Origin of the sequence: Sphingobacterium sp. lm-10 (genome assembly GCF_023554555.1) — a bacterium.
Taxonomy (GTDB): domain Bacteria; phylum Bacteroidota; class Bacteroidia; order Sphingobacteriales; family Sphingobacteriaceae; genus Sphingobacterium.
This window is the reverse complement of the sequence record NZ_JAMJWC010000001.1, coordinates 1441788-1499458: the sequence shown is the minus strand read 5'-3', so window position 1 is coordinate 1499458 and position 57671 is coordinate 1441788. Positions and strand designations below refer to the sequence as shown.

The window sequence follows — 57671 nt, the reverse complement described above, 5'->3', positions numbered from 1 at the left end:
TGAGTGGGGTTATTCTAACAAAATTATCGATTTAGCACAAGAGATCGGTAAATTGTAATATCCATCCCTATTGGGATTTAATACAAAGGCAGGGGTAGCGAAAAACTACCCCTGTTTTTTTATGTCCAAAATCGAAATACTAATAATTGTAGTATATCTCTAAATACTAAAATAATTAGCATTATATTTGTGCTGTCTAGCGTTAAGTATGCTATGGAAAACAATAAATCAACAATAGTTAGGGAATTGCAACAGGATATTTTGCGGTGGCAAGGTATGACAGAGCGTCGCGGATTGCAAGCGAAGGTCGGGTTAGGTGCGGTAGAGAGAGCCTTTCCAAACCACGTATTCCCATTGGCTAGCATACATGAATTCGTAAGTGCTACGGCTGAAGATAGAGCGGCTTCGTCGGGCTTTATCGCTGGTATCCTAGCTAAGCTAATGGAAACGGATGGCGTATGTTTCTGGATCAGTACAGCCCAGATTGTCTATCCGCCTGCCATGGAATTGTTTGGAATATCTCCCGACCGGATCATTTTTGTGCATATGGGAAATGAGAAAGAAGTGCTGTGGGCGGTAGAAGAGGCCTTGAAATGTAAAGGATTGGTTGCGGTAGTTGGAGAGGTGTATACACTAAGCTTTGTCGAATCCCGACGTTTGCAGTTAGCGGTAGAGCAAAGCCAGGTAACCGGTTTTATCCTACGTCGAGCTGCACAGACATCGGGTTCTACCGCTTGCGTGGCACGCTGGCAAATTCAATCTGTGCCCAGTAAGCAGCTGGGCGGTTTGCCTGGATTGGGTTTTCCGCGTTGGGAGGTATCCTTAATGAAAGTACGAAATGGTCATCCCGGTAATTGGTTGGTAGAATGGAGTCCATCCGGTTTTCAAATTATACCTGTTTCATATGCTCAAACTACTAAGGAAGAGCTAAGCCAACAAACGCGCCAATTAGGATCATGATATGTCTAAAAGATGTTTATCTATCTGGTTTCCTTATTTATTGACGGATTGGTTGACGATCCGTCATCAGCATCTGCGTGACCTTCCTTTAGTAGTGGTTACTACCCTACAAGGAAGGCAGGTAATTAGGTCGGCCAATCCTTTAGCGGTACAATCTGGCATACAGGTAGGAATGGTATTAGCAGATGCTAAAGCTTTTTTGCCTACGTTGAAAGTAGTGGAAGAGGAGGTGCAATGGACGAATAAGCTATTGCAATCCATTGGCTATTGGTGTATACGCTTTGCCCCGTTAGTAAGTGTAGATGAGACGAATCTCGGGTTATTACTTGATATTTCTGGTTGTGCTCATTTATGGGGAGGAGAAAGCGAATACTTGAACCATATTTCTGCCAAGTTTGAAAAACGCGGCTATCAGGTTAAGTTTGGCCTGGCAGATACATTTGGCGCAGCCTGGGCGATAGCGCGTTTCGCCCCTACGATGTCTATTGTACCTGTGGGTGAGCAGGTACACATGTTGTCTGACATGCCTCCTCAGGCTCTTCGTATTCCGATAGCGCTGGTGGATAAGTTACATAAGCTGGGATTAAAGACTATCGGACAGTTTGCTTCGATGAATCGTTCTGTTTTGCGTCGGCGATTTGGTGATCAGCTTCTGCTGCGTATGGCTCAGGCATTTGGACAGGAAGAGGAGTGGCTTATTCCACTGATTCCTCCTATACCTTATGAAGAGCGGTTGCCTTGCATGGAGCCTATTTCCACTGCCCAAGGTATAGAAATAGCACTATTAAAGCTGTTGGAAAACCTATGTTTAAGGTTGAATAATGAGGGTAAAGGGCTCCGTAAAGCAACCCTAAAAGCCTATAGGATAGATGGAAAGCTGGAAAAAGTAAGGGTACAGACCAGCAGGGCTACTGCGCGTATTGAACATGTCATGAAGCTATTTGCGCTCAGAATACCGGATATTGAACCGGCATTGGGGATTGAGTTATTTGTTTTGTCTGCCGAAAAGGTAGAAGATATGGATGCTATGCAGGAAACGATCTGGGAGCAGCATACCGGATTGGCCGATCCTACTGTAGCAGAATTGGTCGATAAGTTAAAAAACCGAAGTGTACATTGTACCGTTGCCCGATTTTTGCCCGATACGCATTATTGGCCGGAACGTGCAGTACGTCTAGCGAATAGCTTATCAGAAAAAAACACCATAGGGTGGCAGAGCAGCAGACCCCGTCCAGCCAGATTATTGCCTCAGCCTACCTTAATATCCGTTACGGCACCAATACCTGATTATCCGCCCATGTTATTTCATTACCAGGGCGCGGTGCATGCTATTCGCAAAGCGGATGGCCCGGAACGTATTGAGCGAGAGTGGTGGCTTGAGGATGGAGAGCATCGGGATTATTATCAGGTGGAAGATGAGCAAGGGAAGCGCTATTGGTTGTACCGCTTGGGGCATTATGGGGCTGAGCACGAGGTGAAATGGTATCTGCATGGTTTTTTTGCTTAGATAGAAGATTATGGGGTATATAGAGTTACAAATAACAACCAATTTTAGCTTTCTTCAAGGTGCTTCACACCCCGAAGAATACTTCAGTGAGGCTGGCAAACTGGGCTATCATACGCTTGCTGTAACCGACCGAAATAGTTTGGCTGGGATAGTTCGCGCGCATGTGGCAGCCAAAAAATATGGTGTACGCCTTATTCCTGGTTGTCGGTTAGACTTTTTGGATGGCCCCAGTATATTGGTATACCCCAAGGATATAAAAGCCTATGGAAGGTTATCAAGTTTATTAACGGTGGGTAACCTTCGTGCCGAAAAGGGCTCCTGCCATTTGTATTATAAGGATTTGTACACCTATGCTGAAGGGCTCTACTGTATTCTACTGCCTCCAGACAGTCTTACACCTTCTTTTGAAATTGAGTTTGCTTATCAGGAAGTGATTAAGACTTGTCGTGAAGTGCTGGGTCAATACCTTTACCTGGGTGCTCATAAGCTGTATCATGGAGACGATGCGAAGATGTTGTTTCGTTTGCAAGAATGTAGTGAACGATTTGATATTCCACTTGTCGCCCTAGGAGATGTGCACTATCATGTTCCCGAAAGGCGGCAATTACAAGATGTGCTGACCTGTATTCGGGAGAAGTGTACCATTGCTACAGCGGGATTTCGGCTACATGCGAATGGTGAGCGTCACCTAAAGCCTGTTGAGGAAATGGAGCGATTGTTTAGGACATATCCCGATGCGTTGCATCATACAGAAAAAATTGCAGCTGCCTGTCAGTTTTCGCTGGACGAGTTGACGTATGTATATCCGGAAGAACTTACTGAAGGAGGACGTACGCCACAGGAAGAACTGGAGTATCTTACTTGGGAGGGAGCTCGTGCGCGTTTTGAAACAGGGATACCTGCATCTATTCAAGAGGTGCTAGAAATGGAGCTAGACTTTATTGCTAGAAAAAACTACGCCGCTTATTTTTTAACGGTACATGATTATGTCCGATTTGCCAGAGCACGTGGCATCTTGTGCCAGGGCAGAGGTTCTGCCGCTAATTCTACGGTGTGCTACTGTTTGGGTATTACCTCGGTTAATCCTGCAGAAATCAGGCTGCTCTTTGCGCGGTTTATGTCGGATGCCAGAGATGAACCGCCTGATATAGATGTAGATTTTGAGCACGAGCGTCGCGAGGAAGTTATTCAATATATTTATGAAAAATATGGTCGGGATCGCGCAGCCATTGTTGCTACCGTAACCCAGGTACGCGCTAAAGGTGCCTTGCGGGATGTGGGGAAGGTAATGGGATTATCCCAAGATGTGTTAGGTAAGCTTTCGGGCTCTATTAGTGGTTACTGGCAGCAGCACGTAGAACAGGAAGAACTGGAACAGCAAGGTTTTGATTTGACAGATCCTCATCTTCAAAAAGTGTTGGCGCTGGCTACGGAATACATCGGCTTCCCCAGGCAATTAGGTCAGCATACGGGTGGGTTTGTCATCACCAATGGGCCGTTACATCAGTTGTGCCCTATTATTCATGCCCGGATGGATCAGCGTACCAATTTGGAATGGAACAAAGATGATCTGGAAGCATTGGGTTTTCTGAAGGTGGATGTGTTAGCTTTGGGTATGTTGACCTGTATGCACAAAGCTTTCGACCTGGTGAATAAGCATTACGATCAATCGCTTACGCTAGCAAATATACCTCAAGATGATCCGAAAGTATATGAAATGATTTGCAAGGCGGATACATTGGGAGTTTTTCAGATTGAAAGCCGGGCACAGATGTCTATGTTGCCAAGGCTTAGGCCAGAGAAGTTTTACGACTTGGTAATTGAGGTGGCTATAGTTCGTCCTGGGCCGATTCAGGGTGACATGGTGCATCCCTATTTACGTAGACGGAATAAAGAGGAAAAGGTAGACTATCCTTCCAAAGAAGTAGAAGGTATTTTGGATAAAACCCTGGGGGTTCCACTTTTTCAGGAGCAAGCCATGGAAATTGCTATTGTAGCGGCAGGCTTTACGCCGGCAGAAGCCGATGCCCTGCGGCGTAGTATGGCTACCTTTAAAGCAAAAGGCGAGGTAAGTCAGTTTCATGAGAAGATGGTAAGTGGTATGCTGGAGCGCGGCTATTCCGAAGAATTTGCTAACCGCGTATTCCGTCAGTTAGAAGGTTTCGGAAGCTATGGCTTCCCAGAGAGCCATGCAGCCTCGTTTGCGTTGTTAGTTTATGTGTCGTCTTATATTAAATGTTATTACCCAGATGTCTTTGCAGCAGCGTTACTCAATAGTCAGCCCATGGGCTTTTATCAACCATCACAGATCATTATCGACGCGCGCAAACATGAAGTCGTGGTTTTGCCGGTAGACGTCAACCATTCGGTCTGGGATAACACCCTGGAGGAAAAGCAGGGTGCTTATTGTGCATTGCGTTTGGGGTTTCGACAAGTCAAAGGAGTGCAAGAGTCGGATATCGTAGCGCTCATGAAAGAAAGAACAAATCAGCCTATTGCTTCTGTAGTTATGCTGGCTCAATCGGGGCTTTCTTCCACTGCTATGGAACAATTAGCTGATGCGGATGCCTTTCGGTCATTGGGGTTAGATCGTCGTCAGGCATTATGGGAGGTTTCCGCCTTGGGGGATCGTCCCGTAGCCTTGTTCGAAGGACAGCCTTCTACCTCCGACTTTGAAGGGCAAACGGTGCTCCCGTTGCTTTCCGAAGGGGAGCATGTAGTACAAGATTATGCTTCTACCGGATTATCTATTCGTAAACATCCACTTGCTTTTTTACGCGAACAGCTGCAACTATTACGAACTACTCCTGCAGAAGGGCTTCGGACGCAAAAAAATGGTATGGCAGTCCGTGTATGTGGTTTAGTGACCGTGCGACAACGGCCAGGTACGGCCAAAGGAGTTTTGTTTGTTACAATAGAGGACGAAACGGCCTTCGCGAATGTGGTTATTTGGAGTAAGGTGTTCGAAAGAGATAAGCGAGCGATACTTCGTGGAAAATTATTGATGGTGGATGGGCACGTACAAATTGAAGGAGAGGTGGTGCATGTAATTGCCAAGCGATGTATGGACGTCAGTAAAATGCTGACGCAGCTTGCTGTCGGAAAAGCCAAAGACCCCCAGTCTGTATTTCATAAGGGACGCAATTTTCATTAAATTCCAGTAGATCTTTATTTTGGCGTAGTGTATTGTGGTTTGCTTCGTCCCCATGCAATGAAAGCAGCCAATACTAAATAAGGTAATTGACTTCCAGCCGTAGGCCAATCTCCTTGTGAGGCTATAAAAATGCTGTAGCCGATCGTCCATCCAATGCAGGCAAATGCTGCCCAGGCGGTGATCCGCATCGCGATACGCAATAACTCTGGTATTAAAATCCCAATGCCAAGCATTATTTCTACTGAACCCACCATCCAAACGCCGTTGGGATAATCTTCGGCCCATCTCCAGAGGCTGGCTATATTCACAGAGGGTTGTGTTAATTTGATCAGTCCTGAAAATAGAAGTGTGCTGGCTAAACTGGCTTGTGCCAGCCATAAGGCGATATTAATGCTGCGCTCTTTTCTGGTCATATTGATCCCTTCACCTTATGAACAGGGAGCTACCGCGATGGTTTTAGAAAACTTCTCCTAGGGAAAGGTGGAAGCCGCGATGATGTCGACTTATGCCATAATCTAAGGCGATATTGGTGCCCGAGTTCTTGTTGAATTTGATGCGTGCTCCAGCTCCGCTTCCTATATTCCAGGTGCGAAAGAAATGACTCTCTGGCCCGCTTACGGTAGTTGCATTGGCAAACAGTACAAAGCCAAACAAACCGTTGCTCGTGATGTTGCGTCTGTATTCCGCTTCGGCATAGTACAGGTTTTTACCTCGAAATCTATTCAATGGAAATCCGCGTCCGGAGGTATTATAGGTATCCCCACCTAAAGATGGAAGATCCAGATAGGGTGCGCGTGAGTTGAAAACTGTCCAAAAGAAATTCCGGATGGCTAACATATTTTGCTTGTTCTCGTCTCGCGTAAAGCGGTGATATCGTCGTGTCTCGACAAACAACGAATGCCAATTATGGTCACTGCCCATGAATTTCGGGTTGGTACGCACCCTTATATTAGCATAGTTTCCAGCCCAAGGATTGATGGAGTTGGCTCGGGTGTCATAAATCATGTTAACACTCACGCCCGATGATATCGTGTAATCACGCTGATCGGTACCGTAAGGGTAGCCCGTATATTCACTTAGTGGCATATGCTCCCTGCTTCGGATGTTCATCCAATAGTCCAGGTTATAGCCTCCTCCTAAAAAAAGGCCATCCTTGATTCGCTTCAGTGCATGCTGATACACCCGCAAATAGGTGTAGTCCATCATTAAATGATCGTCATGATGATGTTCACGTCCTAGGCCCCAGGTTTCTATAGGGTATTTCAGGAGTCGTATGTCTCCATCAATTACCCACTTATTCTCTTTTAACCAAATGTAGGAGCGGATAGGTAAACCAAATCGTTGGGCGAAGTTTGTATAAGGTGTAAACGTCATTCGCGACATAAATGTATTGTTGCGGTCGCCCAGGTAAAAACCTGCCGTTGTAGTAGTGATAAGAGCTTGTCCTCCGCCGGGCACATTAGTAGAAAAGGGAAGGAAAGAGAAATACACTTTCTTTCCGGTGCTGTCTACACCTCCTGGTGTATTAATTTTCAGGATCTTTTTGCCAATATCAATCAAATCTCGTTGAGTCGCAGTGTCTGCCACGTGCTGTGATACCTCGATCTCATGGACGGGGCGTTGCGCCGAAGCAGTTTTGCAACAGCAAAACCAAATGGAAATCCATAAACATAAATTAAAGCGTACGTGGGGCAACATAAGGTATCTTCACCAAGTAGTATCAAACAATCGGCCAAAAATGGTTTGTGTGAAGATAGTGTAATCGTAATCAAGAATGAAAGGGAAGTATGGTAAAAAAAGAAAGGTTTTCAAACGGGGAGAATGAAAACCTTTGCTAACCAATTATAAACCTAAATTTTTGTTATGATGATGATCAAAAGTAATCGTTTTTTATATAAAAACAAAATTAAATCAAGTTATTTTATGTAATTATTTGATTTTATTCAAAAATATTTTACAAATCAACGTGTTGTGTATTTATTATTTGATTTTTTTATTTTTATTAGTGTGTTTTTTATTAAAATCATGTTAATAATATATTAATTATGTGATTTATTTGTGTTTATTCTCGTTTTTATATTTTTTTTAAGTGTAAAATGTGATTTATGGCATTTATTTAACTGTATCTATCAAAATAGGTGTTGATAAAACACTCGTGTTCCAGGTGTGGGGAGATGCTGAATAACCCTTGGCTTAACCAAGATCCATTTCGATAAGCATTAATTAAAGTAAATAAGGCAGGTGTAATGCGCTATCTGGAGAGTTATCTTAGCTACACTAAAGGGCATAAAAAAAGGTTTTCAAACGGGGAGAATGAAAACCTTTACTAACCAATTATAAACCTAAATTATGATACTACAAATGTAGTGTGTTTTATACACTATCTAAAATAATCACGTAAAAAAAATTAAAATTGTCTTACGGTGATAAACAAATGTCTTATAATAACAATACAGGAGGCTAAACCAAGTGTCGCCTCCTGTATTATTCTGTTAGAAAACCTAAATAAGTTAGGCTGTTAGTAACGGTTTATCGTAAAAATGCCATCCGTTGTTGGCATCTCTTCTTGATCCAACACAACCACATCGCCACCGAAATTAAAGACAGTGCGTACTAGTTCATTGATCACGTCGGTATTTAAATTGTCATCCTCTCCAATGGCGCGGTTATCTACGTCCAGAGCTCCTTTGATGCTTTTGCCATTCTCAATACAAAGCACATCTACTTTTCCGTCGATTGCATCTCGAACTATGTCAGTAATCTCTGTGCTGCTCAAGTTTTCCTGTGTAGCTAATTGTTGCCTCTCTAATAACTCTTTTTTGCGTTTGTCTAGCGCTTCACCCATCACTTCTTGTACCTTTTTAAGTAGTTCGCTATGACTCAGTGAATGTGGATTAATAGGAATCTGTACCGGGCCTAAGTTTGGGTTTTTACTAATACGTACAAAATCTGTGTGATGCTCTGGCAACGCAGCTAACAGAAGTGGTGTTTTCGAAGGGATGTCAAAATGTTCCAATATGCCCTTATCGATTTTACGGAAAAATCGATCCATATCAATATCTTCTTCCTGGCTCTTCTCCATATAACCATGTAATCCGGCTCCTTCTACCACAGAAGCATGAAAATGATTGTCTGTAAGCTGGTCGCCAAGAGCTTCCTTCATGCTTAAGGGAAGTTTTCCTTCAATCTCTAATTCTTCGATCTGATGCTTGTCTCCAGTATAAAGTTTAACACTATCAAGTCCTAGAGCGAGTAAATAGTAGTTTTGATTCTCATTATACATCTTGAAAAGTGGCTTAATACAAAATGCATTAGCGACGCACGATATTTCTTGTACCTCTTCTGGAAGGCGAATAATCTTGGTGTCATCAGTGGAGATGAAAATCGCTAACCCATGTGAGCCATTGTCCCAAAAACTTTTATCCTCGATGAGCTTCTCCAAGGGTTTTAATAAAGTTTCATGTTTGGAAAGCTTGTGCTCCTGAATGTAATGAAGCGTTTTCTTGTATAGATTTTTGAATGATATCGAATCGGATGCACTAGCAGGGTGTACTTTATGCGTAGTCATATAGAGCGATATACAAGGTTCATTCTGAATACCTGTTAATTCTTTCAATAATTCTAAATCGATTGTCTGCATAGTCTTCTTATTAATATGTATTAGTTACTTTTTTCGTTTTCTAAAAGATTAGCAATTGTTATATAAGATTCTTGTTGTACATCTGATTGGCTTTTGATCATGTCTTTGATATGCTCATCAATAATCTCATTGTAACCATTTACCTCTTTATAAATATGCTGCAATTCTTTTTCTGCTTGCTCACAGGCTTGCAGTACCGATTCGCGATGAGAAGTGGCCTGTTCTGCATCTGCCGCTTGCGTGAAAATAATTCTAGGAGCATCATATTCGCTCTCTGAGTCACCCTCTCGGTATACCAGAGGTGTCAGTTGCGCCTTGAATTGCTGTGATTCTTGCACATAGTGTTCAAACTCCAAAATTAGATCGGCGTCTGAATCTGTGTTCAATTGTTGGATAGCCTCCGAATAGCCGGCTATACGATCTTTATTGGCGGAAATCAGTCGTTTCAAGAGGTCGACGCATTCTTTATTATTGTATTGCATAGCGATGTCTTTACAATAGAACGCTCGGAATTACAGGTTGTTTCCAAAAATTCATATTAACAGTATTTCTGTGGAATGTGAATTGATGTTTGTCTGGTATAGCTCGTGCAAGAGGGTTTAGATTTGTTACGGGATAAGTACCTGCTTAGTGGTGTACAATACCCGGTTTATCGTGTTGTTGCGCTGTGCGGTATGACAATTGTGAGAGTTAAAATAGCTTATGAACAATTTTACACATTTCATTATCATCACGCTTTTGCTGGCTACGTCCTGTCAATCGGCCTCGGTTCAAGAAACCGAGAATGAAATGTTTGTGGTTAATGAACTTATTCTGCTACGCACCGAAGGTATGGCACTTTGTGAATTGGCTGCTGCTGCAAATCCTAGTCCCGAAGTGCAGGCAACCTGCGAAAAACTCAAAACCTACTACACGTCCACACAGGAAGAATTTACATATCTATGTACTGGTAGGTCTGTGGCCATGGAAGAAGAGGATTTTGATACAATCTGGAAGCAGGCGGAAAATTATCTGCTAAAGGATACCGCAAATTTTGAGTTAGCATTCATTGAATTAAGTTCTGATAATATCTTGCGTTCTATAACGCTGCATGAACTTATTGTGCAGCGGCAAGATTGGGAAGATATTATGTATTATGCCTTTAAATCACTTCCCGAACTATACTACCAGCAAGGCAACCTATCACGTTTGAAAGAATCCTTCTACATACAAAAATCGGCTACAAGTTTAAATGTAAAAACAGCAGCGATGGATCTCTAAAATAATTGACTGGATTTTGCGGTAAATACCTATTTACTATTGGCATCGAAACTAATCAGCTAAAACGAGGGTTTTAATCATATACCTTGGGAGTAACAAATATTTTAATGTCATGAGATATCGCTATTAGAGTGACCTCATGATATAAACCTAATGAAACAGGAGAGCAAATTATGGAAACAATGGACAACAAAGATACAAGCGACGAAAGACCGTACAAAAATGAAAAAAAGGTTCCAGATGTGGTCAAAGAGGAAGCGGACGATAAGCCTGCTGGAAAGATGATTAAATGGGTTATCGCAATTGCGGTAGTGTTATTATTAATTATATATGCAGTATTTTTTCATCCTGCAGATTCTAATTGGTAAATGTACGATACTTAATTTATATACAAAAAACCACCTTTCAGTTAATTGATAGGTGGTTTCTTTTTAAAAGTCAGGATCACTTTAGTGCCCGTTTGTTCAGAGCTTTGCAGATTTATTCCTGCCTGCAGACGATCCATTATTCTCCGTACCAAGGCCAATCCAACACCTGTTCCCGCAATTTTGCCCACATTCGAAGAGCGTCTAAAAACGTGAAAAATATGTTCCAACTCGTTAGCTGGTATGCCGATGCCATTGTCTTGTATTTCATAGACCGTTTCCGATTCTGTCAGGTAGCTATGGATATGTAATTTTGGAGCGGCATGGTTTTTACTATACTTTATGGCATTGCCAATAACATTTTGAAACACTTGATGCAGAAGATTTCGCTCGCCCCATATTGGATGTAAGTTACCATAGTCAACGGTAGCACAAAAACTGTTTTGGATCAGTTGGCTGTGAGATACAATTTTCTCAATCATTTGGCCCATTGGGACATCTGTATGGTCAAAATGATAAATTCTACTTTTACCGACAGATAATACACTATTTACCATGCTTTCGATGTCGTCTACACCATCTAATAGGATTTTTATCCATCTTTGATGTTCGCCTTCTAATTTTCGTGAAAGCATTTGTGAGCTTAATTTTACGACAGACAAAGGGTTCTTAAGGTCGTGCGAAAGAGTGAAGGTGAGCATTTCCAATTCGTTATTTAGAGAGATCAATTTTTGATTGATACGCTCTTTCTCTTCCGATTTGGCCAGCATAGTGTCTTGTAAAAGGCTCCTCAAGTGTTCGACAAAATAGAGGTCGTTGGTGTTCCATGATTTTGCCGTGTCGATTACTTCACGCTGCCAGGTTTCGTGCGCATACAGGGTGTCTTCGATCCCGTGCTCCTCCTGCGATAGCTGCTGACAAAGAGGGGTTGTTTGGTACATCATGTCAATTTCTTCTTGCCGAAACCACATAATTTTCATTTCCGAATCTTTTCCCAAACGCAATGCCATTATCCCTGCAAAATTCAGCTCGCCATCAATAAGATGCGCATAACGAAGTCTGAAATTACTGTCTAGAAACAATGATTTTTCTTTTAGATTACGAATTAGTTTAGCAATTTGAAGGATTTGTTTGCTTTCAGGGACGATACCAAGAACATGCATTTCCTCTGCTACGCAAATGGCGATGCCGTCTGCGTCTGGGATCTGCTGCATTTTACTCATGTGCCGGGATAGTATCGTAAATATATCCGTATTGGACATTAAGTCATTACGTATGCCTAGAAGTGTATCATGGATGTTTTCCTGGAATTCTAATAAGGTGTTTTTAATGTTAGATTCCTGTTTTTTTGCGGCGTACATACATAACAGCTGGCATAGTTGTCTTTTCTGTAAATCGATTTCAACACCGGAAAAGCTGTGAGCCATTAGAATACCCCATAGTCGGCCATTGGCAATTAGTGGAAAGGCAATTAAACTTTTTGCGCCAAGGCTACGGGCCAAGTCGGCATGTAGTAGTGGTATTGGGTATAGGTGCGAATGAGCTACGTCAACCTGCTCTTCCGCTAACTGATGAAAAGTGCTCAATGGGGCAAATAAGTCTGGTACATACCTGTAATTAACTGCCTGATAGTTTCGTATATCCTCTTGTCGAAGGAAATCTTCAGAAAATCTGCCGTGTAATAGTGATTTAGTCACATCTTCTACATGTTCTGCAATCACCTCACTCGTTCCATTTTCATAGACTTGACATACATACACACGGTCGAATCGTAAGATGTGCAAGATATTTTCTGATAATTTATGCCACAGCGATTTTGGACTGGACTCCAGCACATGAGCAATATCGTCCATTTGAAAAGCGATAGGTTTATCCGAAGTTTTCAGCTCCCACTCCCAGTGGATGTTGTTTTTAATCTGCGAAAGGCGTAAACTGTATTTTTGATTATTACTCGTGAATTCCAATACTTTATTCGCGATTTCCTGATGCTTGATCTCTCGCACAATTGACAGGATATACGCCGACTGGTCGGCGAAATAATTGGTCAAAAGATCCCGAATGTCGCGCCCTAAGTATTGCTCTGCCGACCGACTAAACATTTCTTGTATAGCAGAGCTAATACCCACAATGTGGTCAAATGCATCGGTACAGATTAATGTGCCATAAGATTGAATAGGCGTTTTGCGGTCTTGTGTTAGTTCTGACATACATCCTACTTATATAGTATCCTAAGGTAAAGAAAATATTACACATCTACAATGTCTTGATTTATATATAGGTTATTGATGTCCTCTTCTTGAAACTGTCTTTTCTGTCAAATAATATTCTCTTCGTAACACAGTGATGATAAAAATATAATGTAGCTATTGCGCTACAAACAAATCATTGTATTCACTGTTTAACGTAGAGCAGTGTTTTGGCATACCTATTTGTATATGGCTATACTGTGATCTTAAAATTCAGATTTTTAGAAAACTATCTATGATAAAAATAATTCTTGCCGAAGATCATCTCGTTGTTAGAAATGGCATCAAATTGCTGTTGGATTCTCAAGAAGGTCTACAAGTGGTTGGCGAGGCCAACAATGGTGAAGAAGTGATACGTTTGGTAGATGATGGGGGAGAAGCGAATCTAGTAATCACCGATCTAACGATGGAAGGAATTGGCGGGATGGAGTTGATTAAACGTCTGAAAGAAGAGCACCCTGCCGTAAAGATTATTATATTATCCATGTTGGCAGATATACCTTATCTCATTGAAGCCTTCGATCTGGGCGTGGATGGCTATCTGGTTAAAAATTCTGCCTACGATGAATTGTCTTTTGCCATCCAACAGGTTTCTAAAGGCGGAACATATATTTGCGCTGAACTTACCATGACTTTACTAGATAAAATGCGATCTGCTACGCAAATCGAAGAAAGTAATGCCGAAGCCAGAATTCAGGTCGACATTAGTGAACGTGAAAGTGAGATCTTACAGCTCATTGGTGAAGGATATACAAATATGGAAATCGCAGACAAACTGTTTATCAGCAAACGCACGGTAGAAGGACATCGACAAAATCTGATCGATAAAATGGGGGTAAAAAACTCCGCAGCGCTGATAAAAATCGCGGTAAAAAATAGCTTAATCAGTTAGAAAAACTTAAAGGACCACAAAATATCGAAAATAAAACGGCAATTATTTTTTAGAATGATCCCCGTCATTCTCTTTCTCGTACGCAAACGATTATATTTGTGCATTCTTAATAAAAGGAGTTCGATCCGTAACATAACAAAAGAAGACTAACGCTCATACTTAAAGTACGTAAAGAAAAAGGATGAAAGAACAATACGCGGTTTTTATAGATAGATTCCAGAAACGTCTCCATGAGATATTCCACAGCGAGTCCAATATTAATGAACTTAGTCTTGAAAGAGGACTACCAGATGAGGTGTGGCGCGGCATTATGGAGCAAAACCCACTCTCGGTAGCTATTCCCGAACAATTCGGTGGTCGTGGCGCTAATGTGCGTGAGTGTTTAGGAATTCTTTCCGCAGCCTCGTATGAATCACTGCCTTTATCATTGACATTTGGTATCAACATCGCTTTGTTTTTAGAACCCTTGGCAAAATATGGTCATGGAGATATTCAGCAAGGTATATTCGATCGTTTTCTGAAAGAGCGTGCTATGGGTGGCCTTATGATTACCGAGCCGGATTTTGGTAGCGATGCCTTAAACATGCGTACCAGCTACTCGGAGTTGGAAAATGAATTTAAACTACAAGGTCAGAAGCATTGGCAAGGCTTGACGGGTATGGCAGATTTTTGGATCGTAGCTGCTCGCAAGAAAAACCAAGATGGAGACCTTGCCAGAGATGTAGAGTTTTTTGTAACGGATAATAGTAAATCAGAACAACATATTCCGGTAGAAGAGTATTTTAATAATCTGGGATTATATATGATCCCTTACGGTTTGAATAAGATCGATCTGACCGTTCCACATACGCACAAACTACAGCAATATAGCACAGGTATCAAGATGATGCTGGATATCTTGCACCGTAGCCGCATGCAGTTTCCAGGAATGGGTATGGGTTTTATTCAGCGTATGCTGGATGATTCTCTAGCACATTGCTTACAGCGTAAGGTGGGCGCACAATCTTTATTCCACGTAGATTCTGTACAATACCAGTTGTCTAGAATACAATCTGCATATACTTTGTGCTCTGGCATGTGTGCCTGGAGCTCCAATGTAAGTGGTATCGAGTTTGATTTAGCGACCGAAGGTTTGCAAGCCAACTCCATGAAAGCATTAGTGTCTGATTTGATGCAAGAATCTGCTCAGATAGCGGTTCAATTATCTGGTTCAAGCGGATATAAACTAAATCACATTGCCGGACGCGGTATTGTAGATAGCCGACCTTTCCAAATCTTTGAAGGATCGAATGAAATGCTTTACACGCAGATTGCGGAGATTGTCGTGAAGCAGATGAAGAAAGCGAAAGAAACACATGTAGGCACTTTCTTGTCTGGCTTTGAGCACACGACCCGTGTGTTGGACAGATTCAAAAAGCATTTTGATATTTCATTATCGGCAACCAACCTAGTACAGCGTCAATTGGTGGTTCTAGGAAAAGCGATAGCACGGTTAGTATGTTTGCAATATGTAGATCATATGGTATCGAAAGGATTCCGTACCGATTTGTTTGAGCAAGCAGCTAAACATGTAGAAATGGATGTGAAAGCATTCTTATCCGACTTCATCGACTATAACGATGCATCGCCAATAGTAGAATATCAAGAAAAATCTGACTGGGCATCGTTTATTTAATCGATTACAGCAATAGTAATAAACCCTGTAAAACATTGTTTTACAGGGTTTATGCGTTTATAACGCCAGTGCATTAAAAATTTATTTTTGTAAAATTCCATTGCATGGTATCCACAATGGTTAACTGATTGGTATCTACAGGCAATCCAATAATAACCTTGAGCGCCAGCATTGCCATCATACTCCCTATTATTCCGGGTAATGCGCCCAATACACCATTGCTATCGCAATCCGGAATATCTTCCGCTGTAGGCGGTTCTGGAAATAGATCGCGCAGCTGCTTGCCTCCATTGTAATTGAAGACCGCTACTTGACCTTCAAAACCGAAGATGCTACCGTAGATGATGGGCTTATTCAAAGCCACGCAAACATCATTCACCAGATAGCGTGTGGTGAAATTGTCCGATCCATCCACTACCACATCATAATCCAATATTAGGTTCTTTGCATTGCTGTCATCTAGCTTAACCGAATGTGTTTCAATGTTGATTAATGGATTGAGCTCTCGCACAAAGCGCGCAGCACTATCCACTTTTGCAGAGCCAATATCAGCAGTGCGATGGATGATCTGCCGGTTTAGATTATGCTCTTCCAAGACATCAAAATCTACCATGCCTAATGTCCCAACTCCGGCTGCTGCTAGGTACTGGATTACGGGGCTACCTAAGCCGCCGGCACCCACCACCAAAATCTTGCTTTGCATTATTCTACGTTGGCCTGCTACGCCGATTTCTTCTATAAATATCTGCCGGCTATACCGGGAGAAAGGAGTTGATTTTTCGGTCATACTTTTGCTTTATCCAGTCCGCTGTACGCAACATCCCAGTCTTTCATGATCGGATCGTATCCTACCTTTTTGATCAAATCAATTACCGTTTCCATGCTGCGCTCATCGCTGATTTCAAATTGTTCCAGTGATTGGGGATCTACCGCGTACCCACCAGGGTTTGTTTTGGAGGCGGCACTCATCGTGGTGACGCCAATAGGAATGATATGATTCCTGAAATGCTCACTCTCCCGGGTAGAAATAGATATTTCCAAGTCAGGGTTCCAAATGCGATAGGCACAAATTAGTTGCAGCAGATGTCGGTCTTCCATCACAAAGTTGGGTTCTATAATTCCTTCAGCTGGCCGAAGTCGCGGGAATGAAACGCTGTATTTGGTGCGCCAGTATTGTTTTTGCAGGTAATTGATATGCATTGCATTGAAGAAACTGTCGGTTCTCCAATCTTCCAGTCCCAGTAATACGCCCAAGCCAATTTTATGTATTCCAGCTTTGCCAATGCGATCGGGTGTATCCAGTCGATAGTCGAAATTCGATTTTTTACCTTTAGGGTGGTAGGCTCTGTACACATCTTGATGGTATGTTTCCTGATACACCAGTACCGTGTGTACACCCGCTTGTTGAATTAATTCATATTCATGCTGTTCTAGTGGTTGTACTTCGATGGATATTTGGGAGAAATGAGGTTTCAATAGGCGAATAGCATTTAGAAAGTAATCTACACCGACTGTTTTATTGGCCTCGCCACTAACCAGCAACACATGTTGTAAGCCCATCGCTTTGAGTGCCATGGCTTCCATCATAATTTCGGTATCTGATAGCGTCTTTCGCTTGATTTTATTATCCATGCTGAAGCCACAATACGTACAGATATTTTGGCACTCATTACTCAGGTAAAGCGGTGCATACATCTGTATCGTCTTACCAAAGCGGCGCTGTGTGATGGATTGTGCCAACTGAGCCATATGTTCTAGGGCTGACTCCGCTGCGGGCGACAGCAGTACCAAAAAATCTTCCAATTGGTGCCGATCTTTTTGCAAAACACGTTTCACATCGTCCAGTGTGCTGGCATAGATTTTCTGTTGAATGCTGTCCCAGGTGTAGGAAGCGAATGTTTCTTTAAATGTTCGCATAGTCACAGTTTAATCGGTGAGAAAAGAAGTAAGCGGACTGGATGCAGATGCCACACCGTGCATACTTTGCGCGCCCAAACCTGCCTCGTAAGCTTTGCGACCGGCGATAACCGCTTCTTTGAATGCTTCTGCCATGCGTACCGGATCTTGCGCTGCCGCAATGGCGGTATTCACCAAAACAGCATCGGCACCGATTTCCATCGCCTTGGCGGCGTCGGAAGGACGGCCGATTCCGGCATCAACAACGACAGGAACCTGACTTTGTTCGATGATTATTTCTAGAAAATCAATCGTCCGAAGTCCTTTATTCGTGCCGATAGGCGCGCCCAAAGGCATCACCACCGCTGTACCGACTTCTTCCAATCGCTTACATAATACCGGGTCGGCATGAATGTAAGGCATTACGACAAATCCTACTTTTGCCAATTCTTCGGTGGCGGCTAGCGTTTCTATAGGATCGGGAAGGAGATAACGCGGGTCGGGGTGGATCTCCAGTTTTATCCAATTTGTTTCTAAGGCTTCTCGCGCCAGCATAGCGGCCAGCACGGCTTCTTTGGCATTTCTAGCACCAGATGTATTCGGCAATAAATGAAGTTGAGGGAGATCCAGCGCCGTCAGCAGTTGATCGGACTCCGCCAAGTGATCTACCCGTTTTAGCGCCATGGTCACCAATTCGGTAGAGGAGGCTATCATGGCTTCCCGCATGCGGTGTAAATCACCAAACTTGCCCGTTCCTAAAAACAGGCGGGAATTAAAATGTCTATCTGCAATCTTTAAATCTTTCATTGTAGTATTGATTTAATGGATGTGATTTGTCGAGGCTGTTCTGTGAGCAAGGTAGATACGGCGATACCATGTATACCTATCTGTTGCAATGTCGGAATATCTTCTAGCCGAATCCCTCCGATGGCATAAATGGGAGGAGCGGGTCGATCTAACTGTTGCAGGTAAGTCATGATCTCTGTAAATCCTTCCAGTCCCAAAATCGGGCTAAGCTGTTTTTTTGTGGTGGTGTATCGCCAGGGGCCCAAACCAATGTAGTCGCAACGCTCCTCCATTCGTTGAAGGATATCTGCTGCGGTATTGGCTGTTCCGCCAATAATTTTATTTGTGCCAAGCAGCGCTCTGGCATCCGATACTGGCATGTCCGTGAGTCCGAGGTGCACGCCGTCTGCATCGATGGCGCGTGCGGTGTCCACATGATCGTTGAGCAGGCATAGCGCTTGGTAAGAAGCGCAGTGTTTTTTGATCGAGGTGCAAAAATCCCGAAATGCCGTATCTTTTGGTTGCTTCCACCGGATCTGAATCCAGTCTGCACCAGCATCAAGCGCCAGCCTAATATTACGTGATTGGATGGCTAAGGTATCTCCTTGTGAGATGTATTGTATTTTTGGATATTCTGATGGTGTCATTATTATCTTACTATGTTTGTATTTGCCACGGCATCGCGACAATCCCGAAATGCCTTCATCGGATCGTTACTTTCCCAAATAGCGCCGAGTAAGGCTACGCCATCTACTTTGGTGGATAGCGTATACTCAATGTTTGTCACATCAATACCTCCTAAAGCGATGAGTTTAACGGCATTATTATTCCTTTCTGCGAGTTGGCTCGATATCGTCGATGCTAAACCATAATCTGGTTTGGATATGCTCGGGAAGAACGGGCTTAAGAAGGCATAGCGCCAGGTTTCTTCTAGCTCGTTGAACGTGTGTATATCATGCACTGAACTGGAAAATTGTACGCCTTCTTGCTGTGGTATTTTCTGTAATTGTAATCGATCCCTTTCAGAATAGTGAATCTGTCTAATATCAAACTCTTGTATAAGTTCATGCTGCGCATGCAATACCAATTTCGGATGATACACCTCGGGTATGCTTCGTACATATGTTGCGGTTTCTTTTGCTGTCCATTGATACTTACGGATATGCAGCCCATCAAGTCCTTCGTCCAATAAACGGACGACAGTGTCTAACTCCTGGTCTGCGGCATATTCCGGTGTAATCACTAGGATCATAAGTACAGCTGTTTTCCCTGATCAATAAATTCCTGCGATTTGTCGAACATGCCTTGTTCTGCGGTATCTCTAATCTCCTGTGTGATCTTCATCGAACAGAATTTTGGTCCGCACATCGAACAGAAGTGGGCTACTTTAGCACCATCTGCCGGTAATGTTTCATCATGAAACTCGCGGGCGGTATCCGGATCGAGCGATAAGTTGAATTGATCTTCCCAACGGAATTCAAAACGTGCCTTACTCAACGCATTGTCTCGGTATTGCGCACCGGGATGCCCTTTGGCCAAATCCGCAGCATGGGCTGCCAGTTTATATGTGATTACGCCGTCTTTGACGTCTTTTTTATTTGGCAAGCCTAAGTGTTCTTTTGGCGTTACATAACACAGCATCGCACAACCATACCAACCGATCATCGCCGCACCGATGGCGGAAGTAATATGATCGTAACCCGGTGCTATATCGGTGGTCAATGGGCCAAGCGTGTAAAATGGTGCCTCGTCGCACTCCGCCAGCTGCTTCTCCATGTTTTCTTTGATCAGGTGCATGGGCACGTGCCCTGGCCCTTCAACCATAACCTGTACATCATGCTTCCAGGCCACTTTCGTGAGCTCGCCTAAGGTTTCCAATTCAGCGAATTGGGCAGCATCATTAGCATCTGCAATAGCGCCAGGGCGCAAGCCATCACCGAGTGAAAAAGCGACGTCGTAGCGTTTCATAATTTCACAGATATCTTCAAAGTGGGTATATAGGAAGTTTTCCTGATGGTGAAATAAGCACCATTTGGCCATGATAGAACCGCCTCTGGATACGATTCCGGTCACGCGTTGTGCCGTGAGGTGTATATAACGCAGTAGTACACCTGCATGGATGGTAAAATACGAAACGCCCTGCTCGGCCTGCTCGATCAAGGTATCTCGGAAGATTTCCCAAGTGAGGTCTTCTGCCACGCCATTTACTTTTTCCAAAGCCTGATAGATAGGCACCGTACCAATAGGTACCGGTGAATTACGGATAATCCATTCGCGAGTTTCGTGTATGTTCTTGCCCGTGGAAAGATCCATGATCGTATCGGCACCCCAACGGCAGGCCCAAACTGCTTTTTCGACCTCTTCTTCGATACTAGATGTCACAGCGCTATTGCCAATATTGGCATTTATCTTGACCAAAAAATTTCTTCCAATGATCATCGGTTCACTTTCCGGATGGTTGATATTGTTAGGAATGATAGCCCGCCCGCAAGCAATTTCATGGCGTACAAATTCTGGTGTAATGTGTTTTTGTGGTGTATTGGCTCCGAAGCTATTTCCAACATGTTGATGATCCATGCGATTGGTTACCTCCTGCAGCTGCTCTATGCGTTGATTCTCACGAATCGCAACATACTCCATTTCTGGAGTGATGATCCCTTGCTTCGCATAATAGAGTTGCGACACATTGTGTCCGGGCTTTGCAGCGAGTGGTCGGTGACTATATTCAAACCGGAGCTCATCCAATTTTCTGTCGGCCAATCGGGTTTTGCCATAATCTGAACTGATCTCGTCTAGCATGTCGACATCTTGGCGATCCATAATCCAAGGAGCACGTAGTCGCGGTAAACCTTTTCTAATATCGATGGTCGCATTTTCGTCTGTGTAGGGTCCAGAGGTGTCATAGATAGTAACTGGTGGATTATACTCGATGCGGCCATTGCTCATCTTGGTCGGGCTAAGTGTGATTTCTCTCATAGCCACCTCGATGGGGAATAAATTGCCCTTGATGTATACTTTGTTGGACTTTGGAAAAGGAGAATTGGAAATCGTGTTCGTTGTCATTTTGTTGGCTTTTTTGGATATCATAAATGGGTTTAACCTCCCTGAGTAGCGGAGATAATTAGGATTTGATCTTGCTCTTGCAATGGTGTGTGAGCCCAGCGATCTTTGGGAATTACCTGCTGATTGATAGCCACCGCAATTCCTCTAGTCTTTCCTTGCATTTCAAGCGCAACCAGTGCGGCCAAATGCTGCGGAGATTCTTCAAAAAAACGAGCTTGTTGATTGATGTGTAGTGTCATTCCTTTGTGGATTTATGTAAATACATACACTTTAGGAATGACAGCTGTAGTGCGGAGGCACCGAAGATGACGATTCACTTTTCCCTACGCTGGTATGATCCAGATCAGGTTCAAAGGGTAAAATCTCAGCCTACAAACTACGTAGACACCCCTAAAGTACTTGGCTAATCTACGACAATAAAATGAAAGACCACGATTCTTTTCCTACTTTTGTAAGAAGGCCCTGCGGAAAAATCACTGATACCGTAGGCAACTATGCACTAGAACGAATCATCACGTGGCAAAATTAAAAATCAACTATAACAAAGAGAAGCTTCAGTATAATTCGCCGATATTGAAATACATCATGGTGGTAGTTACCATTCTATTGGTGTGCTTATTTATGCCTAAGCAGCCGAGGTTTCGTTACGATTACCAAAAAGGTAAGCCTTGGAATCACGAAAACCTCGTTTCTCCTTATGATTTTGCGATTCTGAAAACCCAGGAAGAGATGGATCGTGACAGGCAGCAGATTCTTAAGACGGTTCATCCTATTTATAACGTGAGCGAGGTTGTTAGCAAAGAGCAACTCGATCAATTCAATATCGACTTAGGCGAGAAATGGCAAACGGCACAATTAGATACATTGCCTTCACAAGATATAGAACGCTATCGCGGTGTAGGAACGGCTATTTTAGACTATGTATACAAGCGGGGTGTGATTTCGTTGAATAGTCGTTATCAATTGAAAGGCAATACTTCGGCGTCGGGGTCGGAGGCAGAATATAACTTTATACTCGTGGAGGAGAATGTGGCGCAACAGCGTAATACAGCGAACAGCTTCACGATAGAAGGGGCGTATACCTACATAGAACGGACTGTTGATCGAAATCGTTTCGTGCAGCAAAAGAAATGGTTAGCTGACTTGCTGAAAAATTACGTTGCTGTAAATCTTGTATTTAATGAAGGGCAGACCGAGAAAGCGGAGCAGGCAGCCTTATCAAATATTTCTACTACCCGCGGTATTGTACAGCGGGATGAGCTCATTGTCGAGCAAGGTAAGGTGATTAATAATGAAATCATTCAGAAGCTGGAATCCCTACGTCGTGTCTATGAGAATGAATCGCAGATGGGGGGTAAGCAAGGGTTGGTGCTCTTTGGCAATTTCCTGATGGTTTCGTTGATCATGATCTTGGTGATGATGTTTTTGTTCTTTTTTAGAAGGGATATTTACAATAATAATCGCTTGCTGATGATTATCTTTTTAGTGATCATCAGTATGTTGGGTGTCTTGAGTTGGGCGATAAAAATTAAGATCCCCAGCTTATATTATATCCCATATTGTATCGTGCCGATTATCTTCAGGATCTTATTTGATACGCGCGTAGCACTCAATATTCATCTATTGATGGTGCTTATGGCGGCACTCTTTGTGCCAAACAGTTTTGACTTCGTGTTTCTGCAGTTGGTAACGGGTATCGTGGCGATCTATAGTATTCGTACCATGGTGAAGCGAGAGCAATTTTTGTTGTCCAGTTTACTGATCCTGGCGTCTTATATCATATCATATACCGGTCTGGTGCTGACTAGAAATGGCACATTCGATAGTATTTATTGGAATGATATTTTACCGTTTGTGATTAGTGTCGGACTCACCCTGTTAGCTTATCCATTGATCTACGCATTTGAAAAGCTGTTTGGAATTGTATCGGATCTAACCTTGATGGAACTTACCAACAGTAATTCGAAGCTTTTGCGGGAGTTGTCTATCAGAGCGCCGGGTACTTTTCAGCACTCCTTGCAAGTGGCCAATCTGGCAGAAGCGGCTGTGTATCGGATAGGGGGAAACCCTTTACTGATCCGTGCCGGAGCATTGTATCATGATATCGGAAAAATGTCGAATCCGCTTTATTTTATCGAAAATCAGAAAACAGGTAACAATCCGCATGAGGAATTGACGCCAGAGCAAAGCGCGCAAATCATCATTTCTCACGTGCTTAAAGGGGTGGAGATTGCTCGGAAAAATCAACTGCCCGAAGTAGTCGTGGATTTTATACGTACGCATCATGGTACGACAAAAGTGGATTACTTCTACAACCTTTCCGTCAAGAATAACCCGGATAAGTTGGTCGATGAAGAACTTTTTCGATATCCTGGGCCTATTCCTTTCTCCAAGGAATCTGCCGTGTTGATGATTGCCGATTCTGTAGAGGCAGCATCTCGGGCAATGAAGGAATATACGGAACAGTCCATTAACAAATTGGTGGACAAGATTGTGGATCATAAATTGCTACAAAAGCAATTTATGAATGCAGACATCACGATGAAAGAGATTTCACAGGTAGCTGCGATTTTTAAATCCATGCTGAAAAGTATCTATCATATCCGGATAGATTACGATGTACTTAAAAAGAAATCTGCCGAAGATTAAAAGAACTTTTTGACTGTCAAACCATTGCATTTGCAAGTAAAAAATTGCTTTGCAGAATGAAAATTTTGCGTTATGTTTGCACTGTCAATAACGGAGAGGTGCCTGAGTGGCCGAAAGGAACAGTTTGCTAAACTGTCGTACTGGAAACGGTACCGCGGGTTCGAATCCCGCCCTCTCCGCAAAAATCCTTCATCGAAAGATGAGGGATTTTTTGCGTTTGGCGGGATTCGAACCCGCAGGGTTCGATCCGTAGAAGGTTCAAGGTTGTGTTGGGGGGTGCGGGGCTGAACCAATCCGTAGAAGGTTCAAGGTTGTGTTGGGGGGTGCGGGGCTGAACCAATTCGTAGAAGGTTCAAGGTTGTGTTGGGGGTTTGTGGGGCTGAACCAATTCGTAGAAGGTTCAAGGTTGTATTGGGGGTTTGTGGGGCTGAACCAATTCGTAGAAGGTTCAAGGTTGTATTGGGGGTTTGTGGGGCTGAACCAATTCGTAGAAGGTTCAAGGTTGTATTGGGGGTTTGTGGGGCTGAACCAATCTCGTTCTCTTCAGAAGCAAAAACATATTTAATTAATATCAAACATATAGAGCTTAATGTTTTATGAAAATCTGCTTTAGTCAATAAATCATCCCCAGAGTATACCACTAGGAATACTTGAAATTTAAAAGTCAATCAGCGGGAAAACCATTCGCTTAATATTGTCTTTAGAATTATACACAATCAAGAATATCGATATATTAGCACCCTCTACAATTAAGCGAATAAGTAACTAAAAAACCCTCTTAGAAATGGGTTTTATCTAAGAGGGCCGTCATTTAAACCCTATGGGTTACCTTTAAAAATGCTAAATAAATTTTAGCTGTAATTGTAGGTTGCTAATATATTAAATTTCCCTTATTTATCTTGATTGCAATAAAAAAATCCTCAATGCGCGTTTGAACATTGAGGATCAATAACTATTATAAAGAACTACTAAAACCTTATAATTATGATAAATATAGCATTTTTTTGCTATTATTTTATTGATTTTTTTAATTATTGCATATCTATAATTGAGGTATAAATCGTATTTATACCTGATTGTAGAAATTTTTGTATTCTCCATTTTAGCATCTCATTTTTCTAATGGTTAACCCATTTAGCGGATTAGAATTAGCGGATGATGTCAATTTATTAAAGTTATATTTACACTACTTTGTGAATTGTTTAAAAGCGAGGTTATTCGAAGAGCCAGCTTTATATTTTTATAAAATAACTAAAAAGATGAATAAAAATTGTAGAGACATAGTTTGGATGGGTATAGGCTTGTTTTTAGCCACAAACTTATTTGCACAAGCGCAAATGCCAACAGAAAATTCGTACTATGCGAAAGCAAGTGAGACTTTGACCAAGATAGAAGAGTTGTACGCCGTGCCTGATGGCAAGCAATTGTTAAGAGAGACTTATCCTTTTGATGACACTTATAGTGCTAGTTATCTGGGTGGAGGCGATAATGAAAACAAGACAAATCCGTATTCTTATTTATGGCCTTTTTCGGGAAGCTTATCGGCTTATGTAGCCTTACTAGAGCATTCTAATGATGAGGCAGTGAAAAAGCGTATAGATGACGTAGTGCTGCCAGGTTTGGAAAATTATTACGATACACGCAACCCATCGGGATATGCTTCTTATATCAATAGCGCTGCACCGTCGGATCGTTTCTATGATGATAATGTTTGGCTGGGCATCGATTTTACAGATTTATACCTACATACCAAGCAGCAAGTGTATCTAGACAAGGCACAAGAAATCTGGCGTTTCGTAGAAAGCGGGATGGACGATCAATTGGGTGGAGGCATTTATTGGTGTGAGCAAAAAAAAGAATCCAAAAATACCTGTTCTAATGCTCCAGCCGTTGTATACCTGCTAAAGTTATATGAAGCAACTCAATCTAAATCCTACCTAGAACAAGCGATCCGTCTTTATGGTTGGACGAAAGATAACTTACAGGATCCTCAGGATCAGCTTTACTGGGATAATATCAATCTTGCGGGAAAGGTGCAAAAAGCAAAATACCCTTATAACACCGGGCAAATGATTCAAGCGGGTGCATTATTGTATAAAATCACCAAAAAGAAAGAATACTTACAGGATGCACAAGCTTCTGCTAAGTCTGGTATGGAATTTTTCTTTTCAGAAGAAACTCCTGCAGGCTATCCGCCGCTCAAGAGAAGTGATAACTGGTTTATCGCGGTCATGTTGCGTGGTTATGTGGAGCTATTCCACCAAGATCAAAATAGGCAATATATAAATGCGTTCAGTGCTAACATGGATCACGCTTGGACTGCTATGCGAGATAGTGACGGCCTATTTAGCAAAGAATGGACGGGAAAAACTAGCAATAATGATAAGAAATGGCTGTTAGACCAGCTGGCAATAGCCGAAATGTATGCCCGTTTAGCAGCCGTGGGAAGCTTGCAGAATCTCTTTTTGATAAAGTAATAGCCTTTGTCTCTAACAATATAACTTATTTATTATAATCGGTTGAAGGATTGCAAAAACCATCTTCCTTTAGTGGAAATTCTTTAATGCAAAATTCACTATATTGGTTATAAAATCTTTACTTATGAAATATAGCTACCTGCTAATCACCTTTTTTATTGCCTTTAGTGTTAAAGCTCAAAGCTCTCTTGATCTTACTTACAACAAACCTGCATTCAACTGGATGACCGAGGCATTACCAATTGGTAATGGCGAATTGGGCGCAATGTTTTTCGGAGGTATTCACCAGGAAGAAATACAGTTTAATGAAAAGTCGTTTTGGAGTGGTGATCAGGAAGTCAGAGGAGCCTATCAACATTTTGGTCGGTTATTGTTCAATTTCGATTCTACCTCAAACAATATTGAAAATTATGTTCGATCGCTTTCGCTGGATAGTGCGGTAGGAACAGTGAGTTACATTAACGATGGTATTCGCTACAAAAGAGAATATTTTGCTAGTAATCCAGACCAAGCTATCATCATCCGCATATCTGCCGAAAATAGGCAAAATGCTGTTTCCTTCGCTTTAGCACTGGAAGATTCGGATGGGCATTTGGCTTCTATAACAGCAAATGAGCTCTGCTTTTCAGGGAATAAGGATTTAATAAGCTATGCTGCTCGTGTGAATGTCATCTCCGATGGAGGGCGTGTAGTGCCAGCTAATGATAGGATCGAAGTTCGGGAAGCGAATGCTGTAACCATCATTTTAACCGCCGGTACCAACTATGATAGTGCTTCGCTATCTTACACTTCTTCCTCGCTGTCTGAGCTCGAACAAAAAATGGAACAACGGATCTCGAATGCTCAGAACATCGCTTACAAGACATTAAAACAAAGGCATGTGAACGATTACAAATCACTTTTTGATCGTGTTAATTTCTCTTTAGAGGGAGCTTCCGATGCAAAATCCACTTACGAGCTTTTGAAGACGCCCGATGATCCCTACCTACATATGTTGTACTATCAATATGGGCGATATTTAATGATTAGTTCGTCTCGTGGCATGTCTTTACCCAATAATTTGCAAGGATTGTGGAACAATAGCAACAATCCGCCATGGGAATCTGATATTCATACGAACATCAATATTCAAATGAATTATTGGCCTGCCGAACAGACTAATCTATCGATCTGTCATAAGCCATTTCTGGATTATATTTATAATGAAGCATTGAAGGTTGGCGGCAATTGGCAAAAGCAGGCTAAAGACATCGACGCACGGGGTTGGACATTAAATACACAAAGTAATATTTTCGGACATACGGACTGGAATGCAAATCGTCCTGCAAATGCGTGGTATTGCATGCATCTCTGGGATCACTACCTGTATACAAACGATCTTGATTATTTAGAAAAACAGGCTTTGCCAGTCATGATAGCATCGTGTGAGTTTTGGTTTGATAGACTGATAGAAGGTCCGGACGGGAAGTTAATTGCTCCGGATGAATGGTCTCCAGAACATGGTGAATGGGAGGATGGTGTCGCTTATGCACAGCAGTTAATTTGGAGTTTATTTACCAATACGAAGGATGCCTGCGATGTATTAAACATCAAAAATAGATTTACAGATAGTTTATCTGAAAAATTATCTCGGTTAGACGATGGGGTTGCAATCGGAGAGTGGGGACAGATTCGTGAATGGCGCGTGCAGGCCGAACGCCTAGAGAATGATCATCGGCATCTATCGCATTTAATAGGATTGTATCCTGGTAAACAGATATCACGTTTGAAGAACATGGAGTATGCAGCTGCAGCTAAAAAGTCGTTAATAGGTCGGGGAGATAAAGGAACCGGTTGGAGCAGGGCGTGGAAGATTGCCTGTTGGGCGAGATTATTCGATGGAGAAAAGTCCTATCAATTGTTATTAGCAGCGCTAAATCATACGACGCATACCGAATTGAGTATGGATGGTGAACATGGCGGGGTTTATGCGAATCTTTTTTGTGCGCATCCACCATTTCAAATAGATGGAAATTTTGGGGCTACGGCGGCGATTACCGAAATGCTTTTGCAAAGTCAGCATGATGAGATTCATCTTCTGCCCGCATTACCTGGTGCTTGGACTCATGGAAGTATTAGTGGGTTAAAGGCTGTGGGGAATTATACGGTAAGCTTGGAGTGGAAAGAAGGGGGTATAAAAAGTGGATCTATACATGCAGAGTCATCCAGACCTTGTCGTATTCGCAGCGCTACTCCAATTTTATTTCAATCGGACGATGTCGTTTACTCATTTTCGGAAGGATACCATGTCTATGAGTTTGGAGCTGTAGAGGGCACAACGTATCATTTTAACAGATCGTAAGGTTAGAATTGTCTAAAAAAAAGAAGTTCCCGCCAATTGGCGAGAACTTCTTTAACTATGATCACTCAGCTTATGGTTGATCCCACCACACTCTGGAATCTTGATTGTTTCCTCCTGGAAGTAAGGCAATAGCTGCAGCGGCACTTTCTGGATTGGATAGCAACTCTGCATCCGTGTAAACATATCGGCGAGGGATAAGTCCCGACGGCGTTAATGGAGCCGGAGAAGGTGTCAAAGTTGGGTGCCCAGACTTCCGCCAGATGTTCCATGCTTGTGCGCCATCAGGATAGCTCGCGATGAAGCGCTGTATCGATATTTGTCGTTGGTTTGTTCCGACCGCTGTCAAAGCAACATTTGCATTACTCAAATAGCTAGCAGCGTTATATGTTGCGCCCCATTGTTCAAATGATAAACTAATGCCTTGAGGATAAAGCGTGGCAACACTTTCTGTAGTCCAACCTAAGTCTGCCGCTTCTGCTCTTGCTAACGTAGTCTGCGCTGCGGTTATTAGGAAAACAGGTGAAGTATCCATACGCTTATCGCCTCGCAGAATTCTCGCCCACGTTGGATTTGCTTCTGTAAAAGCTAAAGTAGCAGGTCGTTCCAAACCATAAGGCACTCCCGTACTTGAGGACGTGGTTGCTCCAGCTCCAGAAGCATTACTCGCTCCTCCGTATATACTTTGTCTGTTATCATCCAGCGACTTCAGTAAATCTGTCATGGTAGCACTAACAGAATAATCTGATCGTGTCAAGTACGTAGCAAAGTACGCGCTTTGATAGTTGCCACCTGGATACACTAGTCTAAAGTTTTGTGCATTGGTGGTAATAATGCCTCCGGTTGCTGCTAACGCCTCTTGAAAAGCTTGAGCAGCAAAACCGTTTGCCGCAGGCACCTTTTTAGATAATTGAATGGCGGCCAACAGTTTTATTGAATTTGCGGTGCGTCTCCAACTATCGATGTTGCCAGAGTAGATAATATCACCTGCTATCGGACTGTTGTCGAAAGATACAATCGCCTCTCCTAATTTTTGAAATATTCCTCGATAAATGTCTTCTTGTCTATCGTACTTAGGTAATAGTGTACCAGTTCCTCTCAATGCTTCCGAATAAGGGACATCGCCCCACATATTCGTAACAAATAGAAAGATGTATTGCTGTAAAATGGTCGCTATGGCCGATAGATTAGCATTTCCGCTATTATCGATGATGTTCTGTAGATCGTTTAGATGACCGGAATAATAGCCTGTAAAAGCCAGTTGTGGGGCAGAGTACCGGGAAGTCTCGGTGTACTGTGTTTCGGAAAAATATTGAGCGTATAGCCCACTCCGCAAATCATAGGCATAACTACCTCCCAAGCCTGCTTGCACATTGGTAAGCAGTGCACTGTATACTGGAGTTGTTACTGCTCCAGGATTTACATTCGTATCTCCAAAATCACTTAGTGAGTCACAAGAAGATAGACTACTAAGTAAAAATGCTGACAATATAACTTTATGTATGTTTTTCATGTGTTTCATTTCTATATTTTCAACTTATTAAAACCCTACACGCAAATTGAATCCCCAACCTCTTGTTCCTGGAAGCTGGGAAGTCTCGCCTGCGATACCACTGATTTCTGAGGGATCAAACTCACCATTTGTTTTAGAGTGAATTAACCAAAGATTTCTGCCGACCACAGCGATGTTTGCATTCTGTATGCCATATCTTTCTAAATTCATCTTCTTTGCAGGAAGCTCATATCCGAACGATATTTCACGAAGTTTGATGAAATCTAGGTCAAAAATAAATTCATCTGTGGTACGACGGCCATATGCATTTTCGTAATAAGTGCGCACCGGCACGTAGAATTCAACGGCTTCGCCGTTTGCATTAACACCCGTAGTTTTCTTACCACCGCCATCGGCCACGGCATCTCTCACATTGAATCCGCGATCGTTGATCTCCGCTGTGCGTTCTGTAACTCCACTGAAAGCGCCAAACATGCTGGAAAGAGAAGAGAATTTACCGCCAAATTGGTAATCAATATTGAAGGCAAGATTAAACCCTTTATAGGTAAAGGTGTTTTGGATACCACCCGTAAAGTCTGGAAGGACGCTACCATAGGAAATATTATCCTGTCTTTGGTAGTAGCCAGCAGCATCCAGAATTGGAACACCTTGCTCATTACGCATAATACCGCTACCGATTAATTGTCCCCATCGTTTACCTTCTTCGTGATATATTTGTGGTAGCGCAGCAAAAGCGACATTCGCTACCGCTCCTGTACGTGTGACATTGTTTTCTGGACTTAGTGAAACCACGTCATTATTGATCAGTTTCGAGTAAGTCAGGTTCACATTCCAGTTGAATTCTGCTGTGCGAATTGGACTTCCTCTCAGTTGTAGTTCAAATCCTTTTTTGGTGATCTCCCCAATGTTAGTTAAAAGAGAGGTGTATCCACTTGCACCATTGATGCTCAGCGCAAAAGGAAAGTTGATCTCGGTACCATCCCAATAGGTTGCAGATATACCTACACGATTACGTAAGAACTCCAAATCTATACCAAGCTCTTGTTGTGTGGCGACTGCCCCACGAATATTTGGATTCACTAACTGATCTGGTGTAGGCATCAAGATGTTGCCATTCCACTGATTGTTGTTGATGGTGTAGTTCATGCCCGGAAACCGATAAGCGCCAAATGGACTTGCATTTGTGCCTAAAGCTTGTGGAATTTCTCCCCACGAATAGCGTACCTTACCAAAGCTTAACCAGTCTTTAGTTTCTTCTGGAAGTAAGTCAGAGAATACAAAGGATGCACCAAAGGATTTAGAGAGTACATCGTTATTGCCCGCTGGTAATGTAGAGAACCAGTCGTTACGCAATGTACCGTTTACAAAAACCATATTTTTGTATCCGACAGTAGCGGTACCAAATATAGCATTGTATTTCTCCAATGACCTCGGGTTCGTAATTGCAGGAGTCTGCCGACTATTGCTTAAGAAAAAGCCGTTGGGAACCACCAGACCTTGTACAGTATTACCACCATTACCTTTAGTAGTAAGGGAGAAGAAATCTGTACCTACGTTTGCATTGACAGACCAGTCTTCAAATTTCCTGTTGAAAGAAGCCAAAAATTCTAAATTCTGACGATTTGCGTAGGAATTATTGGTGCTGTAGCCCGCGAAAATACCTGCCTGGGTATGACTGGCCTGTAACTCACTATAGTCACGACCTTCAGAGAAAACCGTATTTTGTTGCTTGCGGTAAGTAGCCTTTACAGACAAACCATCTATAATTTTGTAACTAGCGTATACGTCTCCAAATAACCGATCGTTATTCGTGATACGTTCGGTAAAATCTAAGAATGTATAAGGGTTTAAGTAATAATTACCTTTGTAAAAATTGTCAGGACTATTCGGATTGTACTGCGTAGGATTTGGTCTGTTCCAACTGGCATAGATACCATTTAGATTTAAACCACGAAGTTCTTCCATGATTCCGAAGTCAAGATCCCGGTGCATCCATTGGCTAAAGGCACCTGTCGCGGCATTACCATAACCATCACTGATGAATCCATTTAGCTGTCCGTTAATATAATTAACGTTGGTTCCAACTTCAAATTTGTCGGTCACTCTATAAGCCGTAGAAACATTGATGTTGTTTCGTTTCAAAGAACTCTCCGGGATCAATCCGTTTACATATTGGTTGTTATAAGTAACCTTGAAATCTAGTTTTTCTGAACTTTGGCGAAAAGTAATACCGTTATTCAAAGTAACGCCGGTCTCGTAGAAATCCCTTACATTGTTGGGTTGTGCATTTAGATTTGTTGTCTGAAAAGACCGATCGTGTCCAGGATACCAGGCATACCAAGGAATGTATTCTGTTCCATCCATACGCGGACCCCAACTTACGTCGTCATAAGAATCTTTATATATTTTGCCGTCTAACGCTCTCCATTCCTCCGGATGACCTTGTTGCCAAGTGTACGTGCGCCATTGATCATTGGTGCCACCGGCATATAAGTTCTGGTAGGCTGGTAATATATACGGTTTCTCAAATTGTGCTCCTATATTAACACTTATACCTACGCCAGGTGTAGATCTTCCTTTTATTAACGTCATTACGATAGCACCACCAGCTCCCTGAGATCCAAATAATGCCGAAGCAGCAGGCCCTTGTAGTACGGTTACACTTTCTATGTCGTCCAAGTTGATGTCGTTGGAATTAGGTAGTATCGTGCCATCAACGACATAAATAACTCCTGTTCCAGATCCCAAACCACTTTCGCCTCTTAGGCGAATAGATGTTTCACGACCCAAGGCTGCAGCAGACTGGCTTCTCACTTGCAATCCGGCTACCTTACCCGCTAAGGCATTATTGATATTGGTTTGTCGGATTGGATTAAGTTGTTCTTGATTTAATACCTGAGCGTTGTAAGATGTAGATCTGGCTGAAGATTGGATACCGTAAGCGCCGGTCACAATAATCTCTTCGAGAGATTCTGTTCCAAGATTTAAGGTGACGTTTACAACATTTTGAGTGCCTATTTCTACACGTCTTCCTGTGTATCCTATATAGGAAAAGATCAAGGTTTGGCCGTTATCTGCCTTAATGTTAAAGTTTCCATTAGCATCAGTCTGAGTAGCAACATTGCTCCCCAATACACTAACACTAACTCCTGCAAGAGAAGCTCCATTGCTACCAGCAACAGTACCTCGGATTTGTCTCTCTTGTGCGTACAAACTTGCCGATAGACAAGTCAGCAGAAGAATAAAACTGAGTAGTTTTTGTTTCATGCGTGTTGTTCAGTTAAGTAAATGATTAATTGATTTGGTGTGTTTAGTTGTTATTATTAAATGTTTTCATTCGATGCTTTGGTTTGGGTAATTTCTCATTATTCGCATGAATATATGTGAAATTATAGATGATTTATGTTGTAAAATCATTTATATAATATATTTCGTTTAAAAATTTTAATATTTTGTAATTTTTATATTAAATTTTTAAATTAATATCTTTCATTTATGGTATTTGTTTTTTATTTACCTATTTAAATAGGTTTTTTTTGCTAATGTAATAACATTTTTATTTTTTCAATCGTTATTTTTAGTGAAAAAATGAATTATTCAGATTTATTATTTAAAATAATCTAAAATTCTATTTAAATATCCATTTTTTAGATGTAAATATTCTTAAATCTGTGTTTTGGTATCGTGTTGTTCGTATAAAGTCTAATTTCTATTGTGAGTCACGAGGATGTGTTTGGTTTGTTGTTCAAAAAAATACGCCAACAATGAAACTTTGTATTGCACATGTCAAACTAAAATGTTCTCAAGTAGGTGTAATAAGTAATTGTTCAAATATATATTAAATCCATGTATTAAGTAGTTTTTATTTTAATTTTTTCTTGACATGAAAAGTCCTAGGAATAATAAAGGGTAAACTCATACAGAGATAACCATCAATACATTGAATCCATGATTCGGCTACAATCTTGGTGGATTGAGATACTTCATAGAAAGCGAGTTTTCTAAACTTTGTATTATCAGAAAATCTAAAAATAAATTCAATATGAAAACGAAAAAGGTATGGTTTGTAACAGGAGCTTCCAAAGGCTTAGGGAAAACGCTTGTAAAAGAACTTTTAGTACAGGGATACTGCGTAGTAGCTACTTCAAGAAGTGAGGATTCATTGACGGATGCCATTGGTCAGCATGATAACTTCCTTCCGCTTGAGATGGATATTACCTCTGACGAAGCGGTAGGAAAGGCAGTGCAGACCGCTATTGATCGATTTGGTCGTATCGATATCGTGGTAAATAATGCAGGCTACAGTCAGATAGGGACGTTGGAAGAGCTTTCCGATGAAGAAGCACGAAGGAATTATGAAGTCAATGTATTTGGTTCATTGAATGTGATTCGCCGTACAACGCCTTACCTACGTCAGCAAAATTCCGGACACATTTTCAACATTGCTTCAGTAGGTGGTTTGGTGGGTAGCTTTCCTGCTTTTGGAATTTATTGTTCTACCAAATTTGCTGTCGCTGGTTTTACGGAAGCCCTTGCGGTAGAAATGAAGCCTTTTGGAGTGCATACTACACTGGTTTATCCAGGTTACTTCCGCACAGAATTTTTGTCATCCGGTTCCGTTAAAACTGCAAAAAACCCATTGGACGCCTATGTTTTAGCTAGAGAAAGTGAAGCACAGCACCTACAGCAAATTAATGGAAATCAGCCTAACGATCCGCAAAAAGGAGCGGAATTACTGATTCAGCTAAGTGAATTGGAAAACCCTCCAGTACATTTTTTGATGGGGGAGGATGCCTATGGGATGGCTCAGCAAAAAATCAGGCTTTTGGAGGAAGAGGCGGAAAAATGGAAAGATTTGACTTTGTCGACCGCATTCTAACAAACAAAACAAGATAAGAAATATTTATGTGTTACTTTTAAACTGATGAACGATACTTTTCACTTTCATTCCCTTAGTGAGTTTCATACTTTCTGTGGTTTACCAAAGCCGGAGCATCCGCTCATTAGTTTGATCGATTACAGTAAGGTAAATTATCCTGTGAACGATTCGGCGCTAAAGTGGATTCAGAAGTTTTATTCTATCGGCTTGAAAAGGAATGTAAACGCGCGGTTCAACTATGGTCAGCAACACTATGATTTTGACTCGGGCTTGCTCTGTTTTTGCTCGCCCGATCAATTTCTAAAAATTGAGATCAACCCCGAGGTCAACGTGGAGCCGACAGGCTGGTTGTTACTTATACACCCCGATTTTTTGTGGAATACAGAGTTGGCTGCCAAAATTAATTCGTACGACTTTTTTCAATATGCTGTTAATGAAGCTTTATTTCTATCGGATAGAGAGGAGGTTGTTATCGTAAATATTCTGGAAAGTATAGCTCAGGAATACCAATCTCCAATCGATCGGTTTAGTCAGGACCTTATCATTAAACAAATAGAAAGATTGCTGATTTATGCAGAACGTTTTTACCAGCGTCAATTTACAACTCGAAAGAAATCGAACCAAGAATTAGTTACGCGTTTCGAACAAATCCTTTTCCAACATTTTACCCAGGAAAACTTAAATAAAAACGGTATGCCCACGGTGAGCGGGATTGCCAGTAAAATGAATATATCGGCGAATTACCTAGGAAGCTTACTCCGAATTTATACCCAGCAAAACACGCAACAACACATTCAGAAGAGGGTAATTGATTACGCAAAAATGCGACTGAGTACCACTACTTTATCTGTGTCCGAAATTGCCTATGAACTAGGTTTTGAGCATCCGCAATCATTCAACAAGGTATTCAAAAGCAAAACCAACCAAAGCCCACTGGAGTTTCGGGCTGGTTTTAATTGATGTATTAACGAATAGGAAACTTACTGGATTTCCTTACGTTTTTCACGCGCTAAGTAACGGGATATGAAATAAATGGTTGCTCCAAGATATGGGAAGAAAAGTACGACAATTATCCACAAAACCTTAGTTAACCCCGTCTCTTTTTTTAAGATGAGATAGATAGCAACCAAAAGAAATATAATGGGGATCGAAATGAGTATCGCAATCTCTACTGGTCCGATATTTATAAAAAGGATATTTGACATACACAAAAATAATAAAGTAACTGAAATCTTCTACTTACAGTCGACAGCAGCATATTTCAGAGAATACGCAGCCGATTCGTCGGTCTGCTCGCGTTGGCTACTGGTATTTACCTTTAATGGTTTTTGATATAGCTCCATCCCGCCGGTCAACCTGAATTGTAGGTGCAGTGTGTCTTGCATGCCCTCTTGCATATACGTCCATTGTACCCTTACATCTTCTCCATTGATCGTTCCCAGTAAAGTGCCTTTACGTTGGTCTTTCTCGTGAGGTAGCCAGTCCATTTCACCTGTGATATCATTTTCATCGATCACAAAGTGAACTTTTGTCGTATCCTGATTTTCTGCACCTTCGGTACGGATGTAGCAATAATGACCGTTATCCAAACTATGGCTTGCAACCATTGTAGTATCGGACTCTTGAGTATGCCCATCATTTTGTGTTTTATCAGCATTTCCCTGGCAGGAAGTGATTGCCAATGCCAGACTAAATATTCCCAAATAAAATTTCATAAATAAAATCTAAAGTAAATCAATCTTAGAACAAGATGAGCATAAATCCGGCCAAACCCGTTCGCTAAGATAGAGACGGAAAACGTGGCGAGAGATAAGCTGCATGCAGGAGAGGAGGATATCGAGAAAGAAAAATTTGCATGGGTGTTTATTAAGTTATTATTTGTTTGTATTTTGAAGTTGAATACCTTGTGAAAGATATATAGAACGCCCTACTAATAAAGTGGTGTTCTCGCCACGTATAGACCAATGGAAGGTGCGGAGAGGTCAATTTCGTTGATTATGTAATAACGAGTACATTTGTATTGATCTGCCAAAAATGATAGAAGAAAGTAGCATGAACCTATGGGAAGTGCTCTTCTACTAATGACTAACAAATAAAAATTATGATGAAAAACGTTAAACTGCTTTTCGTGCTATGCTTGCTTGGCTTAACAACTCAGGCACAATTGCGGCTCCCACATGTATTGTCAGATCACATGGTCTTACAACGGGAATCGGAGGTGCAAGTGTGGGGTTGGGGACAAGCTGGTGCCAAAGTCGCTGTATATGCTTCTTGGTTATCCGATACTGTACATGCGGTGATTGATGGAGGAGGCAACTGGCACATTCCGATACCCACCAAGGCTGCGGGTGGGCCTTACACGCTGCAAGTGTCATCCGGGTCGGAGGTACTAAAATTAAATGATCTACTGCTGGGCGATGTATGGTTATGTTCCGGCCAGTCCAATATGGAATGGGGAGGTGCGCAAAGTTTACCCGAAATACTGGAAGAGCTACCGCAGGCAAACGATCCCCAAATACGTTTATTGCAAGTGAGTCGTTACGCTGCTTCCTATCCACAGGAAGACATACCGAATACGTGGAAGCTTTTGGATGCTAATTCGCTAAAACCTTTTTCTGCCATTGGGTACTTCATCGCCAAGACTTTTCGTAAGGAGATAGGCGTACCCATCGGTATTATTAATGCCAGCTGGGGTGGTACGGGAGCGGAGGTATGGACACCGGCTAGTGTAGTTGATAATGATGGAATTTTGCAAAAGGCAGCAGAAAATCAGACTGCAGCAGCTTATCGTCCGCATCGGACAGCTTCCCTCTGGAATAGTATGATCTTTCCTTTACGGAGATTTCCGGTTTCCGGGATATTCTGGTATCAAGGGGAAAGTAATGTGGGCGCCTGGTCTTCTTACGATCGGCTGATGCAACAAATGGTAGGTGCCTGGCGTGCCGCGTGGGGTCAGCAGCTGCCATTCTATTTTGTGCAGATCGCGCCATTTACCTACAATAACTCGGCGCCTTTGGCCGCGTTACTCCGTGAGCAACAGGAGAAAACAGCAAGAACGCTCGCTAACGCCGGTATGGTTGTGATTTCCGACTTAGTGGATAATGTGAAAGACATACATCCGATACAAAAGCGTGCTGTAGCAGATCGACTGGCTACGCTAGCCCTACAGGAACATTATAAGCTACCTGCACAAAAAGACTACAAATCACCCACCTATAAAAGTTATACGGTAAAGGGAAATCAGGTAGAAATTAGCTTCGAGAATCTTAATGGCAAACTTCAGGTAAAAGGCGATCAGATTACGGAGTTGTACATAGCCGGTGCGGATCAGGTTTTTCATCCGGCAAAAGGGGTAGTTCGTGGCAATAAGCTGATGGTATCCGCTGCAGTAGTGCGGCATCCGCAAGCCGTTCGATTCAGCTTTTCGGAGGCCGGGATAGCTAATCTTTTTAATAGTCAAGGATTGCCTGTGGCACCTTTTCGAACGGATAATTGGTCTTTCTAACATTATTTACCTCTTATCGCGACCTATGAATTATTTGAAGCAAATAAAAATTATAGTGGCCTTATTCATTCTGTCGGTGCTATTCCTTTTGTCCTGTGCCAACTCTTCGGAAAATGTAGCGAAAGCGGAGTCGCCACGTATTATCAACATTGTTAATTTCATTCGACAAACAGATTACCGCGTAGAAGGAGCAGACAGTTTACTGCTGGATGCAACGACCAGACAAGTGGCTTTATTAAAAAAGCATAAACTGCCCGGTACATTCTTGCTCCAGTACGATGCGTTAATCAACCCAAAATACCAAGATCTATTGCTAAACGGGCTGGATGACCAATCTGAGATTGGAGCTTGGTGGGAAATTACACAACCACATTGTGAAGCGGCGGATATTCCATGGCGCGGCGAACATCGCTGGGTCTCGACCGCCAATATTGCATTTACTACGGGGTATACCCCAGAGGAGCGTGAAAAACTGACTGATGTTTATATGGAAAAGTTCAAAGGCATCTTTGGCTATTATCCAAAATCGGTAGGCTCTTGGTTTATTGATTCGCATTCTCTGAATTATATGTACGAGAAATATCAAATTGTAGTCTCCACTAATTGCAAGGATCAAGTGGGTACCGATGGGTATACGCTATGGGGTGGCTATTGGAATCAAGCATACTATCCAAGCAAAGGGAATGCGTATATGCCGGCACAAACGAAAGAAAATCAAATTCCGGTTCCGATTTTTAGAATGTTGGGTAGCGATCCCATTTATCAGTATGATATGGGTGTCGGTACCGGTTATCAGGGAGTGATTACTTTAGAACCCGTATACGAAGATGGCGGGATGGATAAGCGATGGACCGACTATTTCTTGAATGCTATTGTGGAGCAACCCAGTTTGGCTTTCAACTACGGACAAGCCGGTCAGGAAAACTCTTTTACATGGGATGGCATGAAAAAAGGACTAGAGATGCAAATCCCCATCTTCGATTCCTTGCGCCGGGAAGGAAAGATTCGTGTGGAGACACTGGCTGAATCAGGAAAATGGTTTAAGGACAACTTTGAACTGACCCCCGCAACAGCGGTGACAGCATTGGAAGATTATCGCGATGAAGGAAACAAATCTATTTGGTACAATAGCCGTTTCTACCGGACCAATTTGTCTTGGCACGGAAAAAACTTTCGCTTCAGAGATATTCACCTATTCGACGAGCGTGTGGAGTCTGCTTACTTACGTGCCCCTGGTAAAGGAGGGCAATTTCTTTACTTCACACTTCCCGTGGTGGATGGCTATTTTTGGAGTACTGAAGACGAATTGGCAGGTCTTCGATTGATGACAGAAAATGCTAATGGGGAAGAAACAGCGCTTTTAATGGACACACCAGAAGTGACCGAAACAGCCAAAGATGTGCTTCAAATAAAAAGTCGCGATCAGTTTCAGAATGCTTTTACGATCACCCTTTATCCGGATCACATCGATGTGGCTTGCCAACCCGCAAAGAATAATTTTTCTTGGTACCTTGCACTACAGATACCTGTAAAAAGACAACCAGAATTGCCATTCAACACCATCGAAAAGACATCCATAGCGGCTAGTTTTAAAGGTTATAGCTATACGATAGAGCTAGAGAATGGCCATTTTCAGCGCAATAGAATAGATGGTCAGGTGTTTCAGTTGCTTCCCGAAAATCACGTTATCCGTTTAATAACAAAATACTAATTCATTATAATACCAAAGCATAACTATCTATTTATGATTAAAGCTGTCCCATTCTTTCTCGCGCTAATTCCAATTTGTTTCTTTACTCATGCCAAGTCTAAAAATGGAGAACCGATCGAACTACGTTGCGAGCATTTGGTGAGTCCGCTGGGGATAGATAATCCGAATCCACGGCTGAGTTGGAAGCTCGAAGATAATCGGCCGGGAGCAGTACAAACAGCCTATCGGATCTTAGTGGATACAGATTCCTTGGCTGTAGTGAATGATCGGGGCCAGATCTGGGATACTGGAAAACAACCTGATGACCATATTCTATTGACATTTGCGGGTGAGCAGCTTCAGCCCCAAACTCGATATTTTTGGAAAGTGATCACTTGGGATAAAGAAGCAAAAGCAAGCACATCGGCGGTCGTCGCTTTCGAGACCGGTAAGATGGGGAATGCCCAATGGCAGGGATCTTGGATTAGTGATCATCATACTATCGACCATAAGCCAGCGCCATATTTTCGTAAAGAATTTAACCTCAAGAAGGAGATCGCTCGTGCACGTGCTTACATTGCTGTAGCTGGATTATACGAGCTCTCGCTCAATGGTCGTAAGGTTGGAGATCATCGCTTGGATCCGATGTACACCCGGTTTGATCGGCGCACGCTTTATGTAACACACGATGTGACTACGCAGCTGCGCTCAGGGCAGAATGCATTGGGTGTGGTATTGGGCAATGGCTGGTACAACCATCAGTCGCTAGGCGTGTGGGACTTTCATAATGCGCCCTGGAGAGCAAGACCTACGTTTTGTCTGGATCTGCATATTGTTTATACAGATGGTTCCGAAGAAACGATCCGGTCAGAACGAGATTGGAAGACTTCTTCCGGACCGATTACCTTTAACAGTATTTATACGGCAGAACACTATGACGCCCGTTTAGAGCAGCCCGGTTGGGACAGTCCGGGCTTTGATGACCAGAAATGGCAGGGGGTACGGTACCGCAGTTTTCCTTCGGAAAATATTGTCTCGCAGCAAATGGTACCTATCCGTTTCGGAAGAAAATACGAGCCTCAATCCGTCGAAAAGATCAATGATAGCACCTATGTTTTTGATATGGGGCAAAATATGGCAGGTGTAACCCATGTGCAGGTGAAAGGAGCAGAGGGAACCGTACTAAAAATAAAACATGGCGAACGCTTGCACGATGATGGTCGGATTGATTTGTCTAATATCGATGTGTATTATCGGGGAGATAAAGAGGCAGATCCTTTCCAGACGGATATCCTGACGCTGAGTGGTCGCAAAGAAGATGAATTTACCGCCAAATTCAATTATAAAGGTTTTCGCTATGTAGAGATTAGCAGCAACGCACCCATCCTTCTGAACGCCAAAAATGTGACGGCCTATTTTATGCACAGCGATGTCGCTCCGCTGGGCGAAGTGAAAACTTCTTCTAAGTTGGTGAATGACCTGTGGCGCGTCACCAATAATGCGTATTTATCTAACTTGATGGGCTACCCAACGGATTGTCCGCAGCGTGAAAAGAACGGCTGGACTGGTGATGGACATTTGGCCATAGAAACAGCTTTATACAATTTTGAAGGGATTACGGTATACGAAAAATGGATTGCCGATCATCGCGATGAGCAACAGCCCAACGGTGTATTGCCGGATATTATCCCTACCGGAGGCTGGGGTTATGGTACAGCAAATGGGCTAGACTGGACCAGCACAATTGCGATAATTCCTTGGCAGATCTATCTATTCTACGGAGATTCCAAGCTGCTGGCTGATTCGTACGAAAACATAAAGCGCTACGTGGATTATGTGGAACGAATTAGCCCAACCGGTTTGACGACTTTTGGTCGCGGAGATTGGGTTCCGGTGAAGTCTACGTCCAATCTGGAATTGACTTCTTCCGTATATTTCTACACCGATGCGCGCATCCTGGCTACAGCGGCCAAACTCTTTGGGAAAGAGCAGGATCAGCAAAAATATGAGGCATTGAGCGAAAAAATTAAAAATGCAATTAATAGTAAATTCCTGAACCGGGAGAAAGGCATCTACGCAGATGGTACCCAAACGGAGTTAAGCGTTCCTTTGTTTTGGAAAATTGTGCCGGAAGATATGATAGCCAAAGTGGCGGCTAATCTGAATAAAAAGGTCGAAGAGACGAATTTTCATCTGGATGTCGGTGTATTAGGTGCCAAGGCATTGCTCGATGCCTTGAAAGATAATGGTTATGGTGCTACGGCTTATAAAGTGGCAGTGCAGGATACCTATCCTTCCTGGGGATGGTGGGTAGTCAATGGAGCGACGACTTTATTAGAAAATTGGGATTTGGAAGCCGAGCGAGATATTTCCGACAATCATATGATGTTTGGTGAGATCGGTGGTTGGTTTTTCAAGTCGGTAGGAGGCATTCATCCCGATCCAGAGCAGCCTGGTTTTAAGCATACGCTGCTACGACCTCTATTTCCCGAAGGATTGGAGCACTCGGAAGTCAGCCACCGTTCGCCCTACGGTAACATTATCTCAAAATGGAAACGAAATAAGAATAATACAGTAACCTACACGGTCACCGTGCCAGCCAATGCCAGTGCCACGCTCCACTTGCCAGAAAATGCAGAAGAAAGGGCACCGCAAAAGTTGCTTGCAGGGACGCACACGATACAAGTAAAGCTAAATTACTCTGAATAGCTTCTTGTGCAGCTATTGTAAACTTCTTTTACATCGTTTACTTCTTCGGCAAAGTTTGTAAAATTGACTTCTTTCATCTCACAGGTATATCCGCGTTGAGGTGGCATAGTTAAGCAGGCTGGGCAAACGATATCAACAAAATATACGGTTTGTCCTTTATAAACACCCCGGTATAAGTTGGTATACATATGAGGTGAATTACACTTGAGCTGGTCCCTGAAATGATTACGCATGTAGGTCAAACAGGTTTCGGATTCGCTTTTTGAACAGGCCGAAAGCAATAATGAGGTGATAAAGAGCAGATAAATCTTGTTCATAATAAAATGGTTTCAATACTATAACGCAGCGAGGAACAAGATGCTACAGCTAAGGATAATAAAATAAATGTTCTATATAAAATTTTTACATTTAATGTAAACTTTAGAAGTAATTAAACCAATGGATATTATAATAAAACAATCGGATGCTAAAGGCTATGCAGCTGCTAGCGATGGCGAAAAACGAGCGGGTATGATGACGTATTCGATTGCAGGAAAAGATTTAATTATCATCGATCATACAGAAGTCGATTCCGCCTATACCGGTAAAGGCGTCGGTAAAAAAATGCTTTACAAAATTGTAGAGTTGGCCAGAGAAAAAAACATCAAAATTATGCCCTTGTGCCCATTTGCGGCCAGTATGTTTAGAAAGATGGATGATATTAAGGATGTGTTGAAATCATAAACTATGCAGTAGAATAAAAAGAAGGTATGATCGTATATCTGTCGAGGAAATTTTAATACAGATCTTTAACCAACTTTAGTATTAACGTAAAGCTCTTTCCAGATGCGTTAAAAACAGCATCTGGTATTATTTCGTCTAACACAAAATGCTCAATCTTAACGAGCTGGTATGAAGCGGCCATCGCTATCCATGTTACCGACGCAAATACACGCCATAGTAGGTTTATTCTCTTCGATCGAATTTGGGGCGCCAAGTAACGATCGGTCTGCTTTTAATTCTCATCATTCATGAGAATATAAGAGACGTTGTTACACGTGCTGAAGCTGATCAGATAAATACAGAAGTTAACCTGTGGCACAATATCCCGAAACATCCAACCCAACCCAATACGTACTCTTTTTTATAGCTAATTGATTTTAGCTGAATAAAAATCAAAAAAAATTTGTTAGTCTCAAAACGATGCATACATTTGTAGTGTACTATATAACTAATACACTAGAATAGCCAATATGATTAATTTAAAGAATGTATCGTACCAGTATCGAAGAGGAGTTCCTATATTGGAAAATATTACCGCTAATCTGAAGCCCGGACATATCTACGGATTGTTAGGCTTGAATGGAGTAGGCAAAACGACGTTACTCAAAAATATCGGAGGTCTGCTTTTCCCAAGCTCTGGAGCTATTGAGATGACTGGTTTTGAACCTCATAAAAGAGAGGTGGATTTCCTATCCAACATTTACTTTGTTACCGATCATGCGGAACTACCAGAGTGGAAGATCCGTCAGTTTCAGGAAGTGTATGGATCCTTGTATCCAAAATTTGATGTCGGTTACTTTGAAAACCTGTTAGGTATTTTTCAGATCGACTGTACCAAGAATATAAAAGACCTTTCCTTCGGTCAGGTTAAAAAAGTAAACATTGCTTTTGCATTGGCTACAAATGCCAACGTCATCTTGATGGATGAACCCACTAATGGGTTGGATATCCCTTCGAAGACTCAATTTCGTAAAATTATCGCAAGATATGTTACCGACGAACGTCTGTTGATTATATCCACGCACCAAATCCGTGATATCCATAACTTAATCGATCATTTGCTGGTTTTGAATCACAGTAGACTGATTCTGGATGAAAGTCTCCACTCGTTGCAACAGAGCTTCTACATGTCTACTCAGCCTAGTGATGTGGCAGATGCTATCTATTCAGAGCAGAGCATACATGGAACATTAAGTCTGATACCTAATGTTAAAAATGAAGAAAGTCAATTTGATATTGAATTTTTCTTTAATGCCTTATCTGCTGATCCAAATCTCGTAAACCACTTTAAGCCAACTCAAACCAACCTGTGAAATGAAAAATATTAATTTAAAAAGATTGAAAACGACACTTGTTGAATACTGGTTGCTCAATAAAGGTAAGATCGTAAGCATCCCGGTGGTTGTATTCGTTTTATATATTTTGGCCATGTTTTGGTACGGGACGCCTCTTTTCAATAGGTTGTTTCTGAATGGCTATTCCGAAGGCTCTTTTGCGGAAGCGTTGGCAAACTACACCGGAAAACAAACCACAAACCTGGTGTTATTTATATTGCCACTTTACCTGATTTTATGCACAGTTCCTTATTTTAAGATGTTGACGAAGACGGTGCGCGGCAGCTTAAGTCCAGTGAGTAGGGGAGAGCGTATGCTTACGTTATGGCTTGGAAATTTAACCATCATTTTCTTAATTCTTTTCTCCTTCTTCCTCACGGATTTGGCATTCGTATCTGTGATGAAGTCACTTTATTTGGCAGATGCTATTTCCTATAAAGAAAGCGTTGGAGAACTGTATTTTAAATTTAAAGAGAAAACTTATTTTTCGAATTCAGAACCTCAAATTTATACTGCTGCAATTATTGCTTCATGCATATTCGCCTGTTTGTACCAGTTAGCAGCTATCTTTTTTCGGAAATACAGCATTCCACTTTTTGCATTGCTATTAATTGCACTTGGTGTGTTCTATTTTAAAGTCATCGTGACACTTCACCAACATGCTGACTATCATTTTGAAGGATCGGATTTAAGGTCGAAGATAATGACTTTGTATATACTATTGGTTTTGCTTGGCATCATCGTGACCACCTATTTCAAACTAAGAGAAAAGGAGATTTATTAATATGCAATTTTCGAATGAAAAACCCATTTATTTACAAATCAGTGAGTACGTGATGGATAGGATTCTCTTGGGAGAATGGCAAGAAAAAGAAAAGATCCCTTCGGTCAGGGATTTAGCGGCTCATCTGGAAGTAAATGCGAATACGGTTATGCGTGCGTACGATCATCTACAACAACAGGAAATAATCTTCAATAAACGAGGGATAGGTTTTTTTGCACACCATGATGCTAAAGCACTTATCCTTAAAGCTAGGAAGAAGCACTTTCTGAATGATGAGTTGGCAGTTGTATTTCGAGCAATGGATATGCTGGGAATCAGTATAGAAGAGATTAATACCTACTATAGAAACCGATAAAGAAACTTAAACAATGAAAACATCAAATAGCATATTTGCCAGCATACTGGTACTCATTCTGTTAGTAGTGTGTGTACCCCAACTATTAGGTTTGATAAAAGTCGGGCCGGATGATAAACCGGCAGACTTTTTGTCCCGGTTTTGGTTCAATCAATCTGACCAAAAAAAGCAGGAAACGATTAGTGAAGAATTTAGCCATATTCAATTAAATGGCGATGGACGTCCATTCTCTCTGATCTTGAATAAGGGCACATCTGGTTCTACAAATGCCTTTGCGGTAGCATTTAAGGATCTGAAAATGAATGTGGAAAATGATACATTATTCATTACATCACTTAATGAAAGAGGTAGCTATGTCTCACTGGATATTGCACATAAACTCAGTGATGTTACGATTAAGCATGCAAATGTAAGTGCCGTTATAGCTCCGGAGTTGTTAGATAGTATGCGTCGGTTGAACCTACTTGGACAAAGTGAATTATTCTTAACTCACGCTGCATCTAGGGAAACAGATACTATACAAAAGTCAATTCCAAAGTTAGCGATATTCGTGTCTGAACAATCAAAAGCATTCCTCATGGACTACAACTTTAAACAGGTTGATGTCGATCTTCATGATGGTTTACTTCGCTATTCGCCAAGCCTGAAAGTCGACACGATGAATGTGAAGCTTGCTGGCAAGAGTGCAGTGTCGTCCACGCAATATGATGACAATAATCAAATTCAAGTGTTAAAGGTGTCGGGAAATAAGGAATACTTTCATAAAGAACTAATTGGTGGACAAGTCCGACTTAACCTGATTAGCGAATAACACGATGATACTCTTGATTATGAAATATATGTATCAGATCATAGCATTGATCTGGACAATAATAGAAAAACTGTAAAAGCCATTGCTAAATTAAAAGTGCTTCGAGATACTTCTTGAAGCACTTTTGTTTTAAGGGTACGTAGGGGAATGTTGGAACAGCTATTTCCTCTGCTATTTTTATTACGATTATTGCATATATCGCACTAACCACTAAACAATATCTGATGTTGGTTGGCGCAATTTGTCTCCCACTAAGTATACTCCCAAGTTTAACTGCATTACGCAAGACAAATAAAAAGATTAAAGAGAGAGGTCTAGAGTAGGACTAAAAAAGCAGCTGACTTTTACGAAAATGTGTGTCTTCACTATAAATCGAGAATCTTTACCATTTTTTAACCATATGTCGCGTATATTTACCTTCATGAGATAATTACTGTTCTTATAAAAAGCATTAATCTAAGCTGAAAAATGGAAATTTATATCTCAATATTGAGAGGGATAAATGTAGGAGGTCATAATAAGGTCAAGATGGCTGATCTAAAGAAGATGTATGAAGATCTACAATTTAAAAATGTACAAACATATGTGCAGAGTGGAAATGTAATTTTTTCAACCGATATTACCGATATTAAGAATTTAGAAAAAGCAATCAGCGAAAAAATTGAAACACAATTTCTATTTAAAGCCGCTGTAATTGTGCTAACGGTGGATGTTCTTAGAAAAGTGATTGGCGGTAATCCATACGCTAAGAACAAGGAGACAAATAACGCATTCTTATATGTTACATTTTTAGCACATAATATTCAAATTACTGACGATGCCTTGATCATCGGAAAAAAACATCCGGAAGAAGAAATTGCCATTTCTTCCCGTGCGGTTTATCTATATTGTCCAAATGGGTATGGAAGAACAAAGTTGAATAACAATTTTCTTGAAGCTAAGCTGGGAGTCGCCGCGACAACGCGTAATTGGAATACCACTTTAAAACTATTAGATCTGGCTACTAAATTATGTGAGTAATCAATAGCGTTAAAATATAGCCATACCTACCAGTTATTTACCACCTTAGATTTGTCAATAATCTCTTTTATCAAGCCGTTGAAATGCTGTTGTAGCCCGTCAAAAGCTTCTTGAGAAATAATTTGTCCATTTTTGTCAAAGACAGCGTACTTTGCATTTTTGTCTTTAACAAGCGCGAGGTAGGTCCAGCCGGTCGCCCATCCAGATTTATAACCACTTTCATACCATCTCCTACACTCAAAAGAGGGGCGGTTGATACGAACTTTATCATCTTTAAATTGAATGGATAGGGTATAGGATATGTCGTATTTATACGTTGTTTTGCCTATTTGCAGCGGGGATATTTTAACCTTATCAGCGATAACCTCCTTCTCATATCCTTTGATGGTAATACCTTCTCCATCGATCAGACTCAATACCTCTTTAGGATCTCTGTACATGGAAGAAAGTGCATTAAGTACATTTTTATACAGAACCTCCTGTTTTACATTCGGAAAATCGATCACAGTATATTCCGCGCGGTCATTTGAAACAAATCCACTCGGTGTTAGGGTAAAATATTGGGCATACCCTAGTTCAGCAAACAGTAACAGTACGACGAGGTATATTATTTTCTTCATATATATGTTTCCTTTAAATTTTGACTTATCGAGCAACCTTAAAACCCAGCCACTTTATTGCACCGCTAGCAGTGCTCAATGTCAAATTTACCTGAAAAGAGATCTCAAAAAAATCCACGAAAACCAGTATTTATATAGGATGATTACGCCTATAACTATGAATAGTGTGGCAATGCATAATCAGTTAATAGGGTTTTATAGAAGATGTGAGTTAGCTATTTTTTGAAAATAAAAACATACACGCCGTTGTCACAATATGGGTGGACATACTTACTGTGGATTGCGATTGGAAAAGATGGTTTTTCAAGAGTAATAATTAGCAGAATTGCTCATGCCAAAAGTAAATACAGCAATGATTGATTTAATCCAAAGCGAGTTTTATTCTTTCTAATAAATGATTTATTTCAAAAGGCTTAGTAATAAAATCTTGAGGATCACAAACGTCTTTAATATCCTTCAGGTATGCATGCGCACTCATGATTACAACAGGAATATCATCATTTGTTGGATTCTTCTTAATCTCTTTGCAGAGATCAATTCCAGATCCATCAGGTAGCATCACGTCAAAAATATATAAGTTGGGCGAGACAGAAATATCTCTGTTATTGAATTCTTCTATACTTGCAAAAGATTGGACGAGGTAACCCTCTGAGCTTAATAAAATCTCCAAAACATCTCTTATACCTTCGTCATCCTCTAATAAAAATATTGTTCTCATACCATCATATTATTGATATATCAACAGAGGTGTAGTAGATTTGTTTCCCAAACGTTCAATAGTTATGTCTTTAAATTTACACCGACTTAATGCTTTGAACTTTCTAAAGGTAAAGTAAACCAGAATTCGCTTCCTTCTCCCAGTACACTATCCACGCCGATTGTACCTCCATGATTTTTAATGATCTCTGCACAGATATATAAACCTAACCCGAGTCCTGTGAACTTTTGACCTTTGTAATCTGCTCTATAATAACGGTTGAAAAGATGTTTTGATTTTTCCTCTTCAATTCCCGGTCCAAAATCTTGTACACTTATCTTTATTTCGGCATCGGAATTCAACCTAGCATTTACGATAATTTCGACAGAGTCTGGTGCATATTTAATAGCATTGGTAATGAAGTTGATGAGCACTTGACCGATCTGTTGATTATCAGCAAGAATCAACTGCGCTTTTTCACCTTTAAAAATGATTTTCTTTTTGGAAGTTTTAGCGATATGGGAACAGCAATCGTCAAAGAGTTCATCTAGGGAGAATAGTTTTTTTTCAATTTTCATCTGCCCTTGTTCCATTCGGCTAGTATCCAGTAAATCGCTTATTAAGCGGGAGAGGTTCTCAAGACTTCTGATGGATTGTGAGATTAGTTTTTCTCTGGTTTCCTCCGGCAATCTCTTGTGTGCCCTTTCTAATAATTGTAAGGAGGCTTTTAAAGATGTTACAGGGGTTTTAAGTTCATGGCTGGCAATGCTGATAAAATCATCCTTACTTTGTGAAATAAGCCTTCTTGATGTGACATCCATAAAAGTTCCGATTCCTCCGCTCAGATTTCCCTGATCATCAAAAATAGGCGCTGCGTTGATTGATATGTAAGACCTATCCCTATTAGGCGGTTGCAATCCTATTTCCACATCGAACACAGGCCGGCCTGTGGACATCATGATCGACATGGGGTGCTCTTCTTCTGGAAGAGGGCTGCCGTCTAAACGAAGATTTTGCCAACGCGGATCATCATAGGTGCGGTCTTCTATTTCACTTAACGTAAGTCCCAGAATTTGTTGTGCCATTGGGTTCGCGTAAACTAGCTGACCATTGACATCGATAATTCCCACACCTTCGGCCATCGTTTCAAGAATTCCCTGAAGCCTTTGTTCGCTATTTCTTAAAGTATCCTCCAGTAAAGTTTTCTCCCGAATCGTTTCATCACGCTCTCGAATTGCCGCTATTTCTGTCGTGACATCTACAACCATGTCAATAACGCCAGTCACGTGCCCATCTTCCATGTACGGGGCGTAGCTGAAGTTATAAAATCCCTCGACTAAATCTCCATTTCGCATCAGGCTGACCGGACTGGAGAATTCAACGCGTGCTGAACCATCTCTAAATGTCTGAATAAGCTTAATAGCAGCTGGCTGGCCAACTAGCTCTGGAATTTCTTCAAGCAATGATTTTCCAATGATACTGTCATCCCTGTCGATAAGTTCCAACATAGGCGAATTAATAATCGTGACAATCAAATCTTCACCCTTTAGCAGCATAATAGCAATCGGCGACTGTGCAATAAGGTTTTTAAAAACGGCTTCACTATCAATTAGCTTATTGTTGAGCTTTGTAACTGCATTGTTTAGCGTACGGAGATTCTTATTGTCTTTTGATAAACTCTTATTATCTGAACTAAGACTTTTATTTTCATTTTGATAGCCGACATTAACCGTGTTTAAATTCTCGTTCTTTTCTGTGAGCTTATTGTTAATTGATTGTATCGCCTGATTATAGTCCTCCAGCTGTTCATTTGTGGAGTTGTATTCTTCGTTTATTGTGGCAAGCTCCTCATTTGTTGTCTGTAGCTCTTCATTAAGTACAGCCAGCTCTTCATTGTATTCGCTTAATTGTGTTTCACTTTCTTCTAAAGCGATTTTCGCGACAACCTGCTCCGTTGTATCCCTCACGGTTGCCATAATGGCATCGACATTTCCGTTCGTATCGAGAAGCGGAGAAAAGTCTATACTCAAATATTTTCTGCCTTCAGATCCATTTTCGCGGGAAGAGTCAACAACTTCTATCAAAGATACTTTCTCAGCAGATGAAAATACCTTATCAAGTTCAACAGAAAATACTTGCCCTTTTAATAATGGAAATACTTCCAGCATGGGTTTACCGATTACTTCTTCTTGTTTGTGTCCCCAAATTTCTAATACTCCCTGATTCGCAGACTCGATGATCATATTTGGTCCTCGAAGCAATGTTAAGCCAACAGGAGTTGAACTTACGAGTTGCTGCATCCTGTGTTCGGTGTATACTAATCTATCATGGGTTTTGTTAAGCCGCTCATTGGCTTCTTCAAGATCTTCATTAGTAGAACGATATTCTTCATTTGCCGCTTCAAGTTCTTCATTTATAAGTTGTTCATTTTCTTCCTTTTCCTTAACCAATTTCCATGCAGCAACACGCTCGCTGACATCCCAAGCGGTATGTAGTATGCACAAGATGTTACCCGATTTGTCGAATATTGGTTGGTAAACAAAATCGAAATAAGATCTTACTAGGCTGCCATTAATTTCCAGAGCCGCCTCCATTTGCTTTCCTGCGTATAGCGTTCCGGAGTTCCAAACTTCTTTTAAAATACTCGGAAATGGCTGTCCATGTAATTCGGGTAATGCGTCTTCGAATTTATTGCCTACTACCGACTTATCTTTGCCCCAAAATTTGAGCATACTATTGTTTGCTAATTGGATAGTTAGTTCGGGGCCCGTGTAAATTGCAGTAGCCTGATTCGATTGATTAAGTATTTCCAGCAATACTTGATTGCTACCGGAAAAAAAAGGAGTGATCATGAACATTCACATTATTTAAAACAGCTCTCAAAAATAGTAAAAAGAATGTTTCCTGCTATTGGTAAAAGCCTCAATCTTTATAGTGCTCTTTTTGTGACTCTGTTTTGATCATATCTCAAGTCAAAATCAACACTCATAGTTGCTTGAAGCAACCTGTCAAAGAGGAACTAGCCATTTTATTTTTCATGCTAAAATCTTAATTATTTCAATGCCTCTGCTAGATGTTACGGTTTCCCATAACTATGGACCTGTTGATCAGGATACATTTGTACATCGAAAGGATTCGAAACTAAACTAACACGATAGGAAAGCAAATCCAAACTGGGTTTAGAGGGAAGGATTAGCGAGCTGTCTAGAGGTTTGGAAAAAGAAGATAAATTTTACGAGTAAAATATTAAGGTATGGCTATTAATCTACAAAAGGGACAACGGATAGAGGTAGGACTCACTAAGATAACTATTGGTCTTGGTTGGGATCCAAACGAGGGCACAGGCGAAGATTTTGACCTAGACGCTTCCGCATTTATGGTTGACCAATCTCAGCATATCCCCGCTGAACATTTTTTTATTTTCTACGGCAACACGGATTCTCCCGATGGTGCACTACATCATACAGGCGACGATCCAACAGGTGGCAATAGTGCGGATGGAGATGATGAGAGTATACAAATTGATTTATCCAAAGTTGACGAAAGAGTACAGGAAATATCCTTCGTGGTCACTATTCACGATGCGATAGTGAGGAGACAAAACTATGGACAGGTGAGAAATTCTTATATACGGATCGTGGACGATAGCACTGGCCAAGAAGTGGCAAAGTATGAATTAGGAGAAGATTTTTCCCTTGAAACAGCGGTAGAGTTTGGAAGGCTATATCGCCGAAATCAGCATTGGAAGTTTGAGGCTTCTGGTATAGGTTATAAAGAGGATCTAGCATTTTTCCTGTCGAAATACTATAAAGGACAAATTATAAAATAATAACAATTATGGCTATTAACCTTCAAAAGATCACGCTTGAAAAAAAGGGCGATACACATTTTATTGACCTTTCTAAGCAGGTAGGTCCAATTACGGATGAAATAAATATCCACCTTAACTGGTCTAATGGTAAAAAAATAGGCTTATTTGGAAGTCTGTTTAGTAAAGATATTGATTTAGATCTGGGTTGTTTCTACGAGTTAAACAACGGCGAACGAAATGTAATAGATGGACTTCAATTCTCTGGCGGAAGAGGAGGGGCAAAAGATAGAAAAACTAGACAAGGCCGATACGTATCGGAGCCATGGGTATGGCACGCTGGAGATGATAGAGGTACGAGTTCTGGATCCGGCGAGGACATTATAATCAATCCGGCAGGTATTAGTGATTTGAAAAGGGTCGTGATATACTGCTTCATATATGAGGGAGCCGCACGATGGAAAGAAACCAATGGTATAGTCACGGTTAAGGTTCCCGGAACCGCGGAAATAGAGGTACAGATGGGTGCGCAATCAAGCGTACAAAAGTTTTGTGCAATTGCTGAAGTGCTGTTTTCCTCACAGTCCATTGAAGTGAAAAAATTAGTGACGTTTCATAATTCTCATGCCGAATGCGACAAAAAGTATGGATGGGGATTAAAGTGGTCTGCAGGTTCAAAATAAACAATAACGATCGGATATCATCATCATAGAATTGATAACATATATCATCACCTAAAATTAAAATATATTATATCATGGCAATCAACTTACAAAAAGGGCAAAGAGAAAATATCAATGCACCCAAATTTACGATCGGCTTAGGATGGGATACGAACAGTTCATCCACGGGAAGCGCATTTGACTTAGACGCTTCCGTATTCGTTCTGGGAGAAAACAAGAAAATACTTTCAGATCGACACTTCGTATTCTATAACAATTTGAAATCACCTAACGAGGCATTAATTCATACCGGAGACAACCAAACTGGAGATGGGGAAGGAGATGACGAGCAAATTTTGGTAGACCTTTCTAAGATAGAAGAGGCAGCCAGTGAGATTTGTATTGTCATCACCATCCATGATGCCTTGTCTCGTGGACAGAATTTTGGACAGGTGCGCAATTCCTTCATTCGTATCGTGAATACCCTTTCCAATGAAGAATTATTGAAGTATGAGTTAGAAGAAGATTTTTCGATAGAAACAGCGGTGGAATTCGGCCGTATTTACAAGAAAAATGGGGATTGGAAATTTGAAGCCGTAGGCGTAGGCATGAAAGGCGGACTAGAAGATTATTTAACTAAATATAATTAAAAAAATGAGCATTAATCTGCAAAAGGGACAGCGCATTAACCTGAAAAAGGGTAATGGTACGTTACTGCAAAACGTTTGTGTAGGTGTGAATTGGGGGGCTATCGAAAAGAAAAATTGGTTAGGTGGGGTCGATAAGGAACCCGTCGATCTGGACGCCAGTTGTATTCTTTACGATGATGAAAAGGAATGTATTGACGTGGTATACTTTGGTAGTTTGAGATCCAAAGATGGAGCCATCCATCATAGTGGAGATGATCTAACGGGTGATATGGATGGCGATGACGGCCTAGACAATGAGATTATTACCGTTGATTTTTCTAGACTTAGTAATCAGGTGACACAGGTGGCGTTTGTGCTTAATAGCTATAGGGGACATGACTTTGGAACGATTCCGTTTGCAGCCATACGCATATATGAAGGAACTCCTTCTCGTGTGAACGAAGTTTTCGCGACGTATAATATTTCCAAAGGAGAAGGGTTTGCCGGTCATGTATCCATGGTACTGGGAGTGTTTTACAAGCGCCAAGGTGAATGGAAATTTAATGCTATTGGAGAGCCTACTAAAGACCGTAAGCTGCAAGAAACCATCACAACTGTTCAGCAGAAATTTTTATAAGATGAGACGACTACCCGTATATCTATTATTAGACACATCTGGTTCGATGACCGGAGAACCTATCGAAGCAGTAAAAAATGGTGTGCAAATGATGATGCATTCATTACGTCAAAACCCTCAAGCGATAGAGACCGCTTTCGTGAGCATCATAACATTCGATTCTGAAGCGAAGCAAATCGTTCCGCTCACCGATTTAGCCTCTTTTCAAATGGTCGACATCAAGGCCTCTGGGCTGACTTCGCTGGGAGCCGCCCTTTCTTTATTGGCAGATAAATTGGAATCTGAACTTTATAAGACCACAATCGAACAAAAAGGCGATTGGAAGCCATTGATCTTTATCATGACCGATGGTGTGCCTACCGACAACTGGCAGCATGGAAGTGACAAACTTAAACATGTCAATAAGGGATTGATTATAGGCTGTGCGGCAGGTCAGGGGGCTGATGATGTATTGCTTAGGCAAATAGCGAATTCTGTAGTTCGACTAGATAGTGCAGACTCGGAAAGTATTTCCAAGTTCTTTCAGTGGGTTACCGCCTCCATTTCCACAACATCGACCAAAGTAGAGGAATCAGGTAAAGAAGTAATCGGATTGGATCAATTGCCACCGCCACCTTCGGAGCTTATTATAATCGCTTAGTGATGAATAGAAGATTACTGGCTTATTTCCTTCTGGACACATCAGGGTCTATGCGAGGAGAACCTATTCAAGCGTTGAATAACGGCTTTAATGGATTGGTGAGTATGCTTCGCATGGATCCGCAGGCCATGGACTCTTTGCATATCAGTGTCATCACGTTCGATCGTGAGGTACATTGTTTAGTTCCGCTGACAGATTTGGCCAGTTTTCGACCCGTCGAAATATTATGCCCCGAAAGTGGTCCTACGCATACTGGTGAAGCGCTCGAGATGTTGCATGAAATGGTAGATAAAGAACTGATAAAGGGATCTTTCGAAAGAAAGGGTGACTGGAAGCCACTGCTGTTTGTTTTCACGGATGGAAAACCGTCCGACATCCAGAAATATAGGATGAGCATCGCGAAGATTAAGGCGTTGGATTTTGGGATTATTGTGGGCTGTGCCGCCGGACCTAAATCAGAGGTTTCCTTTCTTAAAGAGCTGACCAATGATGTGGTTAAGCTGGATACTACAGATAGCCATACATTGACCACATTTTTTCGTTGGGTAAGTTCCTCCATCGAAATGGGCAGTAAGTCCCAAGGCACTGGAGAAGGCATATACCTCCCTCCTCCGCCAAGCGAGTTAAATATAATTGTTTGAACCCAATAGATGTATGAGAAGGCTACCAGTATATTTTTTAATAGATGTATCGGAATCTATGGTGGGAGAACCTATAGATCAAGTACAAGAAGGAATGGGGACAGTGATACGTGAATTAAAAACAGATCCCGTAGCATTGGAGACCGTATGGATATCCATTATTGGTTTTGCCGGTAAGAGCAAAGTGATTACTCCTTTGCAGGACGTGATCACATTTTATCCGCCAAAATTTCCAATAGGCAGCGGAACATCACTTTCAAGCGGTTTAACAGAATTAATGTGCGCTATGGATAGAGAGTTAGTAACAACTACCTATCAACAAAAAGGCGACTGGAAGCCCATCATTTTTTTGTTTACCGACGGCGTACCCACAGACGATTCGGTAGACGCCATATCAAAATGGCAGACAAAATATAGTAACAAAGTGAATCTGATTGCAATTTCTTTAAGTAGTAACACGAACTATGAGCTGCTGGGCAAGTTGACACCCAATGTATTGCATTTTCAAGATACGGATGCCCAAGCTTATAAAGAGTTTTTTAGATGGGTGACGGCATCTATAAAAACAACGAGTGAAGGGGTTGCTCATCGTACTTCAGATACACTGTGCTTAGAAAAGGTTAATCCCGATGTCATGGAGAAAATTGATTTAGGTAAGAGTCATCAGATCGTAGACGAAAACTTTGTCGTGCTGCACGCAAAGTGTTCGACCACGGAGAAATCATATTTGATCAAATTTAAGAAGGAAATAGAAGCTTCCGGAATAATGAATTTATCCACCCGAATTTATCAAGCGCAGGGCGCTTACAAAATTGATGATAAAGCTTATAGCGAATATTCTAACACACTTACTCAGCATCTAAAGATTTCTACACAAGAATTGTTTGGAAATCCAAATTGTCCTTGTTGTGTTCACCAGTTCAGTCTAGCAAGCTGTGCCTGCGGAAAGATCCACTGCGTGAAAGGAGTCGGCGAAAATGCATGTCCTTGGTGTGGTAGGGTTGATTTTTATGGTGTGTCGGATGGTGGATTTGATATTACTAGAACATTAGGATAAACATGAAAAC

The 57671-nt window shown here is 41.5% G+C and carries 50 protein-coding genes, 1 tRNA gene and 1 riboswitch (2 of these 52 cut by a window edge); of the genes, 31 read left to right on the top strand and 20 right to left on the bottom strand.

The genetic code is table 11. The annotated features are described in order from the left end of the window. The 4 genes from gap to M8998_RS05920 all read left to right on the top strand — a co-directional run. Window positions 1-58 carry the end of a type I glyceraldehyde-3-phosphate dehydrogenase gene (gap, locus tag M8998_RS05935; protein WP_249991316.1) on the top strand. 938 nt of this gene lie to the left of the window's left edge, so only the last 58 of its 996 coding nucleotides appear in the window; its start codon lies off the left edge, out of view; its stop codon occupies window positions 56-58. A gap of 155 nt (window positions 59-213) precedes the next feature. Further along, a complete protein-coding gene (locus tag M8998_RS05930) occupies window positions 214-960 on the top strand; it encodes an ImuA family protein (RefSeq protein ID WP_249991314.1) in 747 nt (248 codons plus the stop codon). Window position 961: 1 nt separating this feature from the next. Continuing rightward, window positions 962-2467 carry a Y-family DNA polymerase gene (locus M8998_RS05925; RefSeq protein WP_249991312.1) on the top strand — a complete coding sequence of 502 codons (1506 nt, stop codon included), beginning with the start codon at window positions 962-964 and terminating at the stop codon, window positions 2465-2467. Between the two features lie 10 nt (window positions 2468-2477). Beyond that, on the top strand, window positions 2478-5621 hold the full coding sequence (locus M8998_RS05920) for an error-prone DNA polymerase (protein WP_249991311.1): 3144 nt from the start codon (window positions 2478-2480) through the stop codon (window positions 5619-5621). A 14-nt stretch (window positions 5622-5635) separates the two neighbouring features. On the opposite strand, the gene M8998_RS05915 is transcribed toward M8998_RS05920, so the two are convergent. From M8998_RS05915 to M8998_RS05900, 4 genes are all read right to left on the bottom strand, one after another. Next, window positions 5636-6034: a DoxX family protein gene (locus M8998_RS05915; RefSeq protein ID WP_249991309.1), complete on the bottom strand. Its 399-nt coding sequence runs from the start codon at window positions 6032-6034 to the stop codon at window positions 5636-5638. A gap of 43 nt (window positions 6035-6077) precedes the next feature. After that, the gene (locus M8998_RS16275) at window positions 6078-7208 is read right to left on the bottom strand and encodes a BamA/TamA family outer membrane protein (RefSeq protein WP_249991308.1); all 1131 of its coding nucleotides are present in this window, start codon (window positions 7206-7208) and stop codon (window positions 6078-6080) included. A gap of 931 nt (window positions 7209-8139) precedes the next feature. Then, entirely contained in the window at window positions 8140-9261 is a 1122-nt protein-coding gene (locus M8998_RS05905) for a baeRF3 domain-containing protein (RefSeq protein WP_249991307.1), read from the bottom strand. Between the two features lie 20 nt (window positions 9262-9281). Continuing rightward, entirely contained in the window at window positions 9282-9743 is a 462-nt protein-coding gene (locus tag M8998_RS05900; RefSeq protein WP_249991306.1) for a ferritin family protein, read from the bottom strand. Between the two features lie 220 nt (window positions 9744-9963). Here M8998_RS05900 and M8998_RS05895 point away from each other — a divergent pair, with 220 nt between their 5' ends. Next, entirely contained in the window at window positions 9964-10521 is a 558-nt protein-coding gene (locus tag M8998_RS05895; RefSeq protein WP_249991305.1) for a hypothetical protein, read from the top strand. A 173-nt stretch (window positions 10522-10694) separates the two neighbouring features. Next, on the top strand, window positions 10695-10889 hold the full coding sequence (locus M8998_RS05890; protein ID WP_249991303.1) for a hypothetical protein: 195 nt from the start codon (window positions 10695-10697) through the stop codon (window positions 10887-10889). 41 nt (window positions 10890-10930) lie between these two features. Here the strand turns inward: M8998_RS05890 and M8998_RS05885 are convergent, their stop codons facing one another. Next, window positions 10931-13093 carry an ATP-binding protein gene (locus M8998_RS05885; protein ID WP_249991301.1) on the bottom strand — a complete coding sequence of 721 codons (2163 nt, stop codon included), beginning with the start codon at window positions 13091-13093 and terminating at the stop codon, window positions 10931-10933. Window positions 13094-13367: 274 nt separating this feature from the next. Here M8998_RS05885 and M8998_RS05880 point away from each other — a divergent pair, with 274 nt between their 5' ends. Both M8998_RS05880 and M8998_RS05875 read left to right on the top strand, forming a co-directional pair. Beyond that, complete coding sequence (locus tag M8998_RS05880; protein WP_249991299.1) at window positions 13368-14024, top strand: response regulator; 657 nt, start codon at window positions 13368-13370, stop codon at window positions 14022-14024. A gap of 181 nt (window positions 14025-14205) precedes the next feature. Next, window positions 14206-15699, top strand: coding sequence for an acyl-CoA dehydrogenase family protein (locus tag M8998_RS05875; protein WP_249991297.1), 1494 nt, complete (start codon window positions 14206-14208; stop codon window positions 15697-15699). 73 nt (window positions 15700-15772) lie between these two features. Here M8998_RS05875 and M8998_RS05870 read toward each other — a convergent pair whose 3' ends face one another. The 7 genes from M8998_RS05870 to thiS are packed head-to-tail and all read right to left on the bottom strand — an operon-like array spanning window position 15773 to window position 21683. Continuing rightward, window positions 15773-16486 carry a HesA/MoeB/ThiF family protein gene (locus M8998_RS05870; protein WP_249991295.1) on the bottom strand — a complete coding sequence of 238 codons (714 nt, stop codon included), beginning with the start codon at window positions 16484-16486 and terminating at the stop codon, window positions 15773-15775. After that, entirely contained in the window at window positions 16483-17616 is a 1134-nt protein-coding gene (thiH, locus tag M8998_RS05865; protein WP_249991293.1) for a 2-iminoacetate synthase ThiH, read from the bottom strand. Before thiH ends, M8998_RS05870 begins: the two co-directional genes overlap by 4 nt. 9 nt (window positions 17617-17625) lie before the next feature. Then, on the bottom strand, window positions 17626-18402 hold the full coding sequence (locus M8998_RS05860) for a thiazole synthase (RefSeq protein ID WP_249991291.1): 777 nt from the start codon (window positions 18400-18402) through the stop codon (window positions 17626-17628). Next, window positions 18399-19028, bottom strand: a complete 630-nt coding sequence (locus M8998_RS05855; RefSeq protein ID WP_249991289.1) for a thiamine phosphate synthase — start codon at window positions 19026-19028, stop codon at window positions 18399-18401. Before M8998_RS05855 ends, M8998_RS05860 begins: the two co-directional genes overlap by 4 nt. A 2-nt stretch (window positions 19029-19030) precedes the next feature. After that, window positions 19031-19633 carry a thiamine phosphate synthase gene (locus tag M8998_RS05850; RefSeq protein ID WP_249991287.1) on the bottom strand — a complete coding sequence of 201 codons (603 nt, stop codon included), beginning with the start codon at window positions 19631-19633 and terminating at the stop codon, window positions 19031-19033. After that, a complete protein-coding gene (gene thiC / locus M8998_RS05845; RefSeq protein ID WP_249991285.1) occupies window positions 19630-21444 on the bottom strand; it encodes a phosphomethylpyrimidine synthase ThiC in 1815 nt (604 codons plus the stop codon). The genes M8998_RS05850 and thiC overlap by 4 nt, the downstream gene beginning before the upstream one ends. A gap of 32 nt (window positions 21445-21476) precedes the next feature. Next, complete coding sequence (thiS, locus tag M8998_RS05840) at window positions 21477-21683, bottom strand: sulfur carrier protein ThiS (RefSeq protein WP_249991283.1); 207 nt, start codon at window positions 21681-21683, stop codon at window positions 21477-21479. 64 nt (window positions 21684-21747) lie between these two features. Then, window positions 21748-21846: riboswitch (TPP riboswitch) on the bottom strand. A gap of 114 nt (window positions 21847-21960) precedes the next feature. On the opposite strand from thiS, the gene M8998_RS05835 reads away from it, so the two are divergent. From M8998_RS05835 to M8998_RS05820, 4 genes are all read left to right on the top strand, one after another. After that, window positions 21961-24093 (top strand): HD family phosphohydrolase, encoded by a 2133-nt coding sequence (locus M8998_RS05835; RefSeq protein WP_249991281.1) that lies wholly within the window; start codon window positions 21961-21963, stop codon window positions 24091-24093. 92 nt (window positions 24094-24185) lie between these two features. After that, a tRNA-Ser gene (locus M8998_RS05830) sits at window positions 24186-24272 on the top strand. 1080 nt (window positions 24273-25352) lie between these two features. After that, window positions 25353-26570: a glycoside hydrolase family 76 protein gene (locus M8998_RS05825; RefSeq protein ID WP_249991279.1), complete on the top strand. Its 1218-nt coding sequence runs from the start codon at window positions 25353-25355 to the stop codon at window positions 26568-26570. A gap of 124 nt (window positions 26571-26694) precedes the next feature. Then, entirely contained in the window at window positions 26695-28911 is a 2217-nt protein-coding gene (locus M8998_RS05820) for a glycoside hydrolase family 95 protein (RefSeq protein ID WP_249991269.1), read from the top strand. 70 nt (window positions 28912-28981) lie between these two features. Here the strand turns inward: M8998_RS05820 and M8998_RS05815 are convergent, their stop codons facing one another. Then, window positions 28982-30421 (bottom strand): SusD/RagB family nutrient-binding outer membrane lipoprotein, encoded by a 1440-nt coding sequence (locus M8998_RS05815; protein WP_249991267.1) that lies wholly within the window; start codon window positions 30419-30421, stop codon window positions 28982-28984. Window positions 30422-30448: 27 nt separating this feature from the next. Then, window positions 30449-33688, bottom strand: coding sequence for a SusC/RagA family TonB-linked outer membrane protein (locus M8998_RS05810; protein ID WP_249991265.1), 3240 nt, complete (start codon window positions 33686-33688; stop codon window positions 30449-30451). Between the two features lie 775 nt (window positions 33689-34463). Between M8998_RS05810 and M8998_RS05805 the strand changes: the two genes are divergently transcribed. Beyond that, complete coding sequence (locus tag M8998_RS05805; RefSeq protein WP_249991263.1) at window positions 34464-35300, top strand: SDR family NAD(P)-dependent oxidoreductase; 837 nt, start codon at window positions 34464-34466, stop codon at window positions 35298-35300. Window positions 35301-35345: 45 nt separating this feature from the next. Then, window positions 35346-36260, top strand: a complete 915-nt coding sequence (locus tag M8998_RS05800; protein WP_249991261.1) for a helix-turn-helix domain-containing protein — start codon at window positions 35346-35348, stop codon at window positions 36258-36260. 20 nt (window positions 36261-36280) lie between these two features. Here the strand turns inward: M8998_RS05800 and M8998_RS16350 are convergent, their stop codons facing one another. Together M8998_RS16350 and M8998_RS05795 are read right to left on the bottom strand one after the other, a co-directional pair. After that, entirely contained in the window at window positions 36281-36505 is a 225-nt protein-coding gene (locus M8998_RS16350) for a PLD nuclease N-terminal domain-containing protein (protein ID WP_502957354.1), read from the bottom strand. A 30-nt stretch (window positions 36506-36535) separates the two neighbouring features. Next, window positions 36536-37015, bottom strand: coding sequence for a hypothetical protein (locus M8998_RS05795; protein ID WP_249991260.1), 480 nt, complete (start codon window positions 37013-37015; stop codon window positions 36536-36538). A gap of 386 nt (window positions 37016-37401) precedes the next feature. Here M8998_RS05795 and M8998_RS05790 point away from each other — a divergent pair, with 386 nt between their 5' ends. The 3 genes from M8998_RS05790 to M8998_RS05780 are packed head-to-tail and all read left to right on the top strand — an operon-like array spanning window position 37402 to window position 43204. Beyond that, window positions 37402-38805: a sialate O-acetylesterase gene (locus tag M8998_RS05790; RefSeq protein ID WP_249991258.1), complete on the top strand. Its 1404-nt coding sequence runs from the start codon at window positions 37402-37404 to the stop codon at window positions 38803-38805. A 25-nt stretch (window positions 38806-38830) separates the two neighbouring features. Then, complete coding sequence (locus tag M8998_RS05785; RefSeq protein WP_249991256.1) at window positions 38831-40516, top strand: hypothetical protein; 1686 nt, start codon at window positions 38831-38833, stop codon at window positions 40514-40516. A gap of 33 nt (window positions 40517-40549) precedes the next feature. Beyond that, on the top strand, window positions 40550-43204 hold the full coding sequence (locus M8998_RS05780) for a glycoside hydrolase family 78 protein (RefSeq protein ID WP_249991254.1): 2655 nt from the start codon (window positions 40550-40552) through the stop codon (window positions 43202-43204). On the opposite strand, the gene M8998_RS05775 is transcribed toward M8998_RS05780, so the two are convergent. Continuing rightward, window positions 43192-43521: a hypothetical protein gene (locus M8998_RS05775; protein WP_249991252.1), complete on the bottom strand. Its 330-nt coding sequence runs from the start codon at window positions 43519-43521 to the stop codon at window positions 43192-43194. The genes M8998_RS05780 and M8998_RS05775 overlap by 13 nt on opposite strands. A 121-nt stretch (window positions 43522-43642) precedes the next feature. Here M8998_RS05775 and M8998_RS05770 point away from each other — a divergent pair, with 121 nt between their 5' ends. From M8998_RS05770 to M8998_RS05745, 6 genes are all read left to right on the top strand, one after another. Further along, window positions 43643-43927: a GNAT family N-acetyltransferase gene (locus M8998_RS05770; protein WP_249991250.1), complete on the top strand. Its 285-nt coding sequence runs from the start codon at window positions 43643-43645 to the stop codon at window positions 43925-43927. Window positions 43928-44436: 509 nt separating this feature from the next. Next, window positions 44437-45279, top strand: coding sequence for an ABC transporter ATP-binding protein (locus M8998_RS05765; RefSeq protein WP_249991248.1), 843 nt, complete (start codon window positions 44437-44439; stop codon window positions 45277-45279). A gap of 1 nt (window position 45280) precedes the next feature. Next, window positions 45281-46084 (top strand): hypothetical protein, encoded by an 804-nt coding sequence (locus M8998_RS05760; protein WP_249991246.1) that lies wholly within the window; start codon window positions 45281-45283, stop codon window positions 46082-46084. Window position 46085: 1 nt separating this feature from the next. Next, entirely contained in the window at window positions 46086-46439 is a 354-nt protein-coding gene (locus tag M8998_RS05755; RefSeq protein ID WP_249991244.1) for a GntR family transcriptional regulator, read from the top strand. A 13-nt stretch (window positions 46440-46452) separates the two neighbouring features. Continuing rightward, the gene (locus M8998_RS05750; protein WP_249991242.1) at window positions 46453-47250 is read left to right on the top strand and encodes a hypothetical protein; all 798 of its coding nucleotides are present in this window, start codon (window positions 46453-46455) and stop codon (window positions 47248-47250) included. A 468-nt stretch (window positions 47251-47718) separates the two neighbouring features. Next, on the top strand, window positions 47719-48270 hold the full coding sequence (locus M8998_RS05745) for a DUF1697 domain-containing protein (RefSeq protein ID WP_249991240.1): 552 nt from the start codon (window positions 47719-47721) through the stop codon (window positions 48268-48270). Between the two features lie 26 nt (window positions 48271-48296). Here M8998_RS05745 and M8998_RS05740 read toward each other — a convergent pair whose 3' ends face one another. The 3 genes from M8998_RS05740 to M8998_RS05730 form a co-directional block, all read right to left on the bottom strand. Next, window positions 48297-48890, bottom strand: coding sequence for a DUF4468 domain-containing protein (locus M8998_RS05740; protein ID WP_249991238.1), 594 nt, complete (start codon window positions 48888-48890; stop codon window positions 48297-48299). A gap of 361 nt (window positions 48891-49251) precedes the next feature. Further along, window positions 49252-49608 (bottom strand): response regulator transcription factor, encoded by a 357-nt coding sequence (locus tag M8998_RS05735; protein WP_249991236.1) that lies wholly within the window; start codon window positions 49606-49608, stop codon window positions 49252-49254. Window positions 49609-49694: 86 nt separating this feature from the next. Further along, on the bottom strand, window positions 49695-52439 hold the full coding sequence (locus M8998_RS05730; RefSeq protein WP_249991234.1) for a PAS domain-containing protein: 2745 nt from the start codon (window positions 52437-52439) through the stop codon (window positions 49695-49697). Between the two features lie 401 nt (window positions 52440-52840). Here M8998_RS05730 and M8998_RS05725 point away from each other — a divergent pair, with 401 nt between their 5' ends. The 8 genes from M8998_RS05725 to M8998_RS05690 all read left to right on the top strand — a co-directional run. Further along, a complete protein-coding gene (locus M8998_RS05725) occupies window positions 52841-53416 on the top strand; it encodes a TerD family protein (RefSeq protein ID WP_249991233.1) in 576 nt (191 codons plus the stop codon). A gap of 8 nt (window positions 53417-53424) precedes the next feature. Next, a complete protein-coding gene (locus tag M8998_RS05720) occupies window positions 53425-54078 on the top strand; it encodes a stress protein (RefSeq protein ID WP_249991231.1) in 654 nt (217 codons plus the stop codon). Window positions 54079-54152: 74 nt separating this feature from the next. After that, on the top strand, window positions 54153-54707 hold the full coding sequence (locus tag M8998_RS05715) for a TerD family protein (RefSeq protein WP_249991229.1): 555 nt from the start codon (window positions 54153-54155) through the stop codon (window positions 54705-54707). Window positions 54708-54711: 4 nt separating this feature from the next. Next, window positions 54712-55323: a TerD family protein gene (locus tag M8998_RS05710; RefSeq protein WP_249991227.1), complete on the top strand. Its 612-nt coding sequence runs from the start codon at window positions 54712-54714 to the stop codon at window positions 55321-55323. A gap of 1 nt (window position 55324) precedes the next feature. Beyond that, window positions 55325-55963 (top strand): vWA domain-containing protein, encoded by a 639-nt coding sequence (locus tag M8998_RS05705; protein WP_249991225.1) that lies wholly within the window; start codon window positions 55325-55327, stop codon window positions 55961-55963. 2 nt (window positions 55964-55965) lie between these two features. Further along, the gene (locus M8998_RS05700; RefSeq protein ID WP_249991223.1) at window positions 55966-56604 is read left to right on the top strand and encodes a vWA domain-containing protein; all 639 of its coding nucleotides are present in this window, start codon (window positions 55966-55968) and stop codon (window positions 56602-56604) included. A gap of 13 nt (window positions 56605-56617) precedes the next feature. Continuing rightward, window positions 56618-57661 carry a TerY-C metal binding domain-containing protein gene (locus M8998_RS05695; RefSeq protein ID WP_249991221.1) on the top strand — a complete coding sequence of 348 codons (1044 nt, stop codon included), beginning with the start codon at window positions 56618-56620 and terminating at the stop codon, window positions 57659-57661. A gap of 2 nt (window positions 57662-57663) precedes the next feature. After that, window positions 57664-57671, top strand: the beginning of a protein-coding gene (locus M8998_RS05690; protein ID WP_249991219.1) for a PP2C family serine/threonine-protein phosphatase. 1477 nt of this gene lie beyond the right edge of the window; only the first 8 of its 1485 coding nucleotides appear in the window; the start codon lies at window positions 57664-57666; its stop codon lies off the right edge, out of view.

What these genes read in the sequence shown, in the direction of transcription:
- M8998_RS05880 (WP_249991299.1), top strand. Translation starts at nt 13,368, where the DNA reads ATGATAAAAATAATTCTTGCCGAAGATCATCTCGTTGTTAGAAATGGC.
- thiC (WP_249991285.1), bottom strand. Translation starts at nt 21,444, where the DNA reads ATGACAACGAACACGATTTCCAATTCTCCTTTTCCAAAGTCCAACAAA.
- M8998_RS05800 (WP_249991261.1), top strand. Translation starts at nt 35,346, where the DNA reads ATGAACGATACTTTTCACTTTCATTCCCTTAGTGAGTTTCATACTTTC.
- M8998_RS05850 (WP_249991287.1), bottom strand. Translation starts at nt 19,633, where the DNA reads ATGATCCTAGTGATTACACCGGAATATGCCGCAGACCAGGAGTTAGAC.
- M8998_RS05805 (WP_249991263.1), top strand. Translation starts at nt 34,464, where the DNA reads ATGAAAACGAAAAAGGTATGGTTTGTAACAGGAGCTTCCAAAGGCTTA.
- M8998_RS05920 (WP_249991311.1), top strand. Translation starts at nt 2,478, where the DNA reads ATGGGGTATATAGAGTTACAAATAACAACCAATTTTAGCTTTCTTCAA.
- M8998_RS05715 (WP_249991229.1), top strand. Translation starts at nt 54,153, where the DNA reads ATGGCAATCAACTTACAAAAAGGGCAAAGAGAAAATATCAATGCACCC.
- M8998_RS05860 (WP_249991291.1), bottom strand. Translation starts at nt 18,402, where the DNA reads ATGAAAGATTTAAAGATTGCAGATAGACATTTTAATTCCCGCCTGTTT.
- M8998_RS05900 (WP_249991306.1), bottom strand. Translation starts at nt 9,743, where the DNA reads ATGCAATACAATAATAAAGAATGCGTCGACCTCTTGAAACGACTGATT.
- M8998_RS05895 (WP_249991305.1), top strand. Translation starts at nt 9,964, where the DNA reads ATGAACAATTTTACACATTTCATTATCATCACGCTTTTGCTGGCTACG.
- M8998_RS05875 (WP_249991297.1), top strand. Translation starts at nt 14,206, where the DNA reads ATGAAAGAACAATACGCGGTTTTTATAGATAGATTCCAGAAACGTCTC.
- M8998_RS05885 (WP_249991301.1), bottom strand. Translation starts at nt 13,093, where the DNA reads ATGTCAGAACTAACACAAGACCGCAAAACGCCTATTCAATCTTATGGC.
- M8998_RS05720 (WP_249991231.1), top strand. Translation starts at nt 53,425, where the DNA reads ATGGCTATTAACCTTCAAAAGATCACGCTTGAAAAAAAGGGCGATACA.
- M8998_RS05870 (WP_249991295.1), bottom strand. Translation starts at nt 16,486, where the DNA reads ATGACCGAAAAATCAACTCCTTTCTCCCGGTATAGCCGGCAGATATTT.
- M8998_RS05710 (WP_249991227.1), top strand. Translation starts at nt 54,712, where the DNA reads ATGAGCATTAATCTGCAAAAGGGACAGCGCATTAACCTGAAAAAGGGT.
- M8998_RS05790 (WP_249991258.1), top strand. Translation starts at nt 37,402, where the DNA reads ATGATGAAAAACGTTAAACTGCTTTTCGTGCTATGCTTGCTTGGCTTA.
- M8998_RS05795 (WP_249991260.1), bottom strand. Translation starts at nt 37,015, where the DNA reads ATGAAATTTTATTTGGGAATATTTAGTCTGGCATTGGCAATCACTTCC.
- M8998_RS05745 (WP_249991240.1), top strand. Translation starts at nt 47,719, where the DNA reads ATGGAAATTTATATCTCAATATTGAGAGGGATAAATGTAGGAGGTCAT.
- M8998_RS05700 (WP_249991223.1), top strand. Translation starts at nt 55,966, where the DNA reads ATGAATAGAAGATTACTGGCTTATTTCCTTCTGGACACATCAGGGTCT.
- M8998_RS05740 (WP_249991238.1), bottom strand. Translation starts at nt 48,890, where the DNA reads ATGAAGAAAATAATATACCTCGTCGTACTGTTACTGTTTGCTGAACTA.
- M8998_RS05695 (WP_249991221.1), top strand. Translation starts at nt 56,618, where the DNA reads ATGAGAAGGCTACCAGTATATTTTTTAATAGATGTATCGGAATCTATG.
- M8998_RS05820 (WP_249991269.1), top strand. Translation starts at nt 26,695, where the DNA reads ATGAAATATAGCTACCTGCTAATCACCTTTTTTATTGCCTTTAGTGTT.
- M8998_RS05755 (WP_249991244.1), top strand. Translation starts at nt 46,086, where the DNA reads ATGCAATTTTCGAATGAAAAACCCATTTATTTACAAATCAGTGAGTAC.
- M8998_RS05775 (WP_249991252.1), bottom strand. Translation starts at nt 43,521, where the DNA reads ATGAACAAGATTTATCTGCTCTTTATCACCTCATTATTGCTTTCGGCC.
- M8998_RS05925 (WP_249991312.1), top strand. Translation starts at nt 962, where the DNA reads ATGTCTAAAAGATGTTTATCTATCTGGTTTCCTTATTTATTGACGGAT.
- M8998_RS05725 (WP_249991233.1), top strand. Translation starts at nt 52,841, where the DNA reads ATGGCTATTAATCTACAAAAGGGACAACGGATAGAGGTAGGACTCACT.
- M8998_RS05705 (WP_249991225.1), top strand. Translation starts at nt 55,325, where the DNA reads ATGAGACGACTACCCGTATATCTATTATTAGACACATCTGGTTCGATG.
- M8998_RS05765 (WP_249991248.1), top strand. Translation starts at nt 44,437, where the DNA reads ATGATTAATTTAAAGAATGTATCGTACCAGTATCGAAGAGGAGTTCCT.
- M8998_RS05735 (WP_249991236.1), bottom strand. Translation starts at nt 49,608, where the DNA reads ATGAGAACAATATTTTTATTAGAGGATGACGAAGGTATAAGAGATGTT.
- M8998_RS05780 (WP_249991254.1), top strand. Translation starts at nt 40,550, where the DNA reads ATGATTAAAGCTGTCCCATTCTTTCTCGCGCTAATTCCAATTTGTTTC.
- M8998_RS05855 (WP_249991289.1), bottom strand. Translation starts at nt 19,028, where the DNA reads ATGACACCATCAGAATATCCAAAAATACAATACATCTCACAAGGAGAT.
- M8998_RS05785 (WP_249991256.1), top strand. Translation starts at nt 38,831, where the DNA reads ATGAATTATTTGAAGCAAATAAAAATTATAGTGGCCTTATTCATTCTG.
- thiH (WP_249991293.1), bottom strand. Translation starts at nt 17,616, where the DNA reads ATGCGAACATTTAAAGAAACATTCGCTTCCTACACCTGGGACAGCATT.
- M8998_RS05915 (WP_249991309.1), bottom strand. Translation starts at nt 6,034, where the DNA reads ATGACCAGAAAAGAGCGCAGCATTAATATCGCCTTATGGCTGGCACAA.
- M8998_RS05730 (WP_249991234.1), bottom strand. Translation starts at nt 52,439, where the DNA reads ATGATCACTCCTTTTTTTTCCGGTAGCAATCAAGTATTGCTGGAAATA.
- M8998_RS05770 (WP_249991250.1), top strand. Translation starts at nt 43,643, where the DNA reads ATGGATATTATAATAAAACAATCGGATGCTAAAGGCTATGCAGCTGCT.
- M8998_RS05905 (WP_249991307.1), bottom strand. Translation starts at nt 9,261, where the DNA reads ATGCAGACAATCGATTTAGAATTATTGAAAGAATTAACAGGTATTCAG.
- M8998_RS05810 (WP_249991265.1), bottom strand. Translation starts at nt 33,688, where the DNA reads ATGAAACAAAAACTACTCAGTTTTATTCTTCTGCTGACTTGTCTATCG.
- M8998_RS05890 (WP_249991303.1), top strand. Translation starts at nt 10,695, where the DNA reads ATGGAAACAATGGACAACAAAGATACAAGCGACGAAAGACCGTACAAA.
- M8998_RS05750 (WP_249991242.1), top strand. Translation starts at nt 46,453, where the DNA reads ATGAAAACATCAAATAGCATATTTGCCAGCATACTGGTACTCATTCTG.
- thiS (WP_249991283.1), bottom strand. Translation starts at nt 21,683, where the DNA reads ATGACACTACACATCAATCAACAAGCTCGTTTTTTTGAAGAATCTCCG.
- M8998_RS05825 (WP_249991279.1), top strand. Translation starts at nt 25,353, where the DNA reads ATGAATAAAAATTGTAGAGACATAGTTTGGATGGGTATAGGCTTGTTT.
- M8998_RS05930 (WP_249991314.1), top strand. Translation starts at nt 214, where the DNA reads ATGGAAAACAATAAATCAACAATAGTTAGGGAATTGCAACAGGATATT.
- M8998_RS05815 (WP_249991267.1), bottom strand. Translation starts at nt 30,421, where the DNA reads ATGAAAAACATACATAAAGTTATATTGTCAGCATTTTTACTTAGTAGT.
- M8998_RS16350 (WP_502957354.1), bottom strand. Translation starts at nt 36,505, where the DNA reads ATGTCAAATATCCTTTTTATAAATATCGGACCAGTAGAGATTGCGATA.
- M8998_RS05760 (WP_249991246.1), top strand. Translation starts at nt 45,281, where the DNA reads ATGAAAAATATTAATTTAAAAAGATTGAAAACGACACTTGTTGAATAC.